Annotated in this window: 47 protein-coding genes (1 of these 47 only partly in view); 24 read left to right on the top strand and 23 right to left on the bottom strand. The window is 75.2% G+C overall.

From position 1 onward, the window contains the following. Positions 1-366: the 5' portion of a SigE family RNA polymerase sigma factor gene (locus IE329_RS31420; RefSeq protein WP_190214411.1), read on the bottom strand. It extends 141 nt beyond the left edge of the window; 366 of the gene's 507 nt are visible here — the first part of the coding sequence; the start codon lies at positions 364-366; the stop codon falls past the left edge of the window. 459 nt (positions 367-825) lie between these two features. Here IE329_RS31420 and IE329_RS31415 point away from each other — a divergent pair, with 459 nt between their 5' ends. The 4 genes from IE329_RS31415 (at position 826) to IE329_RS31400 (ending at position 4,827) form a co-directional block, all read left to right on the top strand. Next, positions 826-3,156 carry a HEAT repeat domain-containing protein gene (locus IE329_RS31415; RefSeq protein WP_190214410.1) on the top strand — a complete coding sequence of 777 codons (2,331 nt, stop codon included), beginning with the start codon at positions 826-828 and terminating at the stop codon, positions 3,154-3,156. 188 nt (positions 3,157-3,344) lie between these two features. Further along, positions 3,345-3,773, top strand: coding sequence for a PPOX class F420-dependent oxidoreductase (locus tag IE329_RS31410; protein WP_190214409.1), 429 nt, complete (start codon positions 3,345-3,347; stop codon positions 3,771-3,773). A 320-nt stretch (positions 3,774-4,093) separates the two neighbouring features. Then, positions 4,094-4,252, top strand: a complete 159-nt coding sequence (locus tag IE329_RS31405; RefSeq protein WP_190214408.1) for a hypothetical protein — start codon at positions 4,094-4,096, stop codon at positions 4,250-4,252. A gap of 404 nt (positions 4,253-4,656) precedes the next feature. Continuing rightward, positions 4,657-4,827, top strand: a complete 171-nt coding sequence (locus tag IE329_RS31400) for a hypothetical protein (RefSeq protein ID WP_190214407.1) — start codon at positions 4,657-4,659, stop codon at positions 4,825-4,827. An 80-nt stretch (positions 4,828-4,907) separates the two neighbouring features. Here IE329_RS31400 and IE329_RS31395 read toward each other — a convergent pair whose 3' ends face one another. Together IE329_RS31395 and IE329_RS31390 are read right to left on the bottom strand one after the other, a co-directional pair. Further along, positions 4,908-6,785 carry a DNA/RNA non-specific endonuclease gene (locus IE329_RS31395; RefSeq protein ID WP_190214406.1) on the bottom strand — a complete coding sequence of 626 codons (1,878 nt, stop codon included), beginning with the start codon at positions 6,783-6,785 and terminating at the stop codon, positions 4,908-4,910. A gap of 117 nt (positions 6,786-6,902) precedes the next feature. Further along, entirely contained in the window at positions 6,903-8,801 is a 1,899-nt protein-coding gene (locus IE329_RS31390; protein WP_190214405.1) for a M6 family metalloprotease domain-containing protein, read from the bottom strand. 358 nt (positions 8,802-9,159) lie between these two features. Here IE329_RS31390 and IE329_RS31385 point away from each other — a divergent pair, with 358 nt between their 5' ends. After that, positions 9,160-9,771 carry a response regulator transcription factor gene (locus IE329_RS31385; RefSeq protein WP_190214404.1) on the top strand — a complete coding sequence of 204 codons (612 nt, stop codon included), beginning with the start codon at positions 9,160-9,162 and terminating at the stop codon, positions 9,769-9,771. Positions 9,772-9,987: 216 nt separating this feature from the next. Here IE329_RS31385 and IE329_RS31380 read toward each other — a convergent pair whose 3' ends face one another. Continuing rightward, a complete protein-coding gene (locus tag IE329_RS31380) occupies positions 9,988-11,397 on the bottom strand; it encodes an APC family permease (protein ID WP_190214420.1) in 1,410 nt (469 codons plus the stop codon). Between the two features lie 318 nt (positions 11,398-11,715). On the opposite strand from IE329_RS31380, the gene IE329_RS31375 reads away from it, so the two are divergent. The 4 genes from IE329_RS31375 (at position 11,716) to IE329_RS31360 (ending at position 15,914) form a co-directional block, all read left to right on the top strand. Then, positions 11,716-13,356: a glycosyl hydrolase family 8 gene (locus tag IE329_RS31375; RefSeq protein ID WP_190214403.1), complete on the top strand. Its 1,641-nt coding sequence runs from the start codon at positions 11,716-11,718 to the stop codon at positions 13,354-13,356. Between the two features lie 252 nt (positions 13,357-13,608). Next, positions 13,609-13,935 carry a hypothetical protein gene (locus IE329_RS31370; protein ID WP_190214402.1) on the top strand — a complete coding sequence of 109 codons (327 nt, stop codon included), beginning with the start codon at positions 13,609-13,611 and terminating at the stop codon, positions 13,933-13,935. A 210-nt stretch (positions 13,936-14,145) separates the two neighbouring features. Next, entirely contained in the window at positions 14,146-15,096 is a 951-nt protein-coding gene (locus tag IE329_RS31365) for an alpha/beta hydrolase (protein WP_190214401.1), read from the top strand. Positions 15,097-15,212: 116 nt separating this feature from the next. After that, positions 15,213-15,914, top strand: a complete 702-nt coding sequence (locus IE329_RS31360) for a 2-phosphosulfolactate phosphatase (RefSeq protein WP_190214400.1) — start codon at positions 15,213-15,215, stop codon at positions 15,912-15,914. Between the two features lie 213 nt (positions 15,915-16,127). Here the strand turns inward: IE329_RS31360 and IE329_RS42190 are convergent, their stop codons facing one another. The 3 genes from IE329_RS42190 to IE329_RS31345 form a co-directional block, all read right to left on the bottom strand. After that, the gene (locus IE329_RS42190; RefSeq protein ID WP_190214419.1) at positions 16,128-17,714 is read right to left on the bottom strand and encodes a carbohydrate binding domain-containing protein; all 1,587 of its coding nucleotides are present in this window, start codon (positions 17,712-17,714) and stop codon (positions 16,128-16,130) included. A gap of 736 nt (positions 17,715-18,450) precedes the next feature. Continuing rightward, positions 18,451-20,079, bottom strand: coding sequence for an FAD-dependent monooxygenase (locus IE329_RS31350; RefSeq protein ID WP_190214399.1), 1,629 nt, complete (start codon positions 20,077-20,079; stop codon positions 18,451-18,453). A gap of 118 nt (positions 20,080-20,197) precedes the next feature. After that, positions 20,198-20,620, bottom strand: coding sequence for a hypothetical protein (locus IE329_RS31345; RefSeq protein WP_190214398.1), 423 nt, complete (start codon positions 20,618-20,620; stop codon positions 20,198-20,200). Between the two features lie 204 nt (positions 20,621-20,824). On the opposite strand from IE329_RS31345, the gene IE329_RS31340 reads away from it, so the two are divergent. Beyond that, on the top strand, positions 20,825-21,334 hold the full coding sequence (locus tag IE329_RS31340; protein WP_190214397.1) for a mycothiol transferase: 510 nt from the start codon (positions 20,825-20,827) through the stop codon (positions 21,332-21,334). A 109-nt stretch (positions 21,335-21,443) separates the two neighbouring features. Here the strand turns inward: IE329_RS31340 and IE329_RS31335 are convergent, their stop codons facing one another. The 3 genes from IE329_RS31335 to IE329_RS31325 all read right to left on the bottom strand — a co-directional run bounded on the left by IE329_RS31335 (position 21,444) and on the right by IE329_RS31325 (position 24,307). After that, entirely contained in the window at positions 21,444-21,713 is a 270-nt protein-coding gene (locus IE329_RS31335) for a hypothetical protein (RefSeq protein WP_190214396.1), read from the bottom strand. A gap of 171 nt (positions 21,714-21,884) precedes the next feature. Next, entirely contained in the window at positions 21,885-23,666 is a 1,782-nt protein-coding gene (locus IE329_RS41675) for a serine/threonine-protein kinase (protein WP_190214395.1), read from the bottom strand. A gap of 416 nt (positions 23,667-24,082) precedes the next feature. Then, positions 24,083-24,307 (bottom strand): hypothetical protein, encoded by a 225-nt coding sequence (locus IE329_RS31325; protein WP_190214394.1) that lies wholly within the window; start codon positions 24,305-24,307, stop codon positions 24,083-24,085. Between the two features lie 930 nt (positions 24,308-25,237). Between IE329_RS31325 and IE329_RS31320 the strand changes: the two genes are divergently transcribed. Continuing rightward, a complete protein-coding gene (locus IE329_RS31320; protein WP_190214393.1) occupies positions 25,238-26,092 on the top strand; it encodes a D-hexose-6-phosphate mutarotase in 855 nt (284 codons plus the stop codon). Positions 26,093-26,109: 17 nt separating this feature from the next. Here the strand turns inward: IE329_RS31320 and IE329_RS31315 are convergent, their stop codons facing one another. Beyond that, the gene (locus IE329_RS31315) at positions 26,110-27,000 is read right to left on the bottom strand and encodes a phytanoyl-CoA dioxygenase family protein (protein ID WP_190214392.1); all 891 of its coding nucleotides are present in this window, start codon (positions 26,998-27,000) and stop codon (positions 26,110-26,112) included. 86 nt (positions 27,001-27,086) lie between these two features. Between IE329_RS31315 and IE329_RS31310 the strand changes: the two genes are divergently transcribed. After that, positions 27,087-27,923 carry a helix-turn-helix transcriptional regulator gene (locus IE329_RS31310; RefSeq protein ID WP_190214391.1) on the top strand — a complete coding sequence of 279 codons (837 nt, stop codon included), beginning with the start codon at positions 27,087-27,089 and terminating at the stop codon, positions 27,921-27,923. 76 nt (positions 27,924-27,999) lie between these two features. On the opposite strand, the gene IE329_RS31305 is transcribed toward IE329_RS31310, so the two are convergent. Together IE329_RS31305 and IE329_RS31300 are read right to left on the bottom strand one after the other, a co-directional pair. Further along, complete coding sequence (locus tag IE329_RS31305) at positions 28,000-28,746, bottom strand: Mut7-C RNAse domain-containing protein (protein WP_190214390.1); 747 nt, start codon at positions 28,744-28,746, stop codon at positions 28,000-28,002. Positions 28,747-28,856: 110 nt separating this feature from the next. Further along, the gene (locus IE329_RS31300; RefSeq protein ID WP_229927916.1) at positions 28,857-29,441 is read right to left on the bottom strand and encodes a hypothetical protein; all 585 of its coding nucleotides are present in this window, start codon (positions 29,439-29,441) and stop codon (positions 28,857-28,859) included. 481 nt (positions 29,442-29,922) lie between these two features. Between IE329_RS31300 and IE329_RS31295 the strand changes: the two genes are divergently transcribed. Beyond that, on the top strand, positions 29,923-31,476 hold the full coding sequence (locus IE329_RS31295) for a S8 family peptidase (RefSeq protein WP_190214388.1): 1,554 nt from the start codon (positions 29,923-29,925) through the stop codon (positions 31,474-31,476). 113 nt (positions 31,477-31,589) lie between these two features. Further along, entirely contained in the window at positions 31,590-32,021 is a 432-nt protein-coding gene (locus IE329_RS31290) for a PPOX class F420-dependent oxidoreductase (RefSeq protein WP_190214387.1), read from the top strand. Between the two features lie 68 nt (positions 32,022-32,089). Here the strand turns inward: IE329_RS31290 and IE329_RS31285 are convergent, their stop codons facing one another. After that, positions 32,090-33,310, bottom strand: a complete 1,221-nt coding sequence (locus tag IE329_RS31285) for a D-alanyl-D-alanine carboxypeptidase family protein (RefSeq protein WP_190214386.1) — start codon at positions 33,308-33,310, stop codon at positions 32,090-32,092. A 596-nt stretch (positions 33,311-33,906) separates the two neighbouring features. Here IE329_RS31285 and IE329_RS31280 point away from each other — a divergent pair. The 3 genes from IE329_RS31280 (at position 33,907) to IE329_RS31270 (ending at position 40,131) form a co-directional block, all read left to right on the top strand. Next, positions 33,907-37,983 carry a Pls/PosA family non-ribosomal peptide synthetase gene (locus IE329_RS31280; protein WP_229927915.1) on the top strand — a complete coding sequence of 1,359 codons (4,077 nt, stop codon included), beginning with the start codon at positions 33,907-33,909 and terminating at the stop codon, positions 37,981-37,983. A gap of 296 nt (positions 37,984-38,279) precedes the next feature. Next, complete coding sequence (locus IE329_RS31275; protein ID WP_190214385.1) at positions 38,280-39,629, top strand: M1 family metallopeptidase; 1,350 nt, start codon at positions 38,280-38,282, stop codon at positions 39,627-39,629. 55 nt (positions 39,630-39,684) lie between these two features. Beyond that, entirely contained in the window at positions 39,685-40,131 is a 447-nt protein-coding gene (locus tag IE329_RS31270; protein ID WP_190214384.1) for a nucleoside deaminase, read from the top strand. Positions 40,132-40,198: 67 nt separating this feature from the next. Here IE329_RS31270 and IE329_RS31265 read toward each other — a convergent pair whose 3' ends face one another. Beyond that, on the bottom strand, positions 40,199-40,594 hold the full coding sequence (locus tag IE329_RS31265) for a nuclear transport factor 2 family protein (RefSeq protein ID WP_190214383.1): 396 nt from the start codon (positions 40,592-40,594) through the stop codon (positions 40,199-40,201). A 125-nt stretch (positions 40,595-40,719) separates the two neighbouring features. Continuing rightward, the gene (locus IE329_RS31260; RefSeq protein WP_190214382.1) at positions 40,720-41,934 is read right to left on the bottom strand and encodes a DUF6777 domain-containing protein; all 1,215 of its coding nucleotides are present in this window, start codon (positions 41,932-41,934) and stop codon (positions 40,720-40,722) included. Positions 41,935-42,484: 550 nt separating this feature from the next. On the opposite strand from IE329_RS31260, the gene IE329_RS31255 reads away from it, so the two are divergent. Further along, complete coding sequence (locus IE329_RS31255; RefSeq protein ID WP_229927914.1) at positions 42,485-43,867, top strand: streptophobe family protein; 1,383 nt, start codon at positions 42,485-42,487, stop codon at positions 43,865-43,867. Between the two features lie 85 nt (positions 43,868-43,952). Here the strand turns inward: IE329_RS31255 and IE329_RS31250 are convergent, their stop codons facing one another. The 4 genes from IE329_RS31250 to IE329_RS31235 all read right to left on the bottom strand — a co-directional run bounded on the left by IE329_RS31250 (position 43,953) and on the right by IE329_RS31235 (position 48,413). Continuing rightward, complete coding sequence (locus tag IE329_RS31250) at positions 43,953-44,957, bottom strand: serine/threonine-protein kinase (protein WP_190214416.1); 1,005 nt, start codon at positions 44,955-44,957, stop codon at positions 43,953-43,955. 86 nt (positions 44,958-45,043) lie between these two features. Continuing rightward, positions 45,044-45,670: an SH3 domain-containing protein gene (locus IE329_RS31245; protein ID WP_190214381.1), complete on the bottom strand. Its 627-nt coding sequence runs from the start codon at positions 45,668-45,670 to the stop codon at positions 45,044-45,046. A 111-nt stretch (positions 45,671-45,781) separates the two neighbouring features. Next, positions 45,782-48,121 carry an ABC transporter ATP-binding protein/permease gene (locus tag IE329_RS31240; RefSeq protein WP_190214380.1) on the bottom strand — a complete coding sequence of 780 codons (2,340 nt, stop codon included), beginning with the start codon at positions 48,119-48,121 and terminating at the stop codon, positions 45,782-45,784. A gap of 37 nt (positions 48,122-48,158) precedes the next feature. Beyond that, positions 48,159-48,413: a LapA family protein gene (locus tag IE329_RS31235; RefSeq protein WP_073927957.1), complete on the bottom strand. Its 255-nt coding sequence runs from the start codon at positions 48,411-48,413 to the stop codon at positions 48,159-48,161. A 145-nt stretch (positions 48,414-48,558) separates the two neighbouring features. Between IE329_RS31235 and IE329_RS31230 the strand changes: the two genes are divergently transcribed. Beyond that, positions 48,559-49,074, top strand: a complete 516-nt coding sequence (locus IE329_RS31230) for a DUF309 domain-containing protein (protein ID WP_190214379.1) — start codon at positions 48,559-48,561, stop codon at positions 49,072-49,074. Positions 49,075-49,172: 98 nt separating this feature from the next. Here the strand turns inward: IE329_RS31230 and IE329_RS31225 are convergent, their stop codons facing one another. Together IE329_RS31225 and dhaM are read right to left on the bottom strand one after the other, a co-directional pair. Next, entirely contained in the window at positions 49,173-49,469 is a 297-nt protein-coding gene (locus IE329_RS31225; RefSeq protein WP_229927913.1) for an HPr family phosphocarrier protein, read from the bottom strand. A 130-nt stretch (positions 49,470-49,599) separates the two neighbouring features. Then, a complete protein-coding gene (gene dhaM / locus IE329_RS31220) occupies positions 49,600-49,992 on the bottom strand; it encodes a dihydroxyacetone kinase phosphoryl donor subunit DhaM (protein WP_190214377.1) in 393 nt (130 codons plus the stop codon). Between the two features lie 57 nt (positions 49,993-50,049). Between dhaM and IE329_RS31215 the strand changes: the two genes are divergently transcribed. The 5 genes from IE329_RS31215 to IE329_RS31195 all read left to right on the top strand — a co-directional run bounded on the left by IE329_RS31215 (position 50,050) and on the right by IE329_RS31195 (position 55,643). After that, a complete protein-coding gene (locus IE329_RS31215; RefSeq protein WP_190214376.1) occupies positions 50,050-50,829 on the top strand; it encodes an IclR family transcriptional regulator in 780 nt (259 codons plus the stop codon). Between the two features lie 312 nt (positions 50,830-51,141). Further along, positions 51,142-51,906 carry an MIP/aquaporin family protein gene (locus IE329_RS31210; RefSeq protein WP_190214375.1) on the top strand — a complete coding sequence of 255 codons (765 nt, stop codon included), beginning with the start codon at positions 51,142-51,144 and terminating at the stop codon, positions 51,904-51,906. Then, entirely contained in the window at positions 51,903-52,901 is a 999-nt protein-coding gene (gene dhaK, locus IE329_RS31205; protein WP_190214374.1) for a dihydroxyacetone kinase subunit DhaK, read from the top strand. The genes IE329_RS31210 and dhaK overlap by 4 nt, the downstream gene beginning before the upstream one ends. Positions 52,902-53,178: 277 nt before the next feature. Beyond that, positions 53,179-53,802 carry a dihydroxyacetone kinase subunit DhaL gene (gene dhaL / locus IE329_RS31200; RefSeq protein WP_190214373.1) on the top strand — a complete coding sequence of 208 codons (624 nt, stop codon included), beginning with the start codon at positions 53,179-53,181 and terminating at the stop codon, positions 53,800-53,802. Then, positions 53,799-55,643 (top strand): putative PEP-binding protein, encoded by a 1,845-nt coding sequence (locus IE329_RS31195; protein WP_190214372.1) that lies wholly within the window; start codon positions 53,799-53,801, stop codon positions 55,641-55,643. Before dhaL ends, IE329_RS31195 begins: the two co-directional genes overlap by 4 nt. A gap of 268 nt (positions 55,644-55,911) precedes the next feature. Here IE329_RS31195 and IE329_RS31190 read toward each other — a convergent pair whose 3' ends face one another. Further along, entirely contained in the window at positions 55,912-56,181 is a 270-nt protein-coding gene (locus IE329_RS31190; protein ID WP_190214371.1) for a GlsB/YeaQ/YmgE family stress response membrane protein, read from the bottom strand. Positions 56,182-56,445: the final 264 nt, after the last annotated feature.

Here is a 56,445-nt window from a genome sequence, read left to right as displayed (position 1 = left end):
GCGCAGCAGGAGCACCGCCCGGTCGCGGGGCGGGAGTTGGCCGAGCGCGTCCAGCAGGGTGAGCCGCAGGGCGGTGTCCGGGCCGGGCGCCGCACCGTCGGGCAGGGTCCCGACCGGGCGCTCGCCGGTGCTCCTGCGACGCCGCAGGCTGAGGAAGGTGCGGACCAGCACCGTCTGGGCGTAGGCCGCCGGGTTGTCCGCACCGGCCACCCTGTTCCAGTGCACGTACATCCGGCTGAGGGTCTCCTGGACCAGGTCCTCGGCGAGATGCGTGTCACCGGCCGCGAGGACGTACGCCGAACGGTAGAGCGCCTTCGCCCTCGCGGCCACGAACTCCAGGTACTCATCCTCCTGTGCTGATTTCACTCGGTTACCGCCTGTTCGCTTGTTCCGTGATCCCCGTGCATACCCCTCATGACTACGCGAGGCGTCAGGATGTCGTGCGGGTGGGGCACTTTCCCCCGGGACCGCCCCCGGGAGCACCGCCGGGACCGCCCCCCGGGCCGCCGGCGCGGAACCCCGTTGCGGGCGCCCGGCGGATCGCGTACTGATGGGCCGGGTACGGCGGGGCGCCCGGACGGCGCGTTCGCCCGGGCCACGGCGCTCACGCCGGGGCCCCGCCCGTGCAGGCCCGGCCTGCGACGACGTCCGGGGCGGTCGGCCCCGGCTCCTGAAGGAAGTCCTGCGATGGCCGGTCGGCTCACACGTTCCGACGGCACGGACCACCGTGCCGCAGCCGAGCCCGGGTTCGCGCCCGTACCGGAGCCCGTACCGGAGCCCGGACCCGGGCCCGGACCCGGACCCGCGTCGTGGCCGGCACCGGCCGTGACGCCGGAGCAGGACGCGGCCCTGGCACCGCTCGGCGGCCTGGACGACGTCCCCTGGGCCGGGCTGCGGCACGCGTACGGGTCCGCCGCCGACGTCCCCGGACTGCTCCGGGCCCTGGCACGGCCGGGGGAGGACCCCGACCGTGGCGAGCGGCTCGACGACCTGGACGCCGCGGTCTACCACCAGGGCGGAGCCGTGTACTCGGCGGGTGCGGCCGTCGTACCGTTCCTGGTCGAGATCGCGTGCACGCCCGGCCTGCCGCTCAGGGCCGAGATCGTGGAGCTCCTCGGCCGGTTCGCCGCGCTGCAGAACGAGATGCGTGAACCCTGGCGCTCGGCCGGGTCCGCCGTGGAGTGCCGGGCGGCGCTGGTCGCCGGGCACGACGGCCTGGTCGGGCTGCTGGACGACGCCGGGGCCGAGGTGCGGACGGCGGCGGCCGCGCTGCTCTGGACGTACGCGCGATGGTCGCCGCGCGCGCAGGACGCCGCCCGGGCACTGGTGGGCCGTGACGCCGTCGAGCCGGACCTCCGGCTGCGGGTGCTGCTGCGCACGCAGGGAGCCCGGGCGGCGGCAGCGGCCCGGGCGGCAGAGGCCCCTTCGGCCGCCCCGCTGATGGCGGCCGTCGACCGGCTCACCCGGTCACCGGCCCACGACGCGGACCACGACCCGGACACGGATCCGGACCCGGACACGGACGGGCTGAGGCTCGCCCGCCTGGCCGCGCGGCGGCGGCTCGACGACCCGTCGGTCGGCTGGCGGGACCTGCTCGACGCGGCGCTCGCGCCGGCCACCCCGCAGCAGGCCTACCGGGCATGGGCGGAGGACGGCGCCCGCCTGGCCCCGGAACTCTGCGGCATGTGCGGCGACGACACCGCCGCCTGGCTGAACATCACCCGGGCGCTGATCGGCGATCAGCGGGCCCGGGTCCGCGAGGGCGCACTGCGGGCGGCCGCGGACGCGATGCTGCGGTGGCGGTCGGCGGTGCCGGAGCTGCTCCCGCTGGTCGGCGGCCTGCTGTCCGACCCCGAGCCCGAACACCGGATGATGGCCGCCGACCTGTTGGCCGCGGCGGGAACGGCCGACGAGCGGCTCGACGACCGCCTCGCCGCCGCCCTCGACGACCCGCACCGGCCGACGGCCGTCCGGGCCGCGTGGGCGTTGGCCCGGCACGGTGACCCGCGTGCGCTCCCGGCACTGGTCCGCGCCCTGGACGAGGACGAGGAGGAAGACGGCTTCGGCCCGTCGGCCTTCTACAGCGGGACCTCCTACTGGTTCACCCGACCGCCGTTGCGCGAGGCGCTGGTCGCCTGCGGGGAGCGGCACGGAGCACGGCTGGCACCGGCTCTGCGCGCCGCCCTCGCGCGGTGCCTGACGTCGTCCCGTACCGGGCACGGCACTCCCGGCGGCCTGCGCGCGGACGCACTGCCCCGGCTGCACCTGCTCTGCGAGGCGCTCGCCGCCTGCGGGCCGGCCGCAGCCGTCGCCGGGCCGGAGCTGGCCCGGCTGCTCGACTCCACCCACCCGCAGTTGGCCTGCACCGTCGTCGAGGCGGCGGGGCCGGCAGTCGCGGACCTCGCCCCGCAGCTCGAACGGGTCGGGGCCGAGGCCCTGGTCGTGGCGGCCGCGCGGATGTCGGAACGGTACCGGGACGTCGCCCTTCCCGGACGCCCGGCACCGTCCGGTCCGCCGCCGGGGCGACGGGCCGAACCGGGACTGGCGGATCCATGGATCACCGCCCTGACCACGGCTCGGGCCCACTTCGCCGTCACCGGTGACGGGGCGGCCCTGCTGCGCACCGTCGACCAGGTGCTCGCGGTGACGGCCCCGCTGCGCCGGAGCGTCACCGGGGGCGGCGAGGGCGGCCGCCCGGGGTCCGCGGAGGAGGCCGCGGCAGCGCGGGAGGCGGCGGCGCTCGCGAGCGCGCTGGCCCGCTGCCTCGCGCCGCTCGGGCCGGCGGCCGGGGCCGGCCGCGTCGGCTGGACCGAGCGCTGGCTGCGCGGCAACGAGGGGTGGTGGCGCAGCCACGAGGCCGTCGACGTCGCCTGGGCGCACTGGCGGGTGACCGGGGACGGCGACCTGGCCCGCCGGGTCTTCGCCCGCCTGCTGACCCGCGGGCCCGGGCAGTCCTTCAGCCCGGTCGAGCTGGCCGCGTTGCGGCGGGTCGCGGAGGCGGGGCCCGCGGCCCGCGCACCGGTACCCCTGCTGCAGGCCTGCCTGGACCAGGACGAGCGGATCGTCGGTGAAGGCGGTTGGCGGGGCATCGTCCAGGACGACGAGGTTCAGCGCCTCGCGGCAGCGGCGCTGGGCGGGGCCGCCGGGGCGGGCTGAACCGCGTCGATGACGCGTGCTTCGCCGGACCGTCCCCGGACCGCCGGCCGTACGGGCCGTCCTCGCCCGGCCGGCGCCCGGCTCGGTCGTCACCCGGCTCGGCCGTCACCCGGACCGCCGGAGCGGCCCGGGGCCGGCCGGCGGGCGGGTGGTGCAGGCCAGGTCACCGGGGTCGTACGATCCCCAGCATGGTTCATGACCTCAGCAACCCCGACGACGTCTTCCTGGCATTCTGGCGCGAGCGTCTCCTCTCCACCCTGACCACCGCGCGTCCCGACGGCACCCCGCACGTGGTGCCGGTCGGCGTCACCTACGACCCGGAGGCCGGTCTGGCCAGGGTGATCACCAACCGCGCCAGCCGCAAGGCCCGCAACGTCCAGGCGGCCGGACCGGCCGGGATGCGGGTGGCGCTCTGCCAGGTGGACTGGGCGCGCTGGTCCACGCTGGAGGGTGTCGCGGTGGTGCGGGAGGATCCGGAATCCGTCGCGGAGGCCGTCCGCCGCTATGCCGAGCGCTACCGCCAGCCGCGGGTCAACCCGGACCGGGTCGTGATCGAGATCAGCGTCGACAAGGTGCTGGGGCGGGCCTCCGTCCTGCGGGCGGCGGGCCTGGCCTGACGGGCGTCCGGCGGCCGGCGTCCGACGGAAACGCCGCGGGTGCGGGTGCGGGTGCGGGTGCGGGTGTACGTGTGGGTGCGGGTGTACGTGTGGGTGGGGGTGCGGTGGGCCGGGCCCGCCGTGCCCACCCGGCGGGCCCGGGCCCGGGAGCCGGGGTTTCGCGCGGACCGGCTGGGGAACGTGTGACGGGAGGGCCTGCGGTTGTTTAGTGGGCGTTGATCCCGTCGTTCTAACGTCTCGTCAGCTCTCGCTCCGGGAGCGCCGGCCCGCCCCGCGGGCCGGGCCGCCCGACCCGCCCCGCAGAATCGAGACGCCCGGCCATGAGCCAGCCATCGACCGAGACACCGTCGGCAGAGCACCTGTCGGACCACGACGCCGCCCGCTTCCGCACCCTGCTGTCGGGGCTGGAGCGCTCCCTGGAGGCCGACCGGCGGTCCGCCGAAGGTCGCGCGACCGACGGGGCGTCCTCCGGTGAATGACCGCAGGCCGGTCCCGGCGATGATCGTGGTCGTGCCGCTCTGGCACCGGGGCGCCGGCTCGGGCATCCTCGGCACCGACTACACCCTCACCCCTGCGCCTCCTCGCGGTGGACCACCCGGTGGAGAGGGCGCCGGCGGCCCGGCGGGCCCGGTGCCGCCCGCCGGACCGGCTCCGGCCGGTGCCGGCCGTCCCGGCTGAGCGCCCCGGCTGAGCCCCCTGGTTGAGCCCCCGTCCGGCGCCCGGGCGGGTGCACCACCGGGCGGGCCGAGCGACGGCGCCCTCCGGGCGGACCGGTGACCGGAGCCTGCCGGCCGCGCTCTTGTCCTCCCGGTGCCGCACTGCCAGTCTTGTCGTCGTACCGGGTGGGGTGACTTCACGCACAACTCGCTTTGGGGGGACGGACATGGCGCAGCAGCAGCCCGGAAATCTCGTGGTGTGGCGGACACTTGTCCTGCTCGGGGCCGTCGGGGTCGCGATCGGGCTGATCGGCAAGGTGCCGTTGCTCGGCCTGGTGGCGGGGCCGGTCGCGATCGTCGGGGTGATCGGACTCTCGATCGCGCGGCGCAACCAGTAGGGGCGGCCGTCGCCGGACGGGTCCGGCCGCAGTGCTGCCACTGCGGCCGGCCACCAGGGGAATGACGTACCGTCAGGCGATCAGCGCCACTGGATGTCGGCGGGTGTGTCGAGCGGCCGCCGGTCCGTCAGGGCCTCCGGGACGGCGAGGGTGTCGGCCTTGCGCAGCGCGACCGGGAACCGCAGCTGGGTCCGCTCCTCCAGCTCGCCCAGGTTGATCTGGAAGACGCGGAACTCGTCCAGGTCCAGGGCCTCCAGCTGGTCGAGGTTCTGGGTCAGCAGGAAGGCCTTGGCCCTGAGCACGCCCTGGTCCGCGAAGGCGATCACCTTCCAGAACTCCCGGGGGATGCGGATGCCCCGGTAGATCCGGTCGTCGTCCTGGTGGACCGGTCCGCCGAACACGCTGATCCGCAGGTCGTCGACCTCGACCTCGGCGAACAGGGCGTCCTCCAGGCGCCCCCACACCCCGGCCTGCGAGCTCTGGTTGAAGTCGTCCATCTGGGGCGTGATGTTGGTGTAGAAGAACGAGTCCACGTTGGCCCGCTCCGCCTCGGCGGCGCTGCCCCAGAGCAGGTCGGCCCGGCGGGCGATGTGGCCCCGGTCGAGCCGGTTGTTCCGGTACAGCTCGTTGCCCACCTGGACGTCGTGGGGCAGTCTGGGGTCGGTGCGGAAGTCGATGCCGCTGCGGGCGAGGTTCTTCAGGGTCCCACCGTCGACGTTCCAGGCGACCCAGAGGGCGAACCGCCGGGACTCGCTCTGGGCCAGCGAGAAGTGGGTGTAGGGGATCACCTCGGAGCCGTCCAGCCGGAAGGCGTCGTGCTTGATCTTCTCGTGGAGTTCCGGCGTGCCGATCCGCAGCTCCGCCCCGAGGAAGTCGGGGTTGTAGCCGCCGACCGCCTCCAGGGCCTCGGCGCCGGGCTGGTCCAGGCTGATCCCGAGCTTCTCGAAGACCGACGCCGGCAGGCAGGCCAGTGCGTGCTCGTCGGGGTTGCCCGCGGTCTCGCCCCCGAAGTGCAGCCCCGCGACGACGGTGGTCGCGGTGCCGTCGGCGCCGGTGAACATCCAGGCCGAGCCGGAGTCGCCGCCGCTGCTCACCTCGCCGTCGGCCGGGAGGTGTCCGGGGTCGAGGGCGATCTCGAAGCAGCCGATCAGCTGTTCCCCCGCCCCCTCGTAGTCGATCTTGGCGATGGTGTCCACCCGGCGCACCACGCCGTGGGTCACGCCGGTGGTCCGGCCGCTCTTGACCACCTTGTCGCCGAGCTGCGGGTCGCCCAACGCGGTCGGTGCGACGCCGAGTTCGAGGATCGTGGGGTCGAAGCGGCGGTCCCTGACGGCGGCCACCGCGCAGTCGCCGGCCATGCCCAGGTGGGAGCGGACCAGCGGGCCGAGCAGGTTCTGGGTGACGCGGTTGTCGTCGCGGGCGCCCGGCTGCACCGTCCGGTCGCCCAGGGCGCCCTCCGCCCCGTGCAGCACGTGCCAGTTGCTCAGGACGTAGGGGGTGCCGTCGGCGCGGTCGAACACCAGGAGGCCGATGGTGCCGGTCGGCCCGTGGGCGTTCCCGACGCTGACGCCCGGGACCACCGGGTCGAGGCGCCGCTTGCGGACGGGGCTCTCGGTCTCGGCGACCACCCGGAAGTCGGGGGCGAAGGTGCGCTCGATCACCTGCGTGGGCACCTCGACACCGTCCACCGTCACGGACTCCGGTACGGCGGTGGTGCCCAGCGCTTCCAGCTCTTCGGGCCCCACCTTCTTGTCCACGGTGAACTGGAGGGCGATCTCCCGGGCCTCCGGGCCGCTGTTCGTCCGGTAGCCCACGCCGATCGAGGAGATGTTCGGGTCCTGCAAGTAGCCGGGTCCGCGGGTGCGGACGAACTGCCTCAGTGAGGCTATGAGTTGCTCCCGCTGGGCGGTGCTGTCCGGGGCCGGGCGGTCGGTGGGTGTGGCGGTGGGGGCAGGCATGACGATCTTCCCTTCGTGAGGGCGGCGGCTCCTGCGGGCGGCGGCCCGCGCCGCGCGCCCGCGGAGGGAGCGGCCCCGGCAGGCGGCGGCGGGTCGCGGGCGGGCGGGCCGGCCCGCTCAGCCGGCCGTCCGGACCTTCAGCTCCCAGCGGCGCAGGGTGCCGGCGCCCGGCTGGGCCGAGTCGGTGATCTTGAGCTTCCAGCTGCCGGTGACGGCGTCCCCGGTCAGCGGGGCCAGTGCCGACGGCGGCCGGGAGTCCAGCTTGAGCAGCAGGTTCTTGGTGTTGCCGCCGGAGCGGTTGTGCAGCACGGCGCGACGGCCCGAGGGGTTCATCAGCACCACCCGCAGGTCACCGATCCGCGGGTGCTCGATGTCGATGGACACCGCCAACTCGCGGACGGTTCCCGCGCCCTGGAGGGTGATGGCGTCGGTCAGGCCGCCCGGGTCCAGCTCCGGGATGAGCGCCTGCGGCGCGGAACTCCCGCTGACGGCCGCCCCCCCGGGGCTCTGCTCCCCGGTCCGGAAGGAGATCACCGGCCCCGGGGCGCCGATCCCGGAGATGGTCAGGCCGGACTCGCCGCCGTCCCACCAGGTCGACGCCGGCCGGCTGCTGTGCGAGACCGCGGTGCCCTCGGTGGGTCCGTAGAGGTCCCCGCCGTCGCCCTGGTTGGCGTTGGTCTCCAGGTCCAGGTGGCCGTCGGCCTGCAGCAGCGCGCACTGGTAGTGGTGCAGCAGCGAGCCCTGCTGGAACTCGTTCGAGCCCTTGATGTCGCAGTGGTAGACGGCGAGTCCGCCGGAGGTGAGCTTCTCGTCGAAGTCGATCCGGCTGCGGTTCTCGACCAGGTAGTACTCGGCGTCCTCGCGGTCGGGGTTCTGGTAGATCAGCGCGGTGTCGTAGTCCGCGTGCTCGGCCTGGTAGGTGCCCGGGGTGGCGATGTCGACGTCGGTGGCGCACCAGCCGACCAGCCGCCGGAGGTAGACGCAGACGGGGGACGGCTTGCGTCCGTTGCCGAGGTGGTTGCCGGCGCCCATCACGCAGTACGAGCCGAGGCCCGCACTGGTGAAGTCGTCGCCCTCGCGCTCGATCGTGCCGTAGTCGTAGAGGTCGGGCCAGCGGCAGAGCAGGTGGCCGCTCTCGTGGCAGAAGGTGCCGATGCTCTGCTCGGCCGGGGTGCGGCCCATGCTGGTGACGGTGTGGAACTGGGTCCGCATGCCCTGGCCGACGTCCCGGCTGAACACGGTGCTGTGCGGCCACAGGTCGCCGGCGAACTCGGTCGGCCCGGCGTACAGGACGCAGATCGAGTCGACGATGCCCCGGCCCTGCGAGTCGAACCGGCTGAAGTCGACGCCGGCGTCCACCGCCGCCGCGATCGCCTCGGGGGCCAGCAGCCCCTCGTTGTTGGCGTAGGTCAGCCGGGACCGGCTCATCCGGAAGGGCCCCACCACGGTGTTGCCGAACCTCAGCCGGTCCGACGACATGGCGCGGAAGAACTCCCTGACCGAGCAGTGGTTCCCGTTCGCGTGGTAGTCCGGTCCGTTCAGCATGGCGTCCACGTCCGCGGGCGTCACGGTGGTGCTCGTCCCGGGGAAGGTGACCAGGATCGTGAGTCCCTGGACGTCGCCCTCGCTCAGCCGGTCGCCGAGCAGCAGGCCCCGGTTGGCCCCGAAGGTGAACAGGCCGTCGGGGTCGAGTGCCTCCAACTGGTCCTGCGGCACCGCCCGCTCGGAGCGCTGCTTCACCAGCAGGCGACGGTATTCCTGCCCTTCCTTGAGGTGACGCCGCAGCCCTTTCGGCGGCCGCTCCGAGATCCGTACGCCGGTGGAGCGGAAGCGGCGCCCGGGGCCGGGTCCGTCCACGTCGGCGTAGCAGTACCCCTCCCGGCTCTCGTCGTAGACGACGCTGAAGCCGTCGACGGTCTCGTAGCGGGCGTACTTGTCGTCGCCGATGGTGGCGAGGGCCACGTCACCGCCGTGCTGCTGGGTGAAGGTGAGGATCTCACCGAAGATGGCACTCATGGCAGAACCCCTCCCGGAGATTCGGCGAGCGCGGAGGGCTCGGCCCCAGTCTGGTCCGGGGCGCCGGACCGCCCAAGGGCAGAAACACCCACAGGCCGCGGGGTACAGTTGCCCCCTTTGTGCACCCTTTGTGCGCCCTTTGCCTACCGCTCCTCCGCTCTCCCGCGCCACCTGCCTCCCGCGCCTCGCGCGGCGGCGGACGGGTCTTTGCGAAGTGTTTACCGGGCCGGGCGGGCCGGGCGGGCCTCGGCGGGCCGTCCGGCCGGGGAGGGCGAAGACTGGGAGGTGCGAAGGTCCGGAGGCCCCGTGCCGGTACGGCGTGCGGAGCGCCGGGCAGCCACGCTACCGAGGGCCTGCCATGAGTGCCGAGGTGAGACGGGTCGCCGTCGTCGGTGACTGTCCGCTGTTCCGGCGCGGCCTGGCCCAGGTGGTCGAGTCCACCACGGACCTGGCGCTGGTCCTGGCCGCCGGGTCGGTCGAGGAGGCCGAGGGCAGGCTGCAGGGCGGCGATGTGGTCCTGGTCGACCTGCAGTTGGCACCCGCCGACCTGTCCGCCGCGGTGTTCCGGCTGGCCGGCCGGGGCGCGGAGGTGCTGGTGCTCTGCTCCCCGCTGCAGCACGACATCGTGCCGCCGATGGAGGCCGGCGCCCGCGGCTGTCTGAGCAGGCAGGCCGGCGAACTGGAGCTGCTGGCGGCGATCCGGCTGGTCGCCTCCGGCTGCGGGTACGTGTCGGCCGCCCTCGCGGTGCGCCGCTGGGCGGAGCCGCAGTGCCGGGTCACCGAACGCGAACGGCAGATCCTGGAACTGGTCGCGAACGGTGAGACGGACCACGGGATCGCCGAACGGCTGGGGATCAGCGAGCACACCGTGCACTCGCACCTGGACCGGTTGCGGGACAAGATCGGCTCCCGGCGCCGGGCCGACCTCACCCGCTTCGCGGTCGCCCACGACATCGTGCCGAACGCCTGAGGGCTGTCCGATGCCCCGTCGCCCGTCGCCCGTCGCCCGTCGCCCGTCGCCCGCCGCCGGTGGCGGGCGACGTGCCGGGACCGCTGCCTGGCAACCCAGCCCGGCAACGCGGGCCGACAGCCCCGGCCGACGACGCAGCCCAGCGCGACCCGGGCCGGCAACGGCCGGGCCCGGCGCGCACCGGGAGCGGCGCGCACCGGGCCCGCCCGGCGTTCGTCACGCCGTGTGCTGCTCCGCCGGCGCCGCCGGCTCGGCGGGACGGAGGAACTCCTCGCGGATCTCCTTGGGGCCGAACGGCCAGGTGTGCTCCGTCCTGGCCCAGAGGAGGAAGGCGACGCAGCCCAGCGCGACCCAGGCCAGCGACCACTCCACCGGGTGGTACCCGGGGGAGTTGCGGTCCGCGTAGCCGTAGATGACCAGCCAGCCGATCGCGGCCACCACGCCGGGCAACGGGTGGAGCCACATCCGGTAGGGCCGGGGCAGGTCGGGCTGCCGGCGGCGCAGGACGACGACGGCGGCGATCTGGGCGAGCGCCTGGACGATCACCATCACGGTGGTGAGCACGGTGATCAGGACGGTCAGCGGCGGGTGCTCGACGGTGTTGCCGACGTGCCGGCTCAGGTAGAAACCGGCGGCGGTGACCAGCACCATGGTGACCAGCCCGAGGACGGGGAAGCCGTGCCGGGGGTGCAGCTTGCCGTAGGCCCGGAAGAAGGTGCCGTCGCGGGCGGCGTCGTAGGGCACTCGGGAGCCGCCGAGCAGGCCGGCCAGGACGGAGGCGAAGGCGGTGACCAGGATGAGGACGGTGACCACGTCCGCGGCGGCCCTGCCCCAGGCCTGCTCCAGCACGGCGGAGGCCACCGACCTGGAGGCGACGGAGTCCGGGTCGAGCAGTTGGTGCCAGTCCATCGCGCCGAGGACGCCGACCTGCAGCAGCAGGTAGATCCCCATGATGCCGATGATCGAGTAGATGATGGCGCGGGGCAGGACCCGGCCGGGGTCCTTCACCTCGGCTCCCAGGTAGGCGGCCGTGTTGTAGCCGAGGTAGTCGTAGATGCCGATGGTCAGGCCGGCGGCGAAGCCGATCCAGAACTGTCCGTGGGTCAGCTCGACGGCGTGCGCGGGCCAGCTGAACGCCCGGCTCGGGCTGAAGCCGCTGAACGCCGCCAGGATCACGGCGGCCACCGAGGTGATCATCACGCCCCACATCACGGTGGTGAGCCGGGCGATGCTCTCCACCCGGCGCCAGAGCAGCAGGACGACCAGGGCGCAGAAGGCCAGCCCGACCAGGTCGCCCTGGCCCTTGGTCATCCCCGGCCAGAGGTAGCCGAGGTACTGGACGAAGCCGACCACCCCGGTGGACATGATCAGCGGGATGAAGAGCATCGCCGTCCAGACGAACAGGAACGGCATCAGCCGGCCGGTGCGGTACTGGAAGGCTTCGCGGAGGTAGACGTAACTCCCGCCGGCTCCGGGCAACGAGGCGCCTAGTTCGGCCCAGACCAGGCCGTCGGCCAGCGCGAGGACGGCCCCGGCGATCCAGCCGATGACCGCCTGCGGGCCGCCGAACGCGGCCACCATCAGCGGGATGGTGACGAACGGTCCGATGCCGCACATCTGGCTCATGTTGATGGTGGTGGCCTGGAAGAGGCCGAGTTTGCGGGTGAAACCTGGGGACACCGGGGCCTCCGAGCACGGGGGAGAGGCGGAAGGGCGGGGCCTGGTGGGCTACGGCCCGCGAGGGGCTTCAAGTTAAAGAGCATTACTTGATGCGTCAAGCCCTCGCGGTGCGAGGGGGCCGCCTTCGGTCGGCCCCGCGATGCTCGTCAGGAAACTTTCCTAACGAAAACTCTTGACCATGCCACCTCAGGCCCCGATTCTGATCCCGTCCCGCCACGGCTTCACCGAGGGCGTTGTCCGGTACGACCGCTGAGGAGCTCAGGAATGAAGAACCTGCACAGAACGGGCGCCGCCGTGCTCGTCGCCGCCGGCCTGGTGGTGGGCGTCGTCGCCGCCCCGGCCTCCGCCGCCGTGACCCGCTACGAGGCGGAGGGCGCGAGTGTCTCGCTCGGCGTGGTGGAGGCCAACCACGCCGGGTTCTCCGGCACCGGATTCGTCAACGGCGACAACGCGGTGGGCAGTTGGGTGGAGTTCACGGTGACTGCCCCGGCCGCGGGAACCGCCACCCTCGGTATCCGGTACGCCAACGGCACCACCGTCAACCGGCCCGCCGACATCGCCGTCAACGGCACCGTCGTCTCGGCGGCGCGCGCCTTCACGGGCACCGGCACCTGGGACACCTGGTCCACGGCCACCCTCACCACCCAGCTCGCGGCGGGCGCCAACCGGATCCGGCTGACCTCCACCACCACCGGCGGCCTGCCCAACGTGGACTACCTGGACGCCGACCTCGGCACCAGCACGCCTCCCGGCGGCCCGGCCGTCCCCTTCGGCAGCCACCAGTTCCCTTACGCCGCAGGCACCTTGAAGCCTTCGGGGGCCCAGTCGGCGCTCGACCAGCAGGTGATCAGCACCTACAACGCCTGGAAGGCCGCCTTCGTCAAGCAGAACTGCGGCAACGGCTGGTACGAGGTGATCTCGCCGGACGCCGACCACCCGTACGTGGCCGAGGCCCAGGGCTACGGCATGGTCGTCACCGCCACCATGGCGGGCGCGGACCCGAACGCCCGGACCGTCTTCGACGGAATGGTGAAGTACATGCTCGCCCACAAGTCGGTGAACAACGCCAACCTGCTGGCCGCCGAGCAGGACACCTCGTGCAAGAGCGTCAACGGCTCCGACTCGGCGACCGACGGCGACCTCGACGTGGCGTACGGCCTGCTGCTCGCCGACAAGCAGTGGGGCAGCAGCGGGAGTTACAACTACAAGGACCTCGCGGTCAAGCACATCAACGCCATCAAGGCGAGCGAGGTCAACCCGACCACCCACCTGATGCTGCTCGGCGACTGGTCCGCCTCCGGCGACCCGCAGTACTGGATCACCCGTTCCTCGGACTTCATGCTCGACCACTTCCGGGCCTTCAAGGCCGCCACCGGCGACGGCGCCTGGGACACCATCCGCACCGCGCACCAGAACCTGATCACCTCGCAGCAGAGCAAGTACGCCGCCGGCACCGGCCTGGTGGCGGACTTCATCGTCAACACCAACAGCACCCCCAAGCCGGCCGCCGGCGAGGTGCTGGAGAGCCCCAACGACGGGGACTACGGCTGGAACGCCTGCCGGGACCCCTGGCGGATCGGGACCGACGCCGTCACCGGCGGCGACGCCGCCTCGCTCGCCTCCGCGCGCAAGCTCAACGCGTGGATCAAGACCAAGGCCGGTGGGAACCCGGACACCATCGTCACCGGGTACCACCTCAACGGCACGGCCTTCGGCACCGGCAAGGACATGGCCTTCACGGCGCCCTTCGTGGTCACCGCGATGACCGATCCCGGCTCGCAGGCCTGGCTCGACGCGCTCTGGACCAAGCTGGCCGCGACGCCGATCAGTTCCTCGCTCTACTACGGCGGCAGCGTGCAGCTGCAGTCGATGATCGTCGCCTCTGGCAACTACTGGGTGCCGTAGGCGACCCCGGGACCGCGGATGAGGCCCCGCGGCCCCGGCCCGGCCCGGAGCAGGCCCCGGTGGGCCCCGGCGGATCTCGTCGGGGCCCACCGGGCTGCCGTGCTGCAGGCCCGGCCCGTCCCGGCCCGGCCCGGCGACCGCAGGGCGGAGCCGGACAGGCCTAGGATCGTGCTGCCGTCCTCGGTGTGCCCGTCGCTCCCGGCGAGGCGGCCCTGGAGGTGCGACCGTCCCCCCGAGCAAGGAGATCCCCGCGTGCGCAGGTCATCGACGGATCAGGTCCGGACGGGCCCGGAGGGCTCGGCACTGTCCCTCTGGTCGAAGGATTCGCTGCTGTCCGTCGCCTCGGTGGGCTCGGTGCTGTCCATCGGCTCGGTCGGCTCGGTGCTGTCGGTCGGTTCCGTCGGGTCGGCCCTGTCCGTGTTCTCGGTGGGATCCTGGGCGAGCGCGGGCTCGTTGCTCTCCGCACGGTCCCGCTGGTCCGTGATGTCCTGGCGGTCCAGTGCCGGGGTGCTCTCCGCCGGCGTCGTCGCGGCCACCGCGGCCGTGCTGCTGCTCCAGCGCCGGCGGCCGACGGGGTGAACCCCCGGGCCCGGCCCCCGGGCGGGACCAGAAGTCGCCGACCTCCGGCGATGCTGACGGATGGTCACCCACGCCGGACCGACGGCGGCGGACCCGACGGCGGCGGGCCGGGCGGCGCTGCGGGGCGTGCGGGACGGCGTGCTGGAGGGTGCCGGCCGGGAGACCGTCCCTGGGTGGGGGCCGTCCGCGTCAGGGTGGCATCCTGGTCGGATGGCCGAACCGACCGACCCCTCGCTCGCCGACGCCGAACTGGCCGCCTTCGTCGCGGCGGTTCGGCGGGACCCGGGGCTCCCGGCCCGTGCCGTGGGCGCGGCGGAGCTGAGGCGCGCGCAGCGGCTCCGGGTGGCCGCCCGGCCCCCGGGCCCCGAGATCCCCCACGTCGAGGACCTGGTGGTCGGCCCGGCCGCGGCCGGTGCCCGCCTCTACCGGCCCGCCCCGGAGCCCCGGGCGCTCGTGGTCTTCCTGCACGGCGGGATGTGGACGATCGGTGATCTGGAGTCGCACGACCGGGCCTGTCGCAGACTGGCGGCCGGCACCGGTGCGGCGGTGCTGAGCGTCGACCACCGGCGGGCTCCGGAGCACCCGTGGCCGGCGGCCGTCGACGACGGCGTGCAGGCCGTCCGGTGGGCGCTCGCCGGCGGAGCCGCGGGCGCCGGGATCGCCGGGCCGACGCTGGTCATGGGCGACAGCTCGGGAGGGAACCTTGCCGCGCTCGCCTGCCTGCGGCTGCGGGACGAGGGCGGACCGCTGCCGGCCGCCCAGGTCCTGGCGTACCCCAACACCGATCTGACCCTCTCCGCTCCCAGTGTGCGGTCGAAGGGCACGGGTTGGGGGCTGGCGGCCGACGACGTCGCGTGGGGGGCCGAGCAGTGGGTCCCGGACCCGTCCCGGCGCGCCGACCCCGCGGTCAGCCCCCTGTACGCCGCCGAACTCGGCGGGCTCCCGCCCGCCGTGGTGGTCACCGCGGAGCACGATCCGCTCCGGGACGAGGGCGACGCCTACGCGGCCCGGCTGGCCGCCGCGGGTGTCCCGGTCGGGCACCGCTGCGAGGGCGGGATGGTCCACGGCTTCCTCACCCTCGACACCGTCTCCCCCGCCGCCGCGGCCGCGGGGGAGAGGCTCTTCGCGGACGTCACCGAGCTGATCGGTCAGGTCGGCTGACCGGGCGGCAAGCTCCCGCGGGCCGGGCGGCCGCTGTCCCCGGCGCGGCTCCCGTCCTCCTGTGATGCGCGTCACCGTCCGGGCGCTGCGGGCCGGCCATGGGGGATCATGATCGGATGGATGCTCGTTTCCTCGGCATCGCCGAGCTCGCCGAAGTCCCCTCCGTGGCCGTGGTGGTGGACGTCATGCGTGCCTACACGGTGGCGGCCTGGGCTTTTGCCCGAGGGGCGGAGAAGATCGTTCTGGCCGGGTCCCTGGACGAGGCCCTGGCACTCAAGGGCCGCCACCCGGACTGGGTGGCGCTGAAGGACGGTCCGGCGGCGGCCGGGTTCGACGCCGTCAACTCGCCCGGCCTGCTGCGGTCCGTGGACCTCACCGGGCGGACGGTCGTGCAGAAGACCACGGCGGGGACGGTCGGCGCCCTCGCCGTCCGGGAGGCGGACTTGGTGCTGTGCGCGGGCTTCGTGGTGGCGGAGGCGACGGCCCAGGTCCTGCGGGCCCGTGAGTGCGGCAGTGTCACCTTCGTGGTCACCGGCGAGGACGGGCGCGCCGACGAGGATCTGGCGTGCGCCCAGTACATCGCCGGGAGGGCCGCCGGAGCCGGGACGGCGGCGGCCGGGTACCTCCGCCGCGCCGGCGGGTCGCGCGCCGCCCACGAGTTGGCGACGGGCGTGCGCCAGGGAGTCCATCCCGACGACGTCGCGCTCTGCCTTGAGCTGGACCGGTTCCCGTTCGCGATGGTGGCGGCCTCGGAGGACTCGCTCATGGTCCTCCGGCCGTTCGCCGCGCCTTCGCCGGCCGACGAGACCCCGCTCTGACCGCGGCGTCACGTCTTCGCCGTCGCGGCACAGTCGCCGCGGCATCGCAGCATCGCAGCATCGCGGCGCCGCCGGGCCCGGCCAGGACGACGGTCGTAGCCGCCCCCGCCCCTCGCCGGTACCCGCGCGAGCAGCGGGGCCCCGGGAGCGTCCTGCGCTCCCGGGGCCCCGCTCCCCTCATTGCCGGTTCACGGCCGGTCGGTCAGCCGGGGATCAACGGCCCTGGAGGGACTTGACGTTGTCGCCGAAGGTCCAGCCCTTCGAGCCGTCCCAGTTGATCGACCAGGTCATCAGGCCCTTCAGCTGGCCGCTGTAGGAGCTGTAGGCCTGGCTGACCAGGCTCGGTGCCATGTAGCCGCCACCCGCGCCGGACTGCGCGGGCAGGCCGGGCACCTGCTTGTCGTAGGGCACCTTGATGGTGGTGCCCTGGACGGTCAGGCCGTTGTTGAGGCAGGTGGTCTGCGCGGTGAAGCCCTGGACGGTGCCGGCCGAGTAGGAGTCGCCGGAGCAGCCGTACATGCTGCCGTTGTAGTACTGCATGTTCAGCCACCACAGGCGGCCGTTGTCGACGTACTTCTTGATGATCGGCAGGTAGGAGCCCCAGATGGACCCGTAGGTGACGCTGCCGCCGGTGACGTACGCGGTCTCGGGGGCCATGGTGAGGCCGAAGCCGGCCGGCATCTGGGCGAGGACGCCGTCGATGATGCGGATCAGGTTGGACTGGGAGGCGGACAGCGTGTTGATGTTGCCGCTGCCGGACAGGCCGGTCTCGATGTCGATGTCGATGCCGTCGAAGTTGTACTTCTTGAGGATCGGGACGACGGTCGCGACGAACTTGTCGGCGACGGTGCTGGAGCTCAGGTCGATGCCCGCGGCGGCGCCGCCGATCGACATCAGGAGCGTCGCCCCGGCGGCCTTGGCCTGGCACATCTCGGCGGGGGTCGAGACCTTGACGCCGGCGTCCATGCCGTCCTGCCACAGGACGGTGCCGTCGGAGAGGATCACCGGGAAGGCGGCGTTGATGACGTTGTAGCCGTGCGCGGCGATCCGGCTGTCCGTGATCGGGACCCAGCCCAGGCCGGGGTGGACCCCGTTGGAGGCGCCGTCCCAGTTCTCCCAGTAGCCCTGGAGGACCTTGCCGGAGGGCTTGGGCTTGGTGGCGCAGGTCTCGCCGCTGGTCGGCGTCACGGTCGGCGTGACCGTCGGCGTGACGGTGGGCGTGACGGTCGGGGTCACCGTGGGGGTGACGGTGGGCGTGACCGTCGGGGTCACCGTCGGGGTGACGGTGGGGGAGGGGCTGCTGCCGCCGGGGCCGGCGAGCGAGACGTCGTCCGCGTAGTACGCGGGCTGCCCGTACCAGCCGTGCAGGTAGACGGAGACCGAGGTGGTGCTCGGCCCGGTGCTGAAGCTGACGCTGAGCTGGCTGTACGACGCGCTGCTCGGCGTCCAGGTGGACGTGGTGCCCGTGAGGCCGGTGCCGGTGGCGCCCAGGTAGACGTAGCTGCCCTGGACCCAGGCGCTCAGCGTGTACTGGGAGTTGGGCTGCACGCTGACGGTCTGGGCGCACTGGCCGGTGTCCTGGCCGGTCGGCGTGGCCTTGAGCGCGGAGGTGCCGGCGTGGACCGGGCTGCCGACGGCAGTGCCGGAGCCGCCGGAGCAGGTCCAGCCGGACAGGGCGCTCTCGAAGCCCGGGTTGGCCACCAGGTTGGTGGTGGCGGCTCCCGCGGTGACGGAGCCGGCCATGGTGAGGCCGGCGCCGATGACGGCGGCCGCGCTCACCCCGGCGAGCGAGCGCACCATGACGGTCCGTCCGTTCGCGGCGCGGCCGGCCCGGTGCACCTGGCCCGCGCGTTCCACAGCCGCCCGCTGGGGGCGGGAGGCCCGGAGCGGCTCGCTCCCGGCCTGCTCGTCCGCGAGGCGGCCGGGCTCCGGACAGGGGCGGAAGTCGTCCGACGGACGTGGCGTGCGCGACCTTCGACGGAACATGCTGTGCTCCCTTTCCCGCAGGGCGTCATGGACATGACCGACGCGTGGGGGCGCGACGCCCGGCTCTGGGTGAGGTGGGGACATGTGGGGCTGTGCCGAACTGGATCGTAGGAGGGGCCGCAAGGCGCGTCAATAGGTCTGGACCAATAGTCAAAAGGGGGCCAGAATGTGAGGCCGTGCCGACTCCCGTCCGGGCTGCCGGGACAGGTGAACGGGCGCCGCCCGGGCCGTTCCGAGGCCGCCGCCGCGGGCCGTTGCGAAGCGGCCGGCGCACCGGGGCCGGGCACCGGCCCGGTGGCGGCCGGGGTGGTCCGCAGGCCGGCCGCAGCGCGACCGGCCGGGGCCCGGCGGCCTTCTGACGGTCCGGCGACGGCCGCGGGCCGGTTCCGCCGGGCGGAACCACGCGCCACGGCAGGGGCGTTCGCGCTCGGACCGCCGCGTCGGGTTCAGGGGCCGCAGACGGCCGGCCGGGCGGGCCCGCCGGGTGCGGCGCCCGCCCGGCGGAGCACCCGCCCCCGGCAGGTGTGCCGTGCCGCCGGGTCAGACCGGGTCAGGCCGGGGCGAAGGTCCGGCGCAGCCGGGCCACCAGCCGCTCCGGGTCGGCGGGGTGGCAGCGGGCAGCGAGGTACCCGTCGGGCCGCACGATGACGGCCTCGCCGGGGCGGGCCGCGTAGGCGGCCGCGAAGGCGCCCTCGGCGTCCCGGACGCAGGGCAGCCGGACGCCGGCCGGCCGGGCGTCCGGGGCGAGGACGACGTAGACGTCCAGCAGGCCGTGCGCCGCCGCCGTCGCCGCCCCGGCGCAACGGTGCAGCAGCTCGGCCGGGGTGTCCTGCCCGGCGTGCAGCAGCAGGGTGTGGTGCGGGCCGCGGAGCAGGTCGAACAGGCGCAGCGGGTACCGGGCGAGGTCCCGCGCCAGCCCGCCGCAGTCGGGCGCCCGGTCGCCGGGGGCGGGGCCCGGGCCGCCCCAGGCGGCGGGCCCGTCGACCAGCGGGCTGTCCCGGTAGTTGACCAGCAGCTGGGCCTCCCGCAGCAGGATCGTGGTGAAGTCGTCCGGGTCGGCCTCGACGCCCGCCCGGGCGTGCCGGACGGTGCGGCCGACGACCTCCTCGCCGATCGGGTGCCGTTCGCCCTGGTAGGTGTCGAGCAGTCCCTCCGCGGCGGTGCCGCCGACCACCAGGGCCAGCTTCCAGGCCAGGTTGTAGGCGTCCTGCACGCCGGTGTTCATCCCCTGCGCGCCGGTCGGCGGGTGGATGTGGGCGGCGTCCCCGGCCAGCAGGACCCGGCCCTCGCGGTAGCGGTCGACCAGGCGGTGGCTGATCCGGAAGACGGAGGACCAGCGCAGCCCGGAGGCCGTGGTCGGGGTGGGGGAGAGCCGGTCCAGGACGGTCTGGATGTGCCGCAGCTGCGGGGTGCGGCCGGACTCCAGCCCGTGCGCCACCTCCCCGTTCGTGCCGCCGACCGCCGCCACGGCCTCCAGCTCGGCCGGTACCAGCATGGACATCCGGTAGCGCCCCCGGCCGGGGAGCGGGATGCAGACCAGCAGGTCGTCGACGCGGCCCTCGGCGTCGTGGTGGACGACGCGCAGGCCGAAGCCGGCCGGCAGGTCCCAGTCCACCTCGACGTCCCCCAGCATGTACTGCTCGGGGAACGCGTCGCCGTCGAAGCGGATCCCCATCGCCCGCCGGACCGGACTGTGCGCGCCGTCGCAGCCGATCAGGTAGCGCGCCTGGACGTCCTCGCGGCCCTCCGGCGTCCTGAGCACGGCTCGCACGCCGTCGGCGTCCTGGCCTAGGTCGATCAGCTCCGTCCCGCGCTCGACGGCGGTGCCGTACCCCGCCAGGTGGGCCGTCAGCAGCCGCTCGGTCGCGTACTGCGGGATCGCCGCGAAGCCGTACGGGATGTCCGCCGGCAGGTCCAGGTCGATCCGCGGGCCCGGCTTCCCGTCGATGTAGGTCAGCTGGCCGAGCATCGGGAGGGCCACGTCCAGGGCCTCGCGGGCCAGGCCCATCGCGTCCCAGATCTCCAGCGTCCGGGGCTGGATGCCGACCGCCTTGGCGTAGGGCTGCGGCTCCGCGAGCTTGTCGACGATCCGGCAGTCCACACCACGGCGGCGCAGCTCCGCCGCGGCGGTCAGGCCGACCGGGCCCGCACCCACCACCAGCACCTCGGTGTCGCCCATGGTCTCTCCCCGGCCTCGGGACGATGCACGACCGCATCACCTTCAGCCTGCCTCCGCCGGGCCGGGGGCCGCCACTCGCGCGGGCCGCCCGCGGCCGGCCCGCCGGCGTCCGGGCGGCTCAGGGCCGTGGCGCGGGCCGGGCGGGCAGCGTGTCGTCCGGCGGGAAGAACGCGGTGACCGGACCGCCGGCGCCGTCGCGCTGGAACCACACCATCCGGCGGCGCGCCCCGATGTACGCGGGGGCGCTCACGTACAGGTCGTGCCGCGGCGCCCGCTCGTTGCCGGGGGCGAGCGCCGCGTCCGTGGCGTCCGAGGCGATGGTCCGCAGCAGGGCCAGCACGGTCGCCTCCGCCGCGGCCGGCGCGATGGCGAGGTCCGCGAGGGCCTGCCAGAGCTCGGCCGAGACGAAGCTGATCGGTGAATTGCCCAGCGCGGGGTGCGGCCGGGGGTCCCGGTACGGGTAGACGCGCAGGCCGTGGCGGTCGCGGGCGACGGGGAGGTCCGGCGGGGGGCCGGGGGCCGCGGGTGGAACGGAGGTCATGACGGGCACGGTAGCGCGCCGGCCGCCGGAGCGGGCCGGATGCCCCGATGCGTCCGCCTCGGGCCGGGTCGGCCGTCACCCTGTGGACGGCGGTCCGGACACGCCGCCCCGGCCTGTCGCTGCGCCCCGCGGGCCCCGGGCCGGGGCAGAATCGAGGCGGCCACCGGTCGCGGAGCGCGCCCGCCGGGCCGGGAGGAGTCCGCGATGAACTGTGCCGGTCTGCTGGCCGACGCCTTCGGCCGGATCCGGACGGCCGTCCACGACGTGGTGGAGGGGCTCGACGCCGACGCCCTGGCGGTCCGCCTCGACGAGGGCGCGAACTCGATCGCCTGGCTGGTCTGGCACCTCACCCGGATCCAGGACGACCACATCGCCGACGTGGCGGGCACCGAGCAGGTCTGGAGCGAGCAGGGCTGGGCCGACCGCTTCGCGCTGCCCTTCGCGGTCCGGGCCACCGGCTACGGCCACACCGCCCGCGAGGTGGCACAGGTCCGGGTGCCGTCGGGCGGCCTGCTCACCGGCTATCACGACGCCGTGCACGAGCGGACCCTGGCCTTCGTCGGCCCGCTCACCGGCGCGGCCCTCGACCGGGTGGTGGACGAGGCCTGGACCCCGCCGGTGACCCTGGGGGTGCGGCTGGTCAGCGTGCTGTCGGACGACCTCCAGCACGTCGGGCAGGCCGCCTTCGTCCGGGGTGCGCTGCTGCGGCGGTAGCGGGCGGCGGACGCCACCGCGGCCGGCGGCCGGCCCTGCCCGGAGCCGGTGCCGGGCCCGGCACCGGTCGGCCGGACATCGGGGGTCCGCGGGCCCCTGGCCCTGCTCCCTAGGCTCGGTCCTCGCCCCGCTCCTCGCCCCGGTCCAAGTCCTCGGCGCTGCCCCGGTCCTCGGCCTGCCCGAGGCCCAGCCGTCCCAGCAGCCCCTCCGACCACTCCGCGGACGGGCCCGGCGCCCGCGCCGAGAAGTCCCGCAGGCGCCGGGCCGTGGCCAGCCAGCGGGCGCAGCCGGCGCAGGAGTGCTCGTGCCCGTTCGTCCCGCCGGCGTCCTCGCCGTCCAGGCGGGCGGACATCGCGGCGCGGTACTCGGCACAAGTCATGGGTCCATCGTCCCGCAGGCCCCCGGCCGGGCCGCAGGGGCGGTCGGCCGGCCCGGGCGCCGCGCCCTGGCCGGCCGCGCTCCGCCCGCCGGCTGCCGGAGGGTCCAGGCCCGGGCGTCCGTCCGGGCCGCCGGTCCCGCCCCGGGCGGGACCGGGACGCTCCCGGTGCCCTCAGTGCTGCGCGGCCAGGTCGCCGGTGAAGCCGTCGACCTCCAGGTGCAGGCTGCCGTCGCTGTTGCGGGTGTAGATCTGCCGCGCCGGGTTCGCCACGCAGCCGCTGAGGCCGGAGGTCGGCGCCGTGCGCAGCACCAGGCGGTCGGCGCCGACGGAGATCAGCAGGGCGCTGCTGTCGCAGTACGGCGTGCCGGCGCCGGTGTTGTTGTGGATGCTGCCCACCGGGTCGTCCTTCCCGCCCTGGCCGATGGTGATCCGGAAGTCGGCCCGGAGCGCCACCGCCGGGGAGGTCAGGACGCCGGACCAGGTGCCCAGGTACTCGGCCGGGACCAGGCCCGCCTGCTGTCCTGCCGGATCCGTGCCGGCACCCGGCCCGGTCGCGGACGGGGTGGCTCCGGGCGAGCCGGCCGTCGCCGGTCCGGTGGCGGCCGGGGGCGCGGTGCCCGTGCCGCCGGAGGAGGAGCCCCACTCGGGGACCAGCCAGCCGGCCAGGCCGGCGAGGGCCACCACCGGCAGGACGGCGACCGGCAGGGCGCGCCGCAGCCGGGCCGCCGGAGTCCGGGGCGTGCCGGGCGGGTTGACGCCGGTCGCGGTGCCCGCGCCGGGCTGCCCGGGCCAGGGACCCGGGGCGGTGGCGGGCGGCGGTGGCGAGATCCACGGCTCGGGCGGCCCGAACCGGCCGCTGGGCGCCCCCGCCGCCCCCGCTGCCCCTGGTGTGCCTGGTGTGCCTGGTGTCCCCGCTGCGCCGGGGCCGGAGTGGCCGGGGGCGGTCGGTGCCGGCCCGGGTGCCCGGCCGGTGTCCGGGCGGGCGGCGCCGCCGGGGGGCGCCTCGCCGGGTGCGGCCGGCTCGGCTGCGGAGTCCAGGTCCAGCAGCTCGACGGCCAGGCGGGCGAGCGAGCCGGCGACCGCCGGGGGCAGCCAGTCCCCGCCGAGCCGGTTCGCCGCCCGGCCGGCTCCGGGCCCGCTCGCCGGGGCCAGCACCTCCCGCAGCCGCTCCGGCGTTGGCCTCCGCTCCGGTTCCTTGGCCAGACAGGCGGTCAGAAGCTCCCGGAGCTCCGCATCCTGCGGCAGCAGCCGGCTGAGGTCGGGCTCCTCGTGCACCACGCGGTAGAGCAGGGCCGGGGCGCCGGTGTCCGACCCGAACGGGGCGTTGCCGGTGGCCGCGTAGGCGAGGACGGCGCCGAGCGAGAACACGTCCCCCGCCGGGCCGGAGGGCAGGCCCCGGGCCTGTTCGGGGGAGAGGTAGCCGGGGGAGCCGATCACGAATCCCGACTGCGTGAGCGCGGTGGCCGCGTCGAGCGACCGGGTGATGCCGAAGTCGATCAGGCGCGGACCGTCCAGCGCCAGCAGGACGTTGGACGGCTTGACGTCGCGGTGCACCAGCCCGAGCGCGTGCACGGCCGCCAGCGCCTCGGCGAGTCCGAGTGCCAGCACGCGGACCGCCGGGCCGGGCAGCGGGCCGAACTCCCGTACGGCGGTGGCGAGGGACGGTCCCGCGACATAGGCCGTGGCGACCCACGGACGCTCGCCCTCGGTGTCGGCGTCCAGGACCGGGGCCGTCCACCGTCCGCCCACCCGCCGGGCCGCGCTGACCTCCTGGCGGAACCGCGTCCGGAACTCGTGGTCCGCCGCGTACTCCCGGTGCACGGTCTTCACGGCCACCGTCCGCCCGCCGGCTGTGCGGCCGAGATAGACCTGGCCCATGCCCCCGGCCCCCAGCCGCCGGAGCAGCCGGTACTGGCCGATCTGCCGGGGATCCGCCGCGTCCAACGCCTCCATGGCCTGCCCCGCCCCCACCGACTGCGCCGAGGACCGGGTTCCGGCACCCGTGCGCCCCGCTCCCCGCGGTGCGTTCGGGCCGGCCCGGCCGATTCCACCACGGACTGTACGTCAAAGCCCCTCCCGGGGGCCGCCCCGAAGGCGTGCCCCGACTTTGTCGGCGGTTCACGGTCCCGGTGGTTCGTGAACCGGGGGCAGGACGGTGTCCCCGGCCGGGCCGGCCCTTCGGCCGAGGCCTGGAAGGCGCTCCGCGCGGGCGGTGGCCAGCCGGTCCCGGGCGCCGGACGTCGCGGGTGGCGGGCAGCCGGTCAGGCCGTCGCCGCGCGGCGGCCGCCCCGGTGGCGGAGTCCGTCCGCACGGCGCAGGGCCGGCACCACCGGGTGCCGGCCCTGCCTGCTCACCGGATCGGGGGAGGATCAGTAGAACAGGACGGAGAGGCGGGCCGTGTTCGGGGCGGTGTCACAGAAGTAGGTGACCGCCTGACCGGACGTCACGTACGCCTTGCCGGCGCTCTCGCACGCGGCGGCGCTCGGGTACATGCCGATGTAGGTGTAGCCGGACGCCTGGGCGGCCGGGGCGGTCAGCAGCGCACCGCCGGCGAGGAGTCCGGCCAGGGCCAGGGTGGAGACTGCGTTGCGCATAGCCATGATGGTGTAGTCCATTCTTGTAGAGGAACACCAGGAGGCCGCACCCTCGCTGCATGTGAGCGAGCCTCTCCCACTCGCGTACCGCCGGGCAATGGGCCCCGGGGACTTCGGCCGGAAGCCACCGGATCATGAACAGCCCGCAGCCGGAACCGAAGTCCTCACCTGTGAAAACATGCACACAATCCATTCAAACCTCGGCGGGCCGCGGCTGGAATCCGCCCGCGACCGCCGAACCGGGCGGCCGCGGGACCGAGGCGCGTGCCGGCGGGGCCGACGACGTTGGCGCAGGCCATGGCGGGTCGTCCCGGTACGTTCGGGTGTGGCCCGCCCGCTGCCGGCCGGCCTGTGCCCGGCCGATCGCCTCGGCCTGGGAATGTGAAGAACGGCGTGCACAAGTGGCGCTGAGCGATGGTGACCGGAGGTGGGGGGAGCGGCCTGGGCCGGTCCCGCGGCTCGGGGACGGGCCGGGTCGGTGTCCTGCGCACGCCCTGCGCCAGGGGGAGTGTCGATCAGCCCTTCTTGCTCGATCGTGACCAGTTCTGCTTGAATCCGCGCACGACAGTGCAGGCACCTCTGCATCCCTGACGGCGGGCCGGCCGGTGTCCGTCACTTCCGCCGAGGTCCGCCGTGACGTGTCGCGGGCTGCCCCCGACCCGGTGCGGGGTCGTCCCGGTCGGTCTGCGGACCCGTGCGCACCTCGCGCCGGCAGCTCGCCTCCTGGTCCCTCCGGCCCGCGGGCCGCCCTCGCGCCGCGTGACACCGGCTCCTCGGCGGGCGCCGGACGGGCGGTGAACGCACGCTGACCTCGGCGGGAGCCGGGCGGCAGCTGCGGCCGGGACACCGGGTGCTCCGGCCCCGGCGGCGTCGTCCGGCTCGCGGGCCGGAGGCGGCGCAGGCCGGACCGTGAATGAAAGGATCTTGGACATGAGCGACAGGTTCTTCGGGCTCCCGGTCGTCCGGACGATCAGCGCGTCCGTCAGCGAGCGCCGGCTGGACCGGTTGCCGGTCCTGGTGATCGACCATCCGCGGGCGCGGGCCGCGGTGACCCTGCAAGGCGCGCAACTGATCGCCTGGCAGCCCGCCGGAGCCGAACCGGTGCTCTGGCTGAGCGAACAGGCGCGGTTCGAGCCGGGTCGGGCCGTCCGCGGCGGGGTGCCGATCTGCTGGCCGTGGTTCGGCCCGGTCGCCGAGCCCTCCCACGGCTTCGCCCGCCTCCTGCCCTGGGAGCTCACCGAGTCCGGCGAGGACGGCTCCGGGGTGACGCTGACCCTGACCCTGCGGGAGAGCGAGCGGTCGAGGACGTACTGGCCGCACGCGTTCACGGCACGCGTCACCATCAGGCTGGGTCTTGAGTGCGCGATCGACCTGGAGGCCCACGGCGACCACGAGAGCACCGCGGCCCTGCACAGTTACTTCCGGGTCGGCGACATCGACACCGTCACCGTGGCCGGCCTCGGGAAGACCTACCTCGACGACCTGCTCGGGACGGAAGGCCGGCAGGAGGGGGACCTGGCCTTCACGACCCCGCTGGACCGGGTCTACCCGCAGGCCGACGACGTCAGCCTGATCAACGACCCTGGCCGGGGGCGCACCATCGAGGTCCGGCACCGCGGGCAGAGCGACGTGGTGCTGTGGAACCCGGGGGAGCCCGGGTGCACCGACCTGGCCGCCGGTGGCCACCACGGCTTCGCCTGCGTGGAGACGGCCAGGATCCGCCGGCCGCTGGTCAGCGCCCCCGGCCACCCGGCACGTCTCGGGCTCACCGTGCGGGTCGGGTAGCGCGCCCGGGGGGACGGTCACAGCCCGTCCCCGTCGTGCCAGTGGCTCTGCCAGCGCCCGTCGATCGGTTCGCCGGCCGGCTGGTGGCGGATGTCGGTGGAGAGCCGGAACAGCCCTGCGGGATCCTCGTTGTCCAACGAGGCGTGGATGATGTGCGCGCTGTGGACCATCAGGTCCCCGGCCGAGAAGCCGGTCACCAGCCAGCGGGCGTCGTACTCCTCCGCCAGCGCCGGCAGGTCGGCGGTGATCGAGGCGGCGGGGCGCTTCAGCGTGCCGGCCGCCTCCTGCGCCCTGACGGCGTGGTGGCTGCCCTCCAGGTAGACGAGCGGCCCGCGGCCGATCGGGACGTCGCCCAGCGGGATCCACGAGGAGACCACGTTGTTGCTGCCCTCCCGCAGGTAGACCAGGTCGTAGTGGGCCTGGGTGGCCGTGCCGATCCCGGCCTCGCCCGGTCCGACGTGCCGGATGATCTTCCGGCGGTGCAGGTGCAGGTCCTGGGTGCCGAGGAACCACCGGTGGAACTCCGTCAGCCGCGGGTGGTGGCACAGGGCCTCGTACTGCGGCCCCGGCACCAGGTCCTGGAAGAGGAGGGTGCGCAGCCGCGCCGGGTCGAGCGTTCCCCGCGGGGCGGCGATGCCCTTGCCGGGATCGGTGCCCGGGCGGGTCAGTCCGCTGGGCGCCAGCGTGGAGAAGTAGTGGCGACGGAAGCGGAGGACGGTCTCCCGGTCGAAGAAGCCGGGCAGGAACAGGTGGCCGTCCCGCTCGAAGCGGGCCCGCAGGGCGCCGAGGTCGCCGCGCTCCTGGGCCGGGACCGGCAGCAGGCGGCCGAGGCGCCGGCTGCTCCGGTCGAGCCGGTACCCGTTGGATCTCAGGACTCCCGTCGGGACGGGTGATCGGTTGTCTTCCATGCCGCCCATGGTCTTACCTGTGCTGATGGAGAGGCCATGCACCGGTTCCGGCTCCACTTGGATTCCTGTCGACCAGGAGGGCTGTCATGCAGTCGACCGCGTACTACCTGACGCCCCCGGCGGAGGTCCACGCGCTGGGGCTCGCCGTCACGGCGGTGGGCCGGATCGTCGGCCAGTGCTCGACCCGCGTCGACCGTGCGCTGCCCGGGTACGCGGGCGTGCTGGTCACGGAGGGCGCCGGATCGCTCGCCCTGCGGGGCGCACCCGGCCGGCACGCGGTCCCGGCGGGATCGTTCTTCTGGCTGCCCCCGGGCGTGCCGCACACCTACGGCCCCACCCCGGGCACCTGGTCGGAGTACTGGGTGCTGTTCGAGGGGCCCGCCACCGGCCGCTACGAGGACCTCGGCTACCTGGCGGCCGGCCCGGCCCCCGTCGAGCCGGCCGACCCCGCCGGCACCCGCGCGGCCCTCGACAAGCTGCTGGAACTCGGCTCAGGACCCGAGTCGTTGAGCTCCCACGTCGCCGCGGCGGCCACCTTGCAGGTACTGATCGCCGCGGTCGGCACCCCGCACGCGGCACCGCGACCCGCGGCGGACGCGTCGCTGGACGTCGGACGACGGGCCCTGGCCGTCCTCGCACGTGACGCGGCCGGCCCGGTGAGCATCGGCGCGGTCGCCCGGGAGCTGTCGGTCTCCCGGGACACGCTGGCCACCCAGGTCCGTCGCCTCACCGGTTCGACGCCCACCGACCACCTCACCCGGCTCCGCCTGAACCGGGCCAAGGGGCTCCTCGCGTTCACCGACCGCTCGATCGCCGACGTGGCCCGCACGGTCGGCTACCCGGACCCCGCGTACTTCACCAGGGCCTTCACCCGCCGGATCGGGGTGTCCCCGAGCACCTTCCGGCAGCAGCAGCGGACATGAGGGAGTGTGCGCCAGGCCGCCGAGGTCCCGGCGGTGCCCCGGCCACGTCGGCGCCCGGCCGGAATCCGTCGCCTGGCTAGGGCAGCACCTCGGCCGGGCCGGGGCTGCCGAACTCGCGCACCGACTCCTCCACGATCGCGTTGAGGCTGGCGTGGTGGGCGCCGCGCCAGTAGACCTGCCTGCAGTCCGTGCACTGCGCGAACGCGTCGTAGGCGCGCTCGGTGCCGTCCTGCAGCTGCTCGTGCACCGACTCCTTCGCGGCCTCGCGGAGGGTCCCGTTGCAGGCCGTGCACCTGGTCCAGGGGGCGAGCGGCGGGGCGAAGCGGGACAGCACGTCCCGCAGTTGCTCGGGCGGTCGGTGGCTGTAGACGTACGCGCCGGCCCAGAGTTCGCGCCGGTGGAGCAGTCCCCGGTCCCGGGAGAGCATCACCCGCTGCTCGGCGGCGGAGCGGGTGGCCAGTGCCGCGTCGCCGATGTCGACGCTCTCGTACGCGGCGTCGACGCCCAGCAGCCGCAGCCGTCGGGCCAGGGTGCCCAGGTGGACGTCGAGCAGGAAGCGGGCCGGGCCCGGGAGCGGCTGCGGCCTGCGGACGGCCAGGACGGTGACCTCCTCGCCGTCCGCGGGGACGTGCGAGACGGGCACCTGCCGCCCGCCGACCAGCAACGTGCCCGCCTCGGTGAGCGGGACCCCCAGCGACTCGACCACGTGCCCGAGGGTGGAGACGCCGTCGGTCCGCACCGCCGATCGTCCGGCCCGCCGTGCCGCGGCGACGAAGAGGTGCAGTTCAGGGGCAAAGCTCAGCCAGATCTCCGGTTTCTCCACCCGGCCAGCATGCCAGTGGCCGCCGGGCCGCTGCCAGGCAATTCGGGGACGGTCCGGGGGCCCCGGGAGCTGCCCGGCGGCCGTGCCCCCGGGTGTCCGGCGGGGCCGGTTCAGCGGACGATGCCCACCAGGGCGTCGCCGTCCCGGGCGCAGACCAGCGCGCCCGGGCAGCAGGTTCTCCAGCCGTCGGCGCCCGGGCCGAGCAGGGTGACCCCGCGCCAGTCGGCGGACTCGGTGGGGCCGCCGCGCCACAGCCGCAGGCCCAGGGGCTCCACCATCACGTCGGCGGGGGCGGTGCCGGGCACGGCGGCGGGATCGGGCAGGACGCTCGCTATCTCGTCGGCGGGGTAGCCGAAGAGGTCGATGTCGTCCCAGGCGACCACGCCCGGTTCGGGCCCGGCCGACGGGTCGTCGGCCCGGATGTCGATCCGGGCCAGGCCCTCCGGGGCGCCGGGGCCGCCACCGCCGACGGTCAGCACCACGCCGTCGACGACCGCGCTGAGGTTCCAGTCGGGCTCGAAGAGCAGCCCGCTCAGCCAGGCGTCGTGCGCGTGCCGCAGTTCCGCGTACTGCGCCAGGGCCAGTCGCATGATCGGGCGGCTGCGCCTCACCTCGCCGCCCGCCGTCAACAGGCCGTGGACCTCGGCGGGGGACATCCCGAACCTCAACAACCCGGCCGCGTTCGGCAGGGCCACACCGACTCCAGGGCGCAACGTCAACATCGCACCATTCTTCGCCCTGGGACCGACAACGCAAGAGCCAATGGCGTCCGGCCGCGGAATTGGCGCCGCACCGTCACCGGGCCACCGGCGAACGGCGGGCCCTCCCGGCCGTCCTCGGGTACGCCCGGGAGCGTGCGGGCGTCCCCGCACGCGGGATTGCGCCGCCGGCCGCACGCCCGGCCCGGCGCGGTCGGCGGCCCGGAGTCCGGTCGGGTCGACCCGGCGGGCCGGGCGTGCGCCGGGGGCGGTACCGGCGTACGGGTGCATTCGCGGGACGGGTGGCCGACCGGGGACGCCCCCGTCCGCCCCGGCCCGGGCCGGTGAGCCCGCCGCACCCTTGTCCATGCACTGATGATGCGTCAATCTTGTTCTGTAGATACCAATTTGACGGACATTCAGAATCCATTCCCGGCGTTGGCGCCGGGTGGGTCCGGTCCGGAACCGAGGGGGGCCGATGGCGGCGAGGCGGCATGTGTACCGGGGACTGGCCGCGGTGGCGGCGGCGTTGGCACTGGGCGCGGGCGGCGCCCTGCCGGCCGCGGCGAGCGCACCGGAGGGCGTGGTGCGCAGCGCCGGGGCGCCCGGCACGATCCCCGGCAGCTACCTCGTCCTGCTCAAGGCCCAGGACGGCAGGACGGTGGCGGGGCAGGGCGCGGCCCTCACCGCCCACCACGGAGGCAGCGTCCGGCGGACCTTCGGCTCGGCGCTGCACGGATTCTCCGCCGCGCTCTCCGAACGGCAGGCCCGCCGGCTGGCCGCGGATCCCGCCGTCGCCGAGGTCGTGCAGAACCGCAAGGTCTCCCTCGAAGGGAGCCAGCCGGCGCCGCCGTCCTGGGGGCTGGACCGGATCGACCAGAAGCGCCCGCCGATGACCGACCGCTTCGACTACCCGGTCACCGCCGGCCGGGGCGTCACCGCGTACATCGTCGACACCGGCGTCCGGATCAGCCACGAGGACTTCGGGGGCCGGGCCTCGTACGGCTTCGACGCCGTGGACGGGGACGCCGAGGCCGACGACGGCCACGGGCACGGGACCCACGTGGCCGCCACCGTGGCCGGTGCCGGCCACGGCGTGGCCAAGCAGGCCTCGGTGGTCGCGGTCCGGGTGCTCGACGACGGGGGCGAGGGGAGCATCGAGGGGGTCGTCGCGGGGCTGGACTGGGTGACCGCCCACGCCGTCAGGCCCGCCGTCGTCAACCTGAGCCTCGGCAGCGACCCGGACGACGTGCTGGACGCCGCCGTCCGCAACTCCATCGCCACCGGCCTGACCTACACCGTCGCGGCGGGCAACGAGGGCGTCGACGCGTCGGAGCACTCACCCGCGCGGGTGGCGACGGCCATCACCGTCGGGGCGAGCGCGAGCAACGACCGGGCCGCCTGGTTCTCCAACTACGGCCCGCTGGTGGATCTCTACGCCCCCGGGGTGGACATCACCTCGGCCGGGAGGGCCTACGACGAGGACTCGACCACCATGTCGGGCACCTCGATGGCCGCGCCGCACGCTGCGGGCGCCGCCGCCCTCTACCTGGCGGACCACCGCACGGCCACCCCGGCGCAGGTGGCCGCCGCGCTGACCTCGTCCGCCACCGTCGGGTCCCTGCACATGCTGCCCGAGGGCACGCCCGACCGGCTGCTGTACACCGGGGCCCTCCCCGCCCGCCCGGCCGGTCCGCGGTTCACCTACGACGTGGACGTCCCGGTCGAGGAGGCCCCGGTCGAGTCGCGGCTGACCGTCACCGGCGTTCCCGGGCGCGGGCCGGCCGACCTGGACATCGCGGTCGACCCGCACCAGTGGGCGGACGACCTGGTGCTGGACCTGATCGCGCCCGACGGCACCGTCTTCCGGCTCAAGGACGTGGACTTCACCGACGGGCTGGACGGCGGCATCCACACCGTCTTCGGGATCGACGCCTCCGCCAGGACGGCCAACGGCGTGTGGCGGCTGCGGGTGGCCGGCGGATCGGAGTACTTCGCGGGGTACCTCGACAGCTGGGCCCTGCAGTTCTGAGAAGGGCCGGCCGCAGCGGCGGGGGCCGCCTCGCGGCCGGCCGGTCCCGGGCCGGTGCGGCGCGTGCTCCCCGCCGGGAATAGCGGCCGTCCCGTGGCGACTTGTGCACTGACATGACAGCCATCACGTTCGACCCGCGCACGCTGCTCGGGGAAAGCCGGCTCGGGGTCCTCGCCACCATCAAGTCGGACGGCCGCCCCCAGCTGTCCCCGGTGATGCCCTTCTACGACCGGCAGGCCGAGGTGCTCTACGTCTCGATGACCGAGGGCCGGGCCAAGACGGCCAACCTTCGACGGGACCCGCGCGCCGCGCTGGAGGTCACCAGCCCCGACGGCCGCTCCTGGGCCACCGCCGAGGGCGAGGTGACGCTCACCGGGCCGGGGACGGATCCGCACGGCCCCGAGGTCGAGGCGCTGGTGAGCTACTACCGCACCGCGGCCGGGGAGCACCCGGACTGGGACGAGTACCGGGCGGTGATGGTGGCCGACCGCCGGGTGCTGATGACGATGAAGGTCGACCACGTGTACGGGCAGCAGGCCGGCTGACCCGGCGGGGCGGCCGCCGGCGGGGCCTCCACCAGGAGGTCCCCCGCCCGCGGCCGGGGCCCCGGCCCTCAGTCCCGTTGCAGGAAGGCCGCGACCCGGGCCCGGCGCCGCCGCCGGGCCTGCTGCCGCCGCCACTGCCGCAGCGTCAGGACGACGAGCCCGGCGAGCGGCAGCGCCAGCAGCGCGCCCCATCGGGCGGTCAGTCGCGCGCCGGCCAGGGCGGGGTGCTCCGTGGGCCGCTGCACCGGGCCGGCCGGGCCGCCCGCCGTCGGGGTGTGCACGAGGGAGCCGACCGGGGCGACCCGGGCCCGCGCCGCGAACCCCCAGTCGAGCAGTTGCCGGGTCTCGTTGTAGACGGCGTTGGACTTGCCGCTCTGCGGGTTGAGGACGGTCGCGACCAGCGTGTGGCCGTCCCGGGCGGCCGCCGTGACCAGGGTGTTCCCGGCCTGCGCGGTGTAGCCGCTCTTCCCGGCGACCAGGCCGGGGTAGCGGGTGACCCCGTCGGTGCCGGCGAGCAGCCGGTTGCCGTTCTGGATCTGGAAGGACGGGGCCGGTGCGCCCTTGGCGTCGCGCCCGCCGGGGAACTGGGCGACCCTGGTGGCGGAGTAGCGGGTGAAGTCCGGGTTGGCCAGCGCGGACCGCAGGATCAGCGTCAGGTCGTAGGCCGAGGACACCTGGCCGGGCGCGTCGTAGCCGTCGGGGGAGACCACCTCGGTGTCCCGCGCGCCCAGCGTGTCGGCCCGCGCCTGCATGGCCGCGACCGTCGCGGTGACGCCGCCGTTCATCACGGCGAGCGTCCGGACGGCGTCGTTGCCCGAGCGCAGCAGCACCCCCAGCCACAGGTCGGAGACCTTGTAGGACTGTCCGGCCTGGATGCCGACCAGGCTGCTGCCCGCGCCCAGGCCGGTCAGCTCGGCGGCGGTGACCTTGTGCACGGTGTCCGGCGCCTGCCTGGGCAGCAGCGCGTCGGCGAAGAGCGTCTTGAGGGTGCTGGCGGGCGGCAGCGGCCAGTGCGCGTTCTTCGCCGCCAGGACGTCCCCGGTGCCGATGTCGCTGATCATCCAGGCGAGGGCCGACAGCTCGGGCAGGGTGCCGGCGCCGGCCTGGTCGACCTGCACGCCGGGCTGCCCGAGCCGGGCCCCGCCGACCACGGACATGCCCGGCGGCGGCTGGCGCGGCGGCTGGCCCTCGGCCCTGGCGGGCGCGACGGGCAGTACGGCGAGCACCCCGGCGCCCAGGGCGACGGCGGTGCGGAGCGGGAGGGTGCGGGGGAGTCCTGGGCGGCCCATGCACCACGGTAGGAACGCGCCGCGGACACCCGCAGCGCCGACTGCGCCACCCGGCGTAATCGCGGCCGCCCCGGGCCTGCGGCCGCCCCGGCGCACCCGCTGTGGGGCCGGCCGGCCGCCGGGCCCCGCCGCCGGGGCCGTACGCCGCGGCCCGGCCGGCCTGGGGGCCGACCGCCCCCAGGACGTGGCCGGAGTGATCGGGGGCCGACTCAGAGTGGCGGCGGGGGTCTCGCGCCGGGCAGGAGTAGGGTCGGAATGGCTCGGTTCGTCCGGGCGGGTGGCCCGAATGCCCCATCCGGGTGTGGCATGGGTCACGGCGTCGAAAATCGTCTGACGGACCGTCAAAACACCTGACGCACAGTCATATCACTTGTGCGACAGGGCATACATGGGCTGATGGATCGTCAGATCCGATTGATCGGGCGCCAGTTGACTGCATCGCCGACCGGCCGCGTCGATCACGGCCGGGCTAGTATCGATCGGGTTGCCCTGCTCCGGCCTGGAGCGGAGCGCCCGGCCGGACGCGTTCTCGCAGTCCTCGAAGGCCTGGCACCGGTCCGTCGGCCGGCACGAGGGACGAGGAGCGAACCGCTTTCATGACGCACAGTCTCACACCGCAGAGCCTGGGCAAGCCGGGCCTGGACGGGCCGGACCCGGGTACGCCGGAGCTGAAGCCGCTCACCGTCGCACGGCTCGGCCTGGCGCCGCTGGACCTCGCGCCGCACGGGCCCGCCGCACCGGCGGAGGCCGCCCCGGCCCGGCCCGGCGAGGCCCCCTCCGGCGCGCCGGAGCAGGCCCCGGGGGCCGCGCCGGTGCCCGGCGGGCCCGCGCTCTTCCCCGGGCGTCCGGCCCCCGCCCCGCGGACCCTGGTGGACCTGCTGGACGCCACCGTGCGGACCCACCCGAACGAGCCCGCCCTGGACGACGGCCGCACCGCGCTCAGCTACCGGGCGCTGGCGGCCGAGGTCGAGACCATGCGCAAGCGGTTGGTCGCGGCGGGTGTGGGCGTCGGCGACCGGGTGGGGGTGCGGGTTCCTTCGGGTACCAACGACCTGTACGTCTGCATCCTCGCCGTCCTCGCGGCCGGCGCCGCCTACGTCCCGGTGGACGCCGAGGACCCGGACGAGCGCGCCGCCCTGGTGTTCGGCGAGGCCGCCGTCAGCGCCGTCCTCGGCGCCGGCCGCAGCATCACCCCGACCGGTCCGCGCACCGGCGCCCCGTCCGCCGAGGGCGCCCCGGCCTCGCCCGGCCGGCCGGGCCCCGGCGACGACGCCTGGATCATCTTCACCTCCGGCTCCACCGGCCGGCCCAAGGGCGTCGCCGTCACCCACCGCAACGCTGCCGCCTTCGTCGACGCCGAGGCCGCGCTCTTCCTCCAGGACGAACCGATCGGCCCCGGCGACCGGGTGATGGCCGGGCTGTCCGTCGCCTTCGACGCCTCCTGCGAGGAGATGTGGCTGGCCTGGCGGCACGGCGCCTGCCTCGTCCCGGTGCCGCGCTCCCAGGTGCGCAGCGGCGCCGACCTGGGCCCGTGGCTCGCCGAGCAGGAGATCACCGTGGTCTCCACGGTGCCGACGCTGGCCGCGCTCTGGCCGGCCGAGGCGCTGATCGAGGTCCGGCTGCTGATCTTCGGCGGCGAGGCCTGCCCGCCCGAGCTGGTCCAGCGGCTGGTCACCGAGGGTCGCGAGGTGTGGAACACCTACGGCCCGACCGAGGCCACCGTGGTCGCCTGCGCGTCCCTGATGACCGGCGACGGCCCGGTCAGGATCGGCCTGCCGCTGGACGGCTGGGAGCTGGCCGTGGTCGACGAGGCCGGCGACCCCGTCCCGATGGGCGCCACCGGCCAGCTGGTGATCGGCGGCGTCGGCCTGGCCCGCTACCTCGACCCCGAGAAGGACGCCGAGAAGTACGCCCCGCTCAAGTCGCTCGACTGGGAGCGGGCCTACCGCAGCGGCGACCTCGTCCAGGCCGAGCCCGAGGGCCTGCTCTTCCTCGGCCGCGCCGACGAGCAGATCAAGCTCGGCGGGCGCCGGATCGAGCTGGGCGAGGTGGACGCCGCCCTGCAGGCCCTGCCGGGCGTGGCCGGCGCCGCGGCGGCCGTCCGGACCGCCCGCGGCGGCAACCAGCTGCTGGTCGGCTACCTGGTCACCCAGGAGGGCTGGGACCACGCCGCGGCCGTCGAGCGGCTGCGCGCCGGGCTGCCCGCCGCCCTGGTACCGCTGCTCGCCCCGGTCGACTCGCTGCCCACCCGTACCTCCGGCAAGGTCGACCGGGCGGCGCTGCCCTGGCCGCTGCCCGGCCTGGAGACCGGCGGGCCCGCCGAGCGGCTCTACGGCACCGAGGCCTGGCTGGCCGAGCAGTGGAGCGAGATCCTCGGCGTGCAGGTGACCGGCGCCCAGGACGACTTCTTCGCGATCGGCGGCTCCAGCCTGGCCGCCGCGCAGCTCACCACCCTGCTGCGGACCCGCTACCCCTCGGCGGCCGTCCTCGACATCTACCAGCAGCCGGTGCTGCGCAAGCTGGCCCGCCACCTGGAGCGCTCCGCCCAGGGCGACGGCGCCACCCGCGTCATCGCCCCCGTGCCGGCCCGCGCCAAGGTCCTCCAGCTGCTGCTGATGCTGCCGCTGTTCACCCTGGTCGGGCTGCGCTGGACGACCGCCCTGCTGGCCCTCGGCAACGTGCTGGCCCGGTTCGGCGGCTACCCGTGGGCGCCCACCGCCTCCTGGTGGGCGGTCGGGGCGGGCGCACTGCTGCTGTTCAGCCCGCCGGGCCGGCTGGCCCTCTCGGCCGGCGGCGCCCGGCTGCTGCTGCGCGGCCTGCAACCGGGGACCTACCCGCGCGGGGGCAGCGTCCACCTGCGGCTGTGGACCGCCGAACGGCTCGCCGAGCTGAGCGGGGCGACCTCGCTGTCCGGCGCCTGGCTGGTCCGCTACGGCCGGGCACTGGGCGCCCGGATCGCCCCCGAGACCGACCTGCACTCGCTGCCGCCGGTCACCGGCATGCTCCGGCTCGGCCGGGGCTGCGCCGTCGAGGCCGAGGTCGACCTCTCCGGCTACTGGCTGGACGGCGACCGGCTGGAGATCGGCACCGTCCGGATCGGTTCGGGCGCCGTGGTCGGCACCCGCAGCACGCTCTTCCCCGGCTCCCGGGTCGGCAAGCGGGCCGAGGTCGCGCCCGGTTCGGGCGTCACCGGCCAGGTGCCGACCGGCCAGCGCTGGGGCGGCGCCCCCGCCAGGAAGCTCGGCAAGGCCGACCGGAGCTGGCCGAAGCAGCGCCCGCGGCGCCGCGCCCGCTGGGCGGCCGCGTACGGCGCCAGCGGCCTCGGCCTGAGCCTGCTCCCGGTGCTCTCCTCGCTGGCGGCCCTCGCCGTGGTCAGCGGCTTCGTCCGGCCCGGCGACAGCCTGGCGGAGGCCCTGCGCGGCGCGCTGGTCGCGCTGCTGCCCGCCACACTGGCCTTCGGCCTGACGTACGCGGTGCTGCTGGTGGCCGCCGTCCGCCTGCTGAGCGTGGGCCTGCGCCCCGGCCACCACCCGTTGCACGGCCGGATCGGCTGGCAGGCCTGGACGGTCAGCCAGCTGATGGACCTCGCCCGGGAGACGCTCTTCCCGCTGTACGCGGGCCTGGTCACGCCGCTGTGGCTGCGCGCGCTCGGGATGAAGGTCGGCAGCGGGGCCGAGGTGTCGACGGTGCTGGCGCTGCCCAGCCTGACCACCGTCGGTGACGGCGCCTTCCTGGCCGACGACACCCTGATCGCGCCGTACGAGCTGGGCGGCGGCTGGCTGCGGCTCGGCGAGGCCGAGGTCGGCGAGCGGGCCTTCCTCGGGAACTCCGGGATGACCGCCCCGGGCCGGGCCGTCCCGGACCGGGGCCTGGTCGGCGTGCTGTCCGCCACCCCGAAGAAGGCCAAGAAGGGCAGCTCCTACCTCGGCATGCCGCCGATGCGGCTGCCGCGCTCCGCCGACGCCGGCGACCAGAGCCTCACCTACGACCCGCCGGCCCGGCTGCTCTGGGCCCGCGGGCTGGTCGAGGTCTGCCGGCTGGTGCCGGTGCTGGCCTCCGCCGCGCTGGGCGTGCTGACCCTGGCCGGGCTGGCGTGGCTGGCCCAGGCGGGCTCCGCGCTGCTGGCCGCGCTGCTCTCCGGGGTGCTGCTGATCGCCGCCGGCACGGTCGCCTGCCTGGTGTCGATCGCCGCGAAGTGGGTGCTGGTCGGCCGGTTCCGGGCGGTGGAGCACCCGCTCTGGAGCGGTTTCGTCTGGCGCAACGAGCTGGCCGACACCTTCGTCGAGGTGCTGGCGGCGCCGTGGCTGATCGGCGCCGTGCCCGGCACGCCGGTGCTCAACCTCTGGCTCCGCGGCCTGGGCGCCAAGGTCGGCCGGGGCGTGTGGTGCGAGAGCTACTGGCTGCCCGAGGCGGACCTGGTCACCCTCGGTGACGGGGTGACGATCAACCGCGGCTGCGTCGTGCAGACCCACCTCTTCCACGACCGGATCATGCGGATGGATACTGTGATCCTCCGCGAGGGCGCCACGCTCGGCCCTGGCGGGATCGTCCTGCCCGGAAGCACCGTCGGGGCCCGCAGCACCCTGGGGCCGGCCTCGCTGGTGATGCGGGCCGAGTCCGTCCCGCCGGACACCCGGTGGCTGGGCAACCCCATCGAGGCCTGGCAGGCGTAGCAGGCCCTCGCGGACCGCGGGGGCGTACGACGGCGCCGCCCCCGGCACGCCGCCGTGCCGGGCCGGGCACCGCCCGGCTCCACCGGCCCCGCACACCGCACCCGCAACCCCGAACACACCCGCCACCCCCGAGCACGCGCCAAACCTGGAGCAGACCCGCGATCTGGATCACACCCGCCCCACAGGGCACACTGGCAGACCGGAGCGCACCCGCTCCACCGGCATCCAGCACACCGCACGCGGTTCACCGCACGCCGCACATCGCAGGTCAGAGAACGCAGGGAGCGTACGAACCGGTGAGTCCCAAGCAGCTGCCCGCCCCCGGCGTGGACACCTACTTCCCGGGACACGGCGACGCCCGGTACCGGGTCCACCGCTACGAACTGGCGCTGGACTACCGGCCCGGCCCCAACCGGCTCGGCGGCACGGCGCGGCTCAGCGCGGTCGCGGGCACCGAGCCGCTGCGCGAGTTCGCGCTCGACCTGGCCGAGTTCCGGATCGGCCGGATCCTGGTGGACGGGCGGCCCGCGCACTACACCCACCGGGCCGGCAAGCTGCGGATCCGGCCGGCCAAGGCCCTCGCGGCCGGCGCCGCCTTCACGGTCGAGGTGCACTACACCGGGAACCCGAAGCCGGTCCGCAGCCAGTGGGGCGGCCTGGGCTGGGAGGAGCTGACCGACGGCGCGCTGGTCGCCAGCCAGCCCGTCGGCGCGCCGTCCTGGTACCCCTGCAACGACCGGCCCGCCGACAAGGCCTCGTACCAGATCTCGATCACCACGCCCTCGCCCTACACGGTGATCGTCGGCGGCCGGCTGCTCACCCGCACCACCCGTGCCTCCAGCACCACCTGGGTCTACGAGCAGGCGGCGCCCACCTCCAGCTACCTGGTGACGGTCTCGATCGGCGCGTACGAGACGCTGCGGGTCACCGACCCGGCCGCGGGCGCCGAGCCGCTGCGCCGGGTGCCGCAGACCGCCTACCTGCCCACCCCGCTGATGCCGCGGTTCACCCACGACTTCGGCCGCCAGCCCCAGATGATGCACCTCTTCGAGGAGCTCTTCGGCCCGTACCCGTTCGGCGAGTACGCGGTGGTCGTCGCGGACGAGGAGCTGGACGTCCCGTTCGAGGCGCAGGGGGTGTCCACCTTCGGGACCAACCACCTGGACGGCGTGCGGGGCTCCGAGCGGCTGGTCGCCCACGAGCTGGCCCACCAGTGGTTCGGCAACAGCGTGACGATCGCCGACTGGCGGCACATCTGGCTGAACGAGGGCTTCGCCAAGTACGCGGAGTGGCTGTGGGCCGAGCGCTCCGGCGGCCGGACGGCGGCGCAGCACGCGGCCACCGCGCACGCCAAGCTGGCCGCGCTGCCGCAGGACCTCCGGCTGGCCGACCCCGGCAAGAAGCTGATGTTCGACGACCGGCTCTACGAGCGCGGCGGGCTGACCGTGCACGCGCTCCGCTGCGCACTGGGCCAGGAGGCGTTCTTCCGGATGGTCAAGGACTGGACGGCGATACACCGGCACGGCGTGGTCAGCACCGCCGACCTGGTCGCGCACGCCGGGCGCTACACCGACCGCCGGCTCGACACCCTGCTGAACGCCTGGCTCTGGCAGGGGCCGCTGCCCCCGCTGCCGGTCGCCACCTGAGACCCGGGCCGCCCGGCGGCTTGCGCCGGCCCGGCGGCCCCGGGACAGTGGCGGGATGACGACCGACGAGCGGGCCATGCTGGCGGTGGCGCTGGAGGAGGCCCGGCGCGGTCTCGCCGAGGGCGGGATCCCGGTCGGCGCCGCCCTCTTCGGCCCCGGCGGCGTCCTGCTGGGCCGGGGCCGCAACCGCCGCGTCCAGGACGGCGACCCGTCCGTGCACGCCGAGACGGCGGCCTTCCGGGCGGCCGGCCGGCTGCGCGGCTACGCCGGGACGACCATGGTGACCACGCTCTCGCCCTGCTGGTACTGCAGCGGTCTGGTCCGCCAGTTCGGCATCGGCCGGGTGGTGGTGGGCGAGGCGCGGACCTTCCACGGCGGGCACGACTGGCTCGCCGACCACGGGGTGCGGGTGACGGTGCTGGACGACGAGGAGTGCGCCGCCCTGATGCGCGGCTTCGTCGCCGAGCACCCCGAACTCTGGTCCGAGGACATCGGCGAGTAGCCCCGCCGGCTCCCGTGCGTCCCTCCGACCGCTCCGTCACGACCGGACGGCCGTGCCCCGGGCGGTGTCAGGCCCAGAACCCGTCGGCGATCTCCAGGTCCTCCACGCATTCGTCCAGGTCGGTGACCTTCTCGCCGATGATCCGGAACATGATCCCGCCCATCGCGTCCAGGCTGTGCCCGCCCCGGGTCGCGGTGGCCCGGTGCACCGACATCACGTGCCCGCGGCCGTCGACGAACAGGCGCTGCAGCTCGACCCGGAAGGTCCCCGCGGTCTGGAGGCCGAGCTGCTGGTAGTAACCGAGGACGGCGTCCAGCCCCTTGTAGTCGCCGGACAGGGTGTGGGTGCCGGGGACGTGGTGCGTGGCGTCCTTGGCGATGATCTCGGACATCGTCTGCATGTCCCCGCGGGAGAACGCCTCGTACCCTCTGCGGACCAGTGCGACGTGCGGGTGCTCGGCCATGGGAATCCGTCCCTTCAGCGCGGTTCGTCCGTTCCCTCCAGCTTGGCACCTGCCCGGCCGGCCAACCACCGCTCGCCGCCCCCGGGCGGCGGGGGCGGCGAGCGGTGCGGTCCGGTGCGGTCCGGTCAGGCGTCCGCGGACACGGGCAGCAGGGCGGGCGGCGGCGAGGCCGGATCCTGGTCCGAGGTCGAGGTCGCGCTCGCCGTCCCGCCGGCGGAACCGGTGGAGGTGGCCGAGTTCGCCGAGGTGGCCGTCGCCGTCGCGGTGGCCTTCGTGGTGGCGGTCGACGCCTCCGAGGCCGACGGCGAGAGGGTCACCGGCGGCGAGGACTTGCTCGCCGACGAGCCGGCCGAGGAGGAGCCGGAGGACGGCGATCCCGTGGACGGGGTCCCGGTCGCCGGGTTGGAGGAGGCCGACGAGCCGGCCGAGGAGGAGCCGGAGGACGGCGATCCCGTGGACGGCGTCCCGGTCGCCGGGTGCGAGGAGGCCGACGAGGAAGCTGACGCGGAGCCCGACGCGGAGGCCGAGGCACTCGCCGTCGGGGAGGTCGCCGGGACGCCCGGGGCCAGCGGCTCCTTCGGCGCGGGGACGGGCTTGTCCGCCGTGGTCGGGTGGCCCGTCTCGCGGGCGAACCAGGTGCCGGTGGAGACGTTGACCAGGACGATCTGGGTCACCGGGGCCGGCGCGGGCGTCACCACGATCAGCGACGAGGGCTGGAAGGACGACCAGGGCTTTCCGGTGTACGTCACCCCGCCCGAGGCCAGCACCGGCGGGGTCAGCGGGTTCCCGCAGGCGCAGCGGACCCGGGGGACGCCCTGGGAGTCGACCAGCACGGCGGTGCCGGCCTGGAGGACGGCCTGGTAACCGTTGGCGCTGCCGTTCTGGAAGTTGTGGTTGGTGACCCGGGTGTCCGCCCGCAGCACCACCGAGGTGAGCGAGCGCAGGTAGCCCGGGATCGCGGACTGCTCGATGCCCTCGGCGGCGGCCCAGGCCTTGCCCTTGTCGCCGGAGGCCGTCAGGGTGATGAGCTTCTCGACGTCGCAGGCCGGCTTCTTCATCTCGCCGCCGTACAGGCCGGTGGCCGACCCCTGGACGCTGCGGATGGCGGTGGTGCCGGACGGTGACACCTGGCCCGCGCCCTTGGACGCGGCGGAGGCGGCCGGGGACTCCGCGGGCCCGGTCTCGGTGGCCACCGACTCCGTGAACGGGGCCTCACCCGCGTCCGCCGGCGTCTGCAGGGCGACCTCCTTGACGGCGGGGCTGCTGCTGCCGCTCTGGTGAGTGACGATCAGCAGGCCGGCGACCAGCGCCAGCACCGCCGTCCCCGCGATCGGCGCCACCCGGCGCCAGTTCCGCCACCAGGGTGACGGCGGCTGCCCGGCCGGCCCGCTCGGCGGCGACGGCGGGGGGCCGGAGCCCGGGCCCGAACCCGGGCCGGAGCCGGGGCCCGAACCCGCACCCGACGAGGACCCGGAGAGCGGTCCGGAGGGCGGACCGGACGGGGGGCCGGACTGCGTGGGGGAACTCATCGGGTCTCCATTCCGGCGGCGGCCGGGTATCGCTGCCGACAGGCTGATGTCCTGTCCTTTCTGCCCCGGATCATCACCACCCGCAACAGCAAACGGAGTTGGCGGACGGCGGTGCCCGGCCGGAGGCGCTGCCGGCCGACGGCGCAAGCCGTGGAGGCCGAACGGGGCACGCCGGTCCTGGCCGGCGGGCCGCCGGGTGCGTTCGGCCCACAGCGGGCGGGCGGGCCCGCCGGACCTGGGCCACCCTGGATCCACGGGTGGCCGGCGGCGCCGTTCCGGCCGGCCGCCGACGGCTCGACCCGGATCCGCCACCGACGCCACACCGACGCGACACCGACACTCCCGGCCCCCAGGAGCAGGTATGCAGCAGCAGTCCCCGCACGGCCCGGACCGGCCGCCCGGCGAGGCGGTCCCGCCCCGCCGGCCCGGCTCCCCGGGCCTGCTGCGCGGCTGGCTGGACGCGCTGGCGGTGGTGCTCTCCGGGCTGGTGGTGATGACCGCGCTGGCCGCCGGCGGCCTGCTGCTCGGCCGGGCGGACTCGCTCCCGGGTGGCTCGTTCCCGTCCGTGCTGGCCGCGACGCTGGCCCTGGCGGTCGGCGGCAGCGTGCGGATCGACGGCGGTGCGGGCTTCTTCGCCGAGGTGAACGCCGGCATCACGGTGATGCCGCTCTCGGTGGGGCTGGCCGGCGCCCTGGTGATGGTCGAGGTGTTCCTGCGCCAGTTGCGGTTCCGGGCGGTCGCCGCGGGCGGCGAACTGCTCGGGCGGGTGGCGAGGGTGGTGGTGCTCTGGCTGGCGGCGCTCGCGGTGATCGTCGCGGTGGCCCGGCACACCTTCGTGGTGGAGATCGGCGGCGACCTGGCCCGGACCATCGGCGGAGCCCTCGGCCTGACCCCCGAGGTCGGGTTCCACGCGGACGCCCTGCGCACCCTCGGCCTCGGGCTGCTCTGGTTGCTGGTGGTGCTGGCGGCGGCGTTCGCGGTCTCGCGCCGGGCGCCGCTGCCGCGAGCGGCGCTGCCGTACCAGCAGGCCGTCCGCCCGGCGGCCTTCGCGGTGCTGATGGTGCTGCTGGCGTACGCGGTGATCGGGGTGGCGGTCGGGGTGGTCACCGCGCTGGTCCACGGGAACGCCCGGGAGACCCTGGCCGTGGTGCTGCTGGCGGTGCCCAACCTGGCCTGGCCGGCCTTCGGCCTGGGCCTGGGGGCGCACTGGCACGGGCACCTGACCGGCGCGATCGGCCTGCCGATGCCGCCGGTGCTGGCGGACGTGCTGCGGACGCCGGAGGGCGAGGAGGTCACCGTGAGCCTGAGCACCCTCGCCGGGTACGACGGCCGGATCTGGTGGCTCCCGGTGCTGTCCGGGGTGCTGCTGCTGGCCGCCGGCTTCCTGATGGCGTTCCGTTCGCCGAAGGGCGTACGGCTCTGGCAGCACGCCGTGCGGATGGGTCTGGCGCTGGCGGTCACCATGCTGCTGGTCGGGGTGCTGTCCCGGGTCTCCGCCGCGTACGGCCTGGCCGTCCTGGGGGTGGACACGGACGAGGGAGGACTGGGCGGGCTGATCGGCTCGGTGCTGGGGGAGAGCACCGCGCGGAGCCTGGGCAACGGCTCGCTGTCGCTGCAGCCCGAGCTGTGGTGGGCGGTGCTGCTGGGGGCCGGGTGGGGGATGGTGGCCGGTGCGCTGGGAGGTCTGCTGGCGGGCCACGTCCGGCGCCGTGGCGAGGTCGCCGAGCGGGACGGCGGGGGCTGACCGGGCCGGAGCGGTGCCGTCGGCTCGGCCGGCCGCACCCGGCGGTGCGCGGGCCGGTGCCGGCCGCGCGGCGGGTGCGGGTGGCTCAGCTGCCGGGGCCGGGCCGGCCGGGGGCGAAGACGGGCCAGGCCCAGGCGGGCGGCGAGGGCGGCGCGGCCGGCTCCGGCGGCATCCCGCCGGGACGCGCCGCCGCCAGGCCCGGGACGACCTCGGTGGCCGGCCCGGCCGACTGCCAGCGGCCCGGTTCGGCGGGTGCCCCCGTCGTGGCGGCGCGCAGCTCCGCGACGAAGCCCAGACAGGTGTCGTACCGCTCCTCGGGCGTCTTGGCGAGGGCGCCGGCCAGGACGGCGTCCACCGCCGGCGGGAGGTCCGGCCGGAGCGGGGTGACCGGGGGCGGCGGCTCGTTGAGGTGGGCCCAGAGCAGCGCCACGTCGTCCTCGCGCCGGAACGGCGGGGCGCCCGCCAGCATCTCGAACACCACGCAGCCGAGGCTGTAGAGGTCGCACCGGCCGTCCACCGGCCGCCCGGAGATCTGCTCCGGCGCCGCGTAGTCCAGGGTGCCGACGATCTGCCCGACGGTGGTCAGCCCGCTGAGCGAGAGCGACTTCTTGGTGAGCCCGAAGTCGGCCAGGTAGAGGTGCTCCGGGTGCTCGCTGTCCGTTCCCGCAGCGACCAGGATGTTGCCCGGCTTGACGTCCCGGTGGACCAGCTCGTGCTCGTGCGCCGCGTCCAGCGCGGAGGCCACCTGGGCCGCCATCCGGACGGTCTGGTCGGCCGGCAGCGGGCCGTCGCGGTTGAGCAGGGTGCGCAGGTCCCGCCCGGGGACGTAGCGCATGGCGATGTAGAGGATCCCGTCCGCCTCGCCGGCCTCGAAGACGGGGATGATGTTCGGGTGGTCGATCGCGGCGGCGACCTGGGACTCGTGGATGAAGCGCTGGCGGAACACCTCGTTGCGGGCCAGCTCGGGCGCCAGCAGCTTGACCGCGACCGTCCGGCCCAGCCGCAGGTCCTTCGCGCGGTAGACCACGGCCATGCCGCCCCGGCCGCTCTCCCGCTCCAGCTCGTACCCGGCGATCCGGCGGCCCACCATGCCCGCGGGCAGGCTGGGCGAGGGCTCGGTGGTCTTCTCCGGCACCCGTTCGGTCGGCTGGTCCGGCTGCGGCCCCGGTCCGGCGTTCACCGGTCACCCGTCCGGGTGGGTTCGTACCCGGCCGGGCGGCCGCCGCCGGGCGTGGGCGGGCCGCCCGGCGGCGGACTGCTCGGGCGGGCGGGCCCGCCGGGCGCCGGGGCGGGCGGCGGTGTGGCCGGCGCCGACGGGTCGGCGGCCCGGCCGGCCGCGTAGGTCTGCAACTGGAGGCCGTCGCAGTAGCACCAGCGGTCGTGCACGTGGTCGTACACCCAGAGCGACTCCCCGTCGACCAGGACGCCGATCCGCAGCCCCTGGGCCCGGCGCCCGAAGGTCTCCAGGTCGACCCGCCCCTCGGCGAGGTCGTCCAGCAACGCCCGGTGCAGGCCCAGCGCGCGCTCGGCCTCGGCCATCATCGGCCGGGGGTCCGCCGCCCGGCTGAGCGGTCCGGCCGCGGCGCCGGGCTCGGCGGGCAGGGTGATCAGCAGCCGGCCGTCCACCCAGGCCGACCACCCGTTGGAGCAGACGATCCGGCTCCAGTCGCCCTGCCGGTCCAGCAACTGGACCGGCAGCAGCGGGTCGAGCCGGGCCGACGGGTGCGAAGGGTCCGGCGCCGTCCAGGTCGGCATTCCGTCCTGCGGTGCCACATGGGTGGGACGGAACACGAACTCGTTCATACACCGGTCCTATCCATCCGGAGGCCCGTCCGCCACTCGGCACCGGGCAGGCGGGCCCTGCCGCCGAACGGGGCCGCTGCCGGACCCGCCCGGCGGGGCGCCCCGCTCCCGCTACTTCCGCATGATCGCGGGCTCGTGCCGGCGCAGCAGCAGGGAGATCGCGACGGCGAGTGCCAGCGAGAGCACCACCAGCATCCCCATGCAGGTCAGCCAGACCGAGGAGGTGTGGCGGAACAGCGGGTCGGCGGTGAGGTTGGTCGGCAGGATCCGGTGCAGGTCGATGGTGGCGGCCATCGCGCCGAGGCCCCAGCGGGACGGGACCAGCCAGGCGAACTGTTCCAGTCCGGGCACGCCGTGCAGTTTGAGCATGGCGCCGCTGAACACGATCTGGACGACCGAGAGCAGCACCAGCATCGGCATGGTGGCCTCCTCCCGGCTCACCAGGGCGGAGATGAGCAGGCCGAGCATCATCGCGGTGAAGGAGAGCAGGGCGACGGCGAGCGTGATCTCGATCAAGGGGTCGAAGTACAGCCCGCTGCTCACGGCCACGTTCAGGTCGACCCCGAGCAGTCCGACGGTGGTGAGGACGGCCGCCTGGACCACGGTGACCACCCCGAGAACCACGATCTTGGAGACGAGGTAGGCGGACCGGGACAGGCCCACCACCCGTTCCCGGCGGTAGATCGCCGTCTCCTTGATCACTTCACGGACGGCGTTGGCGGAGCCGGTCAGCACGCCGCCGATGCAGAGCGTGAGCAGGCAGTTGAGCGCGTTCTCCGAGGTCAGCCTGGAGCCCGCCATCGCCCGGCACATCGCGCCCACGATGAAGGGCAGCGCCACCATGATGATGAGGAACATCCGGTCGGCGGCCAGCACCGAGGAGTACCGGCGCACCAGCGTGCTGAGCTGGGACCTCCAGCTCTGCGGCTTGGGCGGCGGCGCGTAGGCCTGCGCGGCCGCGGCCGGCGGGGCCGGCCGGTCGACGGCGGAGGCGATGTACTCGCCGTACCGGGAGGACTCCCGGAACCGGCTCGCCCAGGCCCGGTCGTCGTCGCCCTCGAAGGCCTCGAAGGCCTGCGGCCACTCGTCGAAGCCGAAGAAGGCCAGTGCCTCCTCGGGCGGTCCGTAGTAGGCGGTGCGCCCGCCCGGCGCGAGCACCAGCAGGCGGTCGCAGACGTCCAGGCTGAGCACGCTGTGGGTGACCACGACGACCGTCCGGCCGTCGTCCGCCAGCCCGCGCAGCATCTGCATCACCGAGCGGTCCATGCCGGGGTCGAGACCGGAGGTCGGCTCGTCGAGGAAGAGCAGCGAGGGCTTGGTGAGCAGTTCGAGGGCGACGCTCACCCGCTTGCGCTGCCCGCCGGAGAGGCTGGAGATCACCTGGTCGGCCCGTTGGTCCAGGCCGAGTTCATGGATCACCTCGGTGACCCGGGCCTCGCGCTCGGCCTTCGCGGTGTCGCCGGGGAAGCGTAATTCGGCGGCGTAGCGCAGGGCGCGCCGTACCGTCAGCTGGGTGTGCAGGATGTCGTCCTGCGGGACGAGCCCGATCCGCTGGCGCAGCTCCGCGTAGTCCCGGTAGAGGTCGCGGCCGTCGTAGAGGACGCTGCCGTCGTCGGCGGGCCGCAGGCCGGTGAGGGCGTTGAGCAGGGTGGACTTGCCGGCCCCGCTCGGCCCCGCGACGGCCACCAGGGTCTTCTCGCCGACCGGGAAGCTGACGTTGTCCAGCAGGACGCGCTGCTCCTTGCCGACCCGGACGGTGAGCCCCTGGACGTTCAGGGAGACCGAGCCGGTGTCGGCGTACTCGACCAGTTCGCCGCCCTGGAGGCAGAAGGCCGAGTGCCCGATGCCGATGATGTCGGCCGGGCCGACCGGGGCCGCCGTGACCGGGCTGCCGTTGAGGAAGGTCCCGTTGTGGCTGGCCAGGTCGGCGATCTCGTACCGGCCGTCCGGCAGCACGCGCAGTTCGGCGTGGTGCCGGGAGACCACCAGGTCGTCCAGCACCAGGTCGTTGTCGTCGGCGCGGCCGATCCTGATGGTCCGGGCCGGCAGCGGCCGGACCCGGGTCGGCTCCCGGAAGATCCCGGACGCCTCGGGCGCGACCAGCGAGGGCCGCTCGTAGACGGTCGGCTCGGGGAGGCTGCTGAAGCTCGCCGAGGGCCCGTCGGTCGGATTGCCGAACCGCACGGTGCTGCCCGGCTCCACACCCCACTGCCGGACCCGGTGGCCCTCGGCGAAGGTGCCGTTGGTGCTGCCGACGTCCTCCAGCAGCCAGTGCCCGTCGTCCGCCCGCAGCACCGCGTGGTGCCAGGACACCCGGGGATCGTCCAGGACGATCTCGCTGGTGGGGTCCCGTCCGACGTGGTACGCCCGGCTCGGGGCGATCAGCTGCGAGTCGGTGTCGGTGGCCAGGACCAGTGGCGGCGCGCTGGGCGCGCCGGCGCGCTCTCCCATACTCGGAGTCTAGGCCCACCGGCCGCCCGGTGCCCCGTCAGCGTCTCGCCCGGCGGCGGGCGACGAAGAAGCCGATGACCATCCCGACCAGCAGGGTCACCGTCAGCACCACCCAGAGCGGCAGGGTGACGGTGGGGACCCACAGCCGGATCGAGACCGAGCCGGTGTTGGCGGCGATGAACCAGATCGCGAGAACGACGAGGATGCCGATCCCGATCGTGCGCAGCCGTACCGCCCGGCCCTTGACCGTGACCTTCGAGGGTTCGTGCGGAGGCAGGGTTTTCTCAGCCATGGCCCCAGTATCGTGCGAAATGCCCCGCTCGCACCGTTCGGGCGATCTCCCGGCCGCCCGGTGCGGTGACGGACGGGGCCGGTGTTCGCTGTCGGTGTTCGCCGTTTTGCTCCCCGTAGTGGGCGCTTCGTTGGACAATCGGGGCATGAGCGAATCGGTGGGCGAGGGCGGGGATCCGGGGCAGCGGACCGACCGGGATCGTGACGCGGCGGGCCGGGCCCGCAACGCGCGGCCGAGGGACGGCCTCGGGCGGCCGCTGCCGTACGGCGCGGCCGGTGTGACCCGGCAGGAGGAGGGCGTGCCGCGCTCGCCGGAGGAGGCGCTCGCCGAGGCCCAGCGCCTGCTGGACGCCGGGCGGCCGTTCCACGCGCACGAGGTGCTGGAGGACATGTGGAAGGCCGCTCCGGCCTCCGAGCGGCAACTCTGGCGCGGGCTCGCCCAGTTCGCCGTCGGCCTGACCCATGCCGCGCGCGGCAACTCGGCCGGCTCCGGCGCGCTGCTGGCCCGGGCGGCCGAGGCGCTGGCGCCCTTCGCGCGGAGCGCGCCGTACGGGATCGACGTGACCGCGCTGGCCCGCTGGGCCGGTGAACAGGCCACCCGTCCCGCGTACTCGGTCGCGCCGAACACCCCGAGGCTGCGCAGCGGAGCGGCCGGCCGCTGACCGGCCGTTGCCGGACTGCCGGGGTCCCGGGGCTGCCGGCCGGTGACGGCGCGCGTGCCTGCGGCCGGCCGGTGGTGCCTCCTCCGCCGCGGTGGTGCCTACTCCGCTTCGGTGAGGACGAGCGCCAGGGCCGCGACGGCGGCGGCCGCGTCCTCGCCCTCGGCCCGGACGGTGACCTCGGTGCCCCGGGTGGCGCCCAGCCCCATCACGGCCAGGATGCCGGTCGGGCTGACGGACCGGCCGGCGTGCTCGATCCGGACGGTGCTGCGGAAGGCGGCGGCCGCCCTGGCGAGGGCGCCGGCCGGCCGGGCGTGCAGGTTGGCGGGGAGCCGGACGGTCGCCTCGGCGGTCGCCGGCGGGACGGCCGGGACCTGGGCGGGGGCGGGGAGTTCCACCCGGAGGGCTGCCGGTGCTTCAGGTGCTTCCGGTGCTGCCGGTGCTGCCGGGGCGGCGGGGGTTCCGGGCGTGGCGGGTGCGGGCGGTGCGACGGACGCGGGCGGTACCGGCGGTGCGGCGGGCGCGGCCTCAGAACTTCCGGACATCGCGGGCCTCCTCGGCGGCGACGGCGACGGTCTGCAGGTCGGCTCCGACCGAGGCGGTGACGGCGGCGGCCACCGCACCCTCGACGAAGGGGGCGTCCACCAGGACGACGCCCGGACGCGGATGGTCCGCCAGCACCGCACGGGCCGTCAGTACCGAACTGCCGAGGTCCGGCAGCAGCACCACGCCGGCGCCGCGGTCCGCCCGGTCGAGGGCATCGAGAACGAGGTCGTAGCTGGTGCCGATGCCGCCGTCCGCGGTACCGCCCGCGGCGATCACCGGGACGCTGCCGGAGCCGATCTGCGCCAGGAGATCGCGCAGTCCGCAGGCCAGTCCGGGGCTGTGGGACACGAGTACGATGCCGACAGTTTGACTCATGGGCAGATGCTAGATTTTGGAACAGTGTTCTGCAATACCGAAAGCAGGTAAACCCTCATGGTTCAGTCGGTCCACCGGGCGGTCCGTGTCCTTCGGGAGTTGTCCACCGCTGGCCCCCGGCTGGGCGTGACCGAACTGGCCGAGCGGATCGGCATCGCCAAGCCCACCGTGCACGCGCTGCTGCGCACCCTGGAGGCCGAGGGCCTGGTGCGCCAGGACCGGGAGACCGGCAAGTACCTGCTCGGCCCGGGCCTGCTCCAGCTCGGCAACTCCTACCTGGACACCCAGGAGCTCCGCACCCGGTCGGTGACCTGGGCCGACGCGCTGGCGACCGGGACGGGCGAGGCGGTCTGGGTGGCGGTGCTCGCCGGTGACCACGTGCTGGTGGTGCACCACGCCTTCAGGCCCGAGGGGGCCGTGCAGATCCTGGAGGTCGGCGCCAGCATCCCCTGGCACACCTGCGCGCTCGGCAAGGCGGTCGTCGCCTTCCAGCCGTCGTCGCAGCGGACCGCCCTGCTGGCCGGCGAACTGGTCCGGCTGACCGGCCGGACCCTGACCGACCCGGCCGCGCTCGCCGCGCAGTTGGAGGAGGTGCGGGGGATCGGGTACGCGACCGAGGAGCAGGAGGCGGCGCTCGGCGACGCCGGCATCGCCTCGGCCGTCTTCGACCGCTCCGGCGAGGCGGTCGGCGCGATCGGCGTGGTCGGCCCGGTCGAACGGCTGCTGGCGGACGACGCGGTGCGCCAGAAGCACGCGGTGGCCGTCCGCGAGGTGGCCAGGAACCTGTCGCGGGAACTCGGCGCCGGTCGCGGCACCCCCTGGCAGGCCGGGGCCTGAGCCGCACCGGCCGCCCGGCCGGGGATCGTCCGAGGTCGTGGCCCTGCCCGGGCGGCGGCCTCGTCGCCGTGCCCGGGGCCGGGCGCGGCGGGCCCCCGGGGGGTGGCCACCGTGTGTGCAGCGGTGGCTGACAGAGTGTGGACAGGGCTCTTGACACTCCGTGAAACGCGGGCTTAAGTTCCGAACACGTTTCAGGTATGACGAACGGGTTTCCTGAGTATTTCTCCACCCCGGCCAGGGCCCGACCCCTTCTGATCCGCGCACGCGGAGGAGGTGACCGCCCTGTGTCCCGAGCGGGCCGCAGGCGTACCCATGACAGAGAACTCCTTCCCCCAGAAGCTGTTCGCCGAGCTGCTCGGCACGGCCACCCTGGTCTTCATCGGTGTCGGTTCGGTGTCCGCGACGGTGCTCCTCGGTGCTGACGCACCGTTCACGATGGCCCAACTGGGCATGATCGCACTGGCGTTCGCCCTGGCGGTGGTGGCACTGGTGCAGGCGATCGGGCACATCTCCGGCTGTCAGATCAACCCCGCGGTCACCCTGGCGCTCGCCGTCACCGGCCGGATGCCGTGGCGGGAGGTCCCCGGCCACCTGGCGGCCCAGTTCGCCGGGGCGGTGGCCGGCGGCTACGCCGTCATCGCGGTGCTCGGGCACCGGGCGGTGGACGTCGGGCTCGGGGTGGCCGCCTACGGGCCGCGGGTCGGCGCCGGACACGCCCTCGCCGCGGAGGCGATCGGCACCTTCCTGCTGGTCTTCGTGGTGTTCGGCGCGATCGACGCGCGGGCCCCGCGCGGCTTCGCGGGGATCGCCGTCGGCTTCGCGGTCTTCGCGGTCATCCTCCCGGTGGCGCCGGCCACCGGTGCGGCCGTCAACCCGGCCCGCGCCTTCGGCCCGATGCTGGTCGCCGGACTCGGCGGCGGGACGGTGCACTGGGGCCAACTCCCGGTCCACCTAGCCGCCGAGCTGGCCGGCGGGGTGCTGGCGGGCCTCGCGTACCGGGTCCTGAACCGCCGGCCCGCCGCCCGCGGGCCGGCCCCGGTCAGGACCGCCGCCGACGTCGAAGGAGTGCTCTCGTGAAGAAGTTCCTCAACACGCCGGAGTCCGTGCTCGCCGACGCGCTCGCGGGCCTGGCCGCCGCCCACCCGCGCCTCGACGTCGACGTCGAGGCGCGGGTCGTCCGGCGGGCCGGCGCCGGCCGGGCCGGCAAGGTGGCGCTGGTCTCCGGCGGCGGGTCCGGCCACGAGCCCCTGCACGGCGGCTTCGTCGGCACCGGGATGCTCGACGCCGCCTGTCCCGGCGAGATCTTCACCTCCCCGGTGCCCGACCAGGTGCTGGCGGCCGCGACCGCCGTCGACCAGGGTGCGGGTGTGGTCCTGATCGTCAAGAACTACACCGGTGACGTGCTGAACTTCCGGATGGCCGCCGAACTCGCCGCCGACGAGGGCATCGAGGTGCGGACCGTCCTGGTCGACGACGACGTGGCGGTGACGGACTCCACCTGGACGGCGGGGCGCCGCGGCACCGGTGCCACGGTCTTCGTGGAGAAGATCGCCGGCGCGCTGGCCGAGCGGGGCGCCGGCCTCGACGAGGTGGCCGCCGTCGGCCGCCGGGTCAACGAGCTGTCCCGGTCCTTCGCCGTCGCGCTGACCGCCTGCACCACCCCGGCGGCCGGCAAGCCCGGCTTCGACCTGCCCGAGGACGAGATGGAGGTCGGCGTCGGCATCCACGGCGAGCCCGGCCGCCGCCGCGAGAAGCTGGGCACGGCCCGCGAGATCGTCGCCGAGGCCCTGGCGGCCGTCCTCGCCGAGCCCGTGCTCACCGGCACCGACCAGGCCCTGGTGATGGTCAACGGCCTCGGCGGCACCCCGCTGATCGAGCTGTACGTGCTGTTCAACGAAGTCAGCACGCAGCTCGCGGCCCAGGGCGTCACCATCGCCCGCAGCCTGGTCGGGAACTACGTGACCAGCCTGGACATGGCCGGCGCCTCGATCACCGTCTGCCGGGCGGACGAGCAGCTGCTCGCGCTGTGGGACGCGCCCGTGGACACCCCCGCCCTGCGCTGGGGCGGCTGAGACCGGGTGCGTCCGGCCGGTGACCCCCACTCCCGGCCGGGCGCACCCACCCGACCCGCCGCGGCCACCCGGACCGCCGAACCGGCCGGACCGCCGCACCCACCGGACCCGCCCTACCAGCCGGACCGCCGAACCCCGGGGCACCGACGCCCGTACGCCCCGACGGCGTTCCGGGCCCCGGCCGGCCCCCGGCCCGGCCGGTCCCCCTGCGAACCGGCCCCCGTACCGCTCCCCGCGCCGCCCAGCCCGAGCCCGACCAGCATGAAGGAGAACCCCGATGGACATCGCCCTCGCGAGGCACTGGGTGCAGGCCATCGCCGTCGCCATGGACGAGCACCAGGACCGGCTCACCCAGCTGGACTCCGCCATCGGCGACGCCGACCACGGCGCGAACATGCACCGCGGATTCAACGCCGTCCTCGCCACCCAGGTCTCCTACCGGCCCGACTCGGTGAGCCAGTTGCTGGTCAAGGTCGGCACCACGCTGATCTCCAGCGTCGGCGGCGCCTCCGGCCCGCTCTACGGCACCGCGTTCCGGGCCGCCGGCAAGGCCCTGCCCGGCACCGACCCGGACCCGGCCGAGCTGCTCGCCGCCCTGCGGGCCGGGCTCGACGCGGTGCGCGAACTCGGTGCGGCCGCCCCCGGCGACAAGACCATGGTCGACGCGTTCCTGCCCGCCCTGGACGCCTTCGAGGAGGAGGTGCGGGCCGGCGGCGACCTCGCCGCCGCCGCGGCGCGGGCCGCCCGCGCGGCCGAGGACGGCGCCCGCGCCACCGTCCCGCTGCAGGCGCGCAAGGGCCGGGCCTCCTACCTCGGCCCGCGCAGCATCGGCCACCAGGACCCGGGCGCCACCTCCACCGCGCTGGTCTTCGGCGCCCTCGCCACGGCGGCCGCGCGATGAGCCGGCGCTCCTTCGGCGGGCGGGCCGCCTCGGCCGGTGTCGCGCTCGGCACGCTGCACCGCCCGGACCGTCCGCCGGCGCCGGCACGACCGCGGGAGGGCGGGGGCCGGGCGGAGGGTCCGGCTGACAACTGGGCAGACAACTCGGCCGGGAGCCGGACGGAGATTTCGGCCGGGAGCCGGACCGAGGACCGGGGCGGCCGGGGCGGCGCCGGAGCACCGTCCGGGCCCGCCGCTCCCGCCGGCGGGAACGGGACGGCACCCGGGCAGGCCGCGGCCCGCGAGATCGAGGCCGCCTTCGACGCGGTCGCCGAGCACCAGGCCCGGCTCTCCGCCTCGCTGCGGGCCGGCGGCCGGATCGAGCAGGCCGACATCATGGAGGTCGGCGGCTACCTCGCCCAGGACACCGACCTGCGCGCCGCCGCCACCCGCCGGGCCGCCGGGGGCGCGTCGGCCGCCGAAGCCGTCCGGGCCGCCGTCGAGGAGTACGCCCGGGCCATCGGAGCACTGGCGGACCCCACGCTCGCCGAGCGGGCCGCCGACCTCCGCCAGGTCGGCCGCCGCGCGCTGGCCTGGCTCGGCGGCGCCGGCCTCGCCCGACCCGCGGGCCCGCTCGTCCTGGTCGCCCACGAGATCGGTGCGGCCGACCTGCTCGAACCCGGCAGCGAGGTGGTCGCCGCCGGCTCCGTCACCGGCGGCCCCAACTCGCACGCGGCGATCGTCGCCCGCTCGCTCGGCATCCCGCTGCTGCTCGGCCTGGACCCGGCCGTGCTCGACCTGCCCGACGGCGCCGAGACACTCGTCGACGCCGCCCGGGCCGGCCTCACCGTCCACCCCGCCCCCGGCGAGCGGGCCGGCGCGCTGGCCGCGATGGACCGGGCCCGCACCCGCCGGGCCGCGCTGGCCGCCGAACGGCACCTGCCCTGCGAGACCCTCGACCGGCACAGCGTGATCCTGCGCGCCAACGTCGCCACCGCGGCGGACAGCGAGGCGGCGCTGCGGGCCGGCGCCGACGGAGTCGGCCTGCTGCGCACCGAACTGCCCTTCCTGGAGGCCCGCCGCTGGCCCGGGGAGGAGCAGCACGCGGCCGCGCTGGCCCCCGTGCTGCGCGAACTCGCCGGCCGTCCGGTCACCGTGCGGACCCTGGACTTCGCCGACGACAAGGTCCCGCCCTTCCTGGCCGGGGCCGGCCCGGACGGCCGGATCGGGCGCGGCCTGCCGCTGATGCTGGCGCGGCCGGAGGCCTTCACGGCCCAGTTCCGGGCCCTCCTCACCACCGGTGCCGGCACCGACCTGCGGATCATGATCCCGATGGTCGCCGCCCCCGAGGAGCTGCGGGCCTGCCGGGAGCTGCTGCGGGCGGCGGCCGAGTCCCTCGGCGTCCCGGTGCCGCCGCTGGGCGCGATGGTCGAACTGCCCGAGGCCGTGGACCGTGCCGACGAGCTTGCCCGGGAGTCGGCCTTCCTCTCCGTCGGCAGCAACGACCTCACCAGCCGGATCCTCGGGCTCGACCGCCGCGACCCCGCCGCCGGGCCCGCCCACACCGCGCACCCGGAGGTCCTGCGGGCGATCGGGCGGGTGGTCGAGGCCGCCCATCGCCACCGCCGGCAGGTGTCGGTCTGCGGGGACGCCGCCGCCCACCCCCTGGTGATGCCGCTGCTGATCGGTCTCGGCTGCGACGTGCTGTCCGCCGCGCCCGCCGCCCTGGACGAGATCAGGGCCCGGGTCCGCCGGCTCGACGCCGAGGCCTGCGCCCGCGCCGCCCACGAGGCCCTCGTCGCCGGGGGCGTCGAGGAGGTCTGGGCGATCGTCCGACGGCGCTGCTCCCCGGCGCTGCCTTGACGGCGGGGCGGGCCTGGCGTGCACCGGGGCGCCCGGACGTCCGCCAGGCCCGCGGCACGGCGGAGACGGCGGCCGGCCCGGCCCGTCTGCCCGGGCCCGTCTGCCGGGCGCTCTCTGCCACCTGTCCCGCCGCCCCTGCCCACCGCCGGAGGAGGGGCGGACGCGAGCGGCCCGCCGAGCCTGCGTGCGGGCCCGGCGGGCCGCTCCTGACGGCGTGACGGCGTGGCCTGAAACCCGACGGTGGCAGGCCGGGCTTCGGGATTTCCCGTCAGCGTCCGGCTTTTCGGCTGCCCCAGGCCGGGGCGACCAGCGCCACCAGCAGGACGGCGAAGCCGATCTGCAGCGCGTGGCGGGTCCAGTCGATGCCGGAGGTGTGCGCCACCCCGATCCATCCGGCCACCGCGTTGCCGAGCAGGGCGCCGACGGCGCCGAGGATCATGGTCAGCCACCACGGAATGGACTGCGGGCCGCGCAGCAGCAGCTTGGCCAGTACGCCGAGGATGAACCCGATCAGGAGAATCCAGAGCAGTTGGAACACGATTGTCCTCCGGTCCTTGGCCAGCCAGGGCACCGCCGGTGGGCGGCGTGATCACCAGCATCGCGCGGATGGGCCCGTTCGGCATGTCCGGCCCGGCCCGGGCCGCTCCGGGCCGCACCGGACCGCTCCGGGAGTCGGACGGGCCGCCACCAGGTGCGGCCCCCGTGGACGGCCCCCGTGGACGGCCCCGTACGCGGGCTTCGTGGCGCCGGTCCCGGGAACGGCTGAGGGCGCCCCCTGGTGGGGGCGCCCTCGGGCGTTGCG

This window comes from Kitasatospora indigofera (genome assembly GCF_014655955.1).
Lineage (GTDB): Bacteria > Actinomycetota > Actinomycetes > Streptomycetales > Streptomycetaceae > Kitasatospora > Kitasatospora indigofera.
Note: the sequence above shows the minus strand (reverse complement) of the source record. Positions and strands in the feature narration are given on the sequence as shown.

Excerpts from the sequence above, each read along its gene's own strand:
- dhaM (WP_190214377.1), bottom strand. The coding sequence starts at position 49,992 with ATGAGTCAAACTGTCGGCATCGTACTCGTGTCCCACAGCCCCGGACTG.
- IE329_RS31345 (WP_190214398.1), bottom strand. The coding sequence starts at position 20,620 with ATGACCTCCGTTCCACCCGCGGCCCCCGGCCCCCCGCCGGACCTCCCC.
- dhaL (WP_190214373.1), top strand. The coding sequence starts at position 53,179 with ATGGACATCGCCCTCGCGAGGCACTGGGTGCAGGCCATCGCCGTCGCC.
- IE329_RS31395 (WP_190214406.1), bottom strand. The coding sequence starts at position 6,785 with ATGCCTGCCCCCACCGCCACACCCACCGACCGCCCGGCCCCGGACAGC.
- IE329_RS31240 (WP_190214380.1), bottom strand. The coding sequence starts at position 48,121 with ATGGGAGAGCGCGCCGGCGCGCCCAGCGCGCCGCCACTGGTCCTGGCC.
- IE329_RS31315 (WP_190214392.1), bottom strand. The coding sequence starts at position 27,000 with ATGGAAGACAACCGATCACCCGTCCCGACGGGAGTCCTGAGATCCAAC.
- IE329_RS31380 (WP_190214420.1), bottom strand. The coding sequence starts at position 11,397 with ATGAGCCAGATGTGCGGCATCGGACCGTTCGTCACCATCCCGCTGATG.
- IE329_RS31405 (WP_190214408.1), top strand. The coding sequence starts at position 4,094 with ATGAGCCAGCCATCGACCGAGACACCGTCGGCAGAGCACCTGTCGGAC.
- IE329_RS31270 (WP_190214384.1), top strand. The coding sequence starts at position 39,685 with ATGACGACCGACGAGCGGGCCATGCTGGCGGTGGCGCTGGAGGAGGCC.
- IE329_RS31365 (WP_190214401.1), top strand. The coding sequence starts at position 14,146 with ATGGCCGAACCGACCGACCCCTCGCTCGCCGACGCCGAACTGGCCGCC.
- IE329_RS31245 (WP_190214381.1), bottom strand. The coding sequence starts at position 45,670 with ATGAACGAGTTCGTGTTCCGTCCCACCCATGTGGCACCGCAGGACGGA.
- IE329_RS31255 (WP_229927914.1), top strand. The coding sequence starts at position 42,485 with ATGCAGCAGCAGTCCCCGCACGGCCCGGACCGGCCGCCCGGCGAGGCG.
- IE329_RS31410 (WP_190214409.1), top strand. The coding sequence starts at position 3,345 with ATGGTTCATGACCTCAGCAACCCCGACGACGTCTTCCTGGCATTCTGG.
- IE329_RS31335 (WP_190214396.1), bottom strand. The coding sequence starts at position 21,713 with ATGACTTGTGCCGAGTACCGCGCCGCGATGTCCGCCCGCCTGGACGGC.
- IE329_RS31285 (WP_190214386.1), bottom strand. The coding sequence starts at position 33,310 with ATGGGCCGCCCAGGACTCCCCCGCACCCTCCCGCTCCGCACCGCCGTC.
- IE329_RS31390 (WP_190214405.1), bottom strand. The coding sequence starts at position 8,801 with ATGAGTGCCATCTTCGGTGAGATCCTCACCTTCACCCAGCAGCACGGC.
- IE329_RS31235 (WP_073927957.1), bottom strand. The coding sequence starts at position 48,413 with ATGGCTGAGAAAACCCTGCCTCCGCACGAACCCTCGAAGGTCACGGTC.
- IE329_RS31290 (WP_190214387.1), top strand. The coding sequence starts at position 31,590 with ATGACAGCCATCACGTTCGACCCGCGCACGCTGCTCGGGGAAAGCCGG.
- IE329_RS31230 (WP_190214379.1), top strand. The coding sequence starts at position 48,559 with ATGAGCGAATCGGTGGGCGAGGGCGGGGATCCGGGGCAGCGGACCGAC.
- IE329_RS31250 (WP_190214416.1), bottom strand. The coding sequence starts at position 44,957 with ATGGTGGGCCGCCGGATCGCCGGGTACGAGCTGGAGCGGGAGAGCGGC.
- IE329_RS31280 (WP_229927915.1), top strand. The coding sequence starts at position 33,907 with ATGACGCACAGTCTCACACCGCAGAGCCTGGGCAAGCCGGGCCTGGAC.
- IE329_RS31400 (WP_190214407.1), top strand. The coding sequence starts at position 4,657 with ATGGCGCAGCAGCAGCCCGGAAATCTCGTGGTGTGGCGGACACTTGTC.
- IE329_RS31295 (WP_190214388.1), top strand. The coding sequence starts at position 29,923 with ATGGCGGCGAGGCGGCATGTGTACCGGGGACTGGCCGCGGTGGCGGCG.
- IE329_RS31210 (WP_190214375.1), top strand. The coding sequence starts at position 51,142 with ATGACAGAGAACTCCTTCCCCCAGAAGCTGTTCGCCGAGCTGCTCGGC.
- IE329_RS42190 (WP_190214419.1), bottom strand. The coding sequence starts at position 17,714 with ATGGTGCGCTCGCTCGCCGGGGTGAGCGCGGCCGCCGTCATCGGCGCC.
- IE329_RS31325 (WP_190214394.1), bottom strand. The coding sequence starts at position 24,307 with ATGCGCAACGCAGTCTCCACCCTGGCCCTGGCCGGACTCCTCGCCGGC.
- IE329_RS31265 (WP_190214383.1), bottom strand. The coding sequence starts at position 40,594 with ATGGCCGAGCACCCGCACGTCGCACTGGTCCGCAGAGGGTACGAGGCG.
- IE329_RS31195 (WP_190214372.1), top strand. The coding sequence starts at position 53,799 with ATGAGCCGGCGCTCCTTCGGCGGGCGGGCCGCCTCGGCCGGTGTCGCG.
- IE329_RS31360 (WP_190214400.1), top strand. The coding sequence starts at position 15,213 with ATGGATGCTCGTTTCCTCGGCATCGCCGAGCTCGCCGAAGTCCCCTCC.
- IE329_RS31340 (WP_190214397.1), top strand. The coding sequence starts at position 20,825 with ATGAACTGTGCCGGTCTGCTGGCCGACGCCTTCGGCCGGATCCGGACG.
- IE329_RS31350 (WP_190214399.1), bottom strand. The coding sequence starts at position 20,079 with ATGGGCGACACCGAGGTGCTGGTGGTGGGTGCGGGCCCGGTCGGCCTG.
- IE329_RS31215 (WP_190214376.1), top strand. The coding sequence starts at position 50,050 with ATGGTTCAGTCGGTCCACCGGGCGGTCCGTGTCCTTCGGGAGTTGTCC.
- IE329_RS41675 (WP_190214395.1), bottom strand. The coding sequence starts at position 23,666 with ATGGAGGCGTTGGACGCGGCGGATCCCCGGCAGATCGGCCAGTACCGG.
- IE329_RS31320 (WP_190214393.1), top strand. The coding sequence starts at position 25,238 with ATGAGCGACAGGTTCTTCGGGCTCCCGGTCGTCCGGACGATCAGCGCG.
- IE329_RS31375 (WP_190214403.1), top strand. The coding sequence starts at position 11,716 with ATGAAGAACCTGCACAGAACGGGCGCCGCCGTGCTCGTCGCCGCCGGC.
- IE329_RS31385 (WP_190214404.1), top strand. The coding sequence starts at position 9,160 with ATGAGTGCCGAGGTGAGACGGGTCGCCGTCGTCGGTGACTGTCCGCTG.
- IE329_RS31310 (WP_190214391.1), top strand. The coding sequence starts at position 27,087 with ATGCAGTCGACCGCGTACTACCTGACGCCCCCGGCGGAGGTCCACGCG.